53 protein-coding genes and 2 tRNA genes (1 of these 55 cut by a window edge) are annotated in these 56,302 nt (G+C 72.5%); 33 read left to right on the top strand and 22 right to left on the bottom strand.

From position 1 onward, the window contains the following. Together BLT76_RS15145 and BLT76_RS15140 are read left to right on the top strand one after the other, a co-directional pair. On the top strand, positions 1-976 hold the 3' portion of the coding sequence (locus BLT76_RS15145) for a penicillin acylase family protein (protein ID WP_090857754.1). 1,085 nt of this gene lie to the left of the window's left edge; 976 of the gene's 2,061 nt are visible here — the last part of the coding sequence; the start codon falls outside the window, past its left edge; the stop codon is at positions 974-976. A 2-nt stretch (positions 977-978) separates the two neighbouring features. Beyond that, the gene (locus tag BLT76_RS15140; RefSeq protein ID WP_170867079.1) at positions 979-1,506 is read left to right on the top strand and encodes a GNAT family N-acetyltransferase; all 528 of its coding nucleotides are present in this window, start codon (positions 979-981) and stop codon (positions 1,504-1,506) included. Positions 1,507-1,535: 29 nt separating this feature from the next. On the opposite strand, the gene BLT76_RS15135 is transcribed toward BLT76_RS15140, so the two are convergent. Beyond that, complete coding sequence (locus BLT76_RS15135; protein ID WP_090857751.1) at positions 1,536-2,411, bottom strand: bifunctional helix-turn-helix transcriptional regulator/GNAT family N-acetyltransferase; 876 nt, start codon at positions 2,409-2,411, stop codon at positions 1,536-1,538. Between the two features lie 145 nt (positions 2,412-2,556). Between BLT76_RS15135 and BLT76_RS15130 the strand changes: the two genes are divergently transcribed. Both BLT76_RS15130 and BLT76_RS15125 read left to right on the top strand, forming a co-directional pair. Beyond that, positions 2,557-5,946 carry a LolA-like protein gene (locus tag BLT76_RS15130; protein WP_090857748.1) on the top strand — a complete coding sequence of 1,130 codons (3,390 nt, stop codon included), beginning with the start codon at positions 2,557-2,559 and terminating at the stop codon, positions 5,944-5,946. A gap of 76 nt (positions 5,947-6,022) precedes the next feature. Continuing rightward, complete coding sequence (locus BLT76_RS15125) at positions 6,023-7,363, top strand: NAD(P)/FAD-dependent oxidoreductase (protein ID WP_090857746.1); 1,341 nt, start codon at positions 6,023-6,025, stop codon at positions 7,361-7,363. A 6-nt stretch (positions 7,364-7,369) separates the two neighbouring features. Here BLT76_RS15125 and BLT76_RS15120 read toward each other — a convergent pair whose 3' ends face one another. Then, a complete protein-coding gene (locus BLT76_RS15120) occupies positions 7,370-7,639 on the bottom strand; it encodes a hypothetical protein (RefSeq protein WP_090857743.1) in 270 nt (89 codons plus the stop codon). Positions 7,640-7,720: 81 nt separating this feature from the next. Between BLT76_RS15120 and BLT76_RS15115 the strand changes: the two genes are divergently transcribed. After that, entirely contained in the window at positions 7,721-8,377 is a 657-nt protein-coding gene (locus tag BLT76_RS15115) for a TetR/AcrR family transcriptional regulator (protein ID WP_090857739.1), read from the top strand. 54 nt (positions 8,378-8,431) lie between these two features. Beyond that, on the top strand, positions 8,432-8,815 hold the full coding sequence (locus BLT76_RS15110; protein WP_139175548.1) for a hypothetical protein: 384 nt from the start codon (positions 8,432-8,434) through the stop codon (positions 8,813-8,815). Between the two features lie 54 nt (positions 8,816-8,869). On the opposite strand, the gene BLT76_RS15105 is transcribed toward BLT76_RS15110, so the two are convergent. Together BLT76_RS15105 and orn are read right to left on the bottom strand one after the other, a co-directional pair. Further along, a tRNA-His gene (locus BLT76_RS15105) sits at positions 8,870-8,945 on the bottom strand. Positions 8,946-8,991: 46 nt separating this feature from the next. Next, positions 8,992-9,627, bottom strand: coding sequence for an oligoribonuclease (gene orn, locus BLT76_RS15100; RefSeq protein ID WP_090857733.1), 636 nt, complete (start codon positions 9,625-9,627; stop codon positions 8,992-8,994). A gap of 95 nt (positions 9,628-9,722) precedes the next feature. Between orn and BLT76_RS15095 the strand changes: the two genes are divergently transcribed. From BLT76_RS15095 to BLT76_RS15080, 4 genes are all read left to right on the top strand, one after another. Then, entirely contained in the window at positions 9,723-10,184 is a 462-nt protein-coding gene (locus BLT76_RS15095; protein ID WP_090857730.1) for a MauE/DoxX family redox-associated membrane protein, read from the top strand. A gap of 16 nt (positions 10,185-10,200) precedes the next feature. Next, positions 10,201-10,920: a DsbA family protein gene (locus tag BLT76_RS15090; RefSeq protein ID WP_090857727.1), complete on the top strand. Its 720-nt coding sequence runs from the start codon at positions 10,201-10,203 to the stop codon at positions 10,918-10,920. A 13-nt stretch (positions 10,921-10,933) separates the two neighbouring features. Then, positions 10,934-11,959 (top strand): adenosine deaminase, encoded by a 1,026-nt coding sequence (locus tag BLT76_RS15085; protein ID WP_179714436.1) that lies wholly within the window; start codon positions 10,934-10,936, stop codon positions 11,957-11,959. Between the two features lie 99 nt (positions 11,960-12,058). Next, complete coding sequence (locus BLT76_RS15080; protein ID WP_090857721.1) at positions 12,059-12,727, top strand: response regulator transcription factor; 669 nt, start codon at positions 12,059-12,061, stop codon at positions 12,725-12,727. Here BLT76_RS15080 and BLT76_RS15075 read toward each other — a convergent pair. Continuing rightward, on the bottom strand, positions 12,693-13,148 hold the full coding sequence (locus BLT76_RS15075; RefSeq protein WP_090857717.1) for a DUF6314 family protein: 456 nt from the start codon (positions 13,146-13,148) through the stop codon (positions 12,693-12,695). The genes BLT76_RS15080 and BLT76_RS15075 overlap by 35 nt on opposite strands. Continuing rightward, positions 13,145-13,756: a TetR/AcrR family transcriptional regulator gene (locus BLT76_RS15070; protein WP_090857714.1), complete on the bottom strand. Its 612-nt coding sequence runs from the start codon at positions 13,754-13,756 to the stop codon at positions 13,145-13,147. Before BLT76_RS15070 ends, BLT76_RS15075 begins: the two co-directional genes overlap by 4 nt. Positions 13,757-13,828: 72 nt before the next feature. Here BLT76_RS15070 and BLT76_RS15065 point away from each other — a divergent pair, with 72 nt between their 5' ends. The 4 genes from BLT76_RS15065 to BLT76_RS15050 are packed head-to-tail and all read left to right on the top strand — an operon-like array spanning position 13,829 to position 17,614. Further along, positions 13,829-15,184 carry a cytochrome P450 gene (locus BLT76_RS15065; protein WP_170867078.1) on the top strand — a complete coding sequence of 452 codons (1,356 nt, stop codon included), beginning with the start codon at positions 13,829-13,831 and terminating at the stop codon, positions 15,182-15,184. Next, on the top strand, positions 15,181-16,008 hold the full coding sequence (locus BLT76_RS15060) for an SDR family oxidoreductase (RefSeq protein ID WP_090857707.1): 828 nt from the start codon (positions 15,181-15,183) through the stop codon (positions 16,006-16,008). The genes BLT76_RS15065 and BLT76_RS15060 overlap by 4 nt, the downstream gene beginning before the upstream one ends. 35 nt (positions 16,009-16,043) lie before the next feature. Further along, positions 16,044-16,682: a response regulator transcription factor gene (locus BLT76_RS15055; protein WP_090857704.1), complete on the top strand. Its 639-nt coding sequence runs from the start codon at positions 16,044-16,046 to the stop codon at positions 16,680-16,682. 41 nt (positions 16,683-16,723) lie between these two features. Further along, positions 16,724-17,614, top strand: coding sequence for a hypothetical protein (locus BLT76_RS15050; protein ID WP_090857701.1), 891 nt, complete (start codon positions 16,724-16,726; stop codon positions 17,612-17,614). Here the strand turns inward: BLT76_RS15050 and BLT76_RS15045 are convergent. From BLT76_RS15045 to BLT76_RS15015, 7 genes are all read right to left on the bottom strand, one after another. Continuing rightward, positions 17,598-18,584: a sulfotransferase family protein gene (locus BLT76_RS15045; protein ID WP_244509422.1), complete on the bottom strand. Its 987-nt coding sequence runs from the start codon at positions 18,582-18,584 to the stop codon at positions 17,598-17,600. The genes BLT76_RS15050 and BLT76_RS15045 overlap by 17 nt on opposite strands. Before the next feature lie 380 nt (positions 18,585-18,964). Beyond that, the gene (locus tag BLT76_RS15040) at positions 18,965-19,309 is read right to left on the bottom strand and encodes a YnfA family protein (RefSeq protein WP_218856249.1); all 345 of its coding nucleotides are present in this window, start codon (positions 19,307-19,309) and stop codon (positions 18,965-18,967) included. A gap of 13 nt (positions 19,310-19,322) precedes the next feature. Continuing rightward, entirely contained in the window at positions 19,323-20,462 is a 1,140-nt protein-coding gene (locus tag BLT76_RS15035) for an LLM class flavin-dependent oxidoreductase (protein ID WP_090857692.1), read from the bottom strand. Further along, positions 20,459-21,817: an NtaA/DmoA family FMN-dependent monooxygenase gene (locus tag BLT76_RS15030; RefSeq protein ID WP_090857689.1), complete on the bottom strand. Its 1,359-nt coding sequence runs from the start codon at positions 21,815-21,817 to the stop codon at positions 20,459-20,461. Before BLT76_RS15030 ends, BLT76_RS15035 begins: the two co-directional genes overlap by 4 nt. Then, positions 21,814-22,977, bottom strand: a complete 1,164-nt coding sequence (locus tag BLT76_RS15025; RefSeq protein ID WP_090857686.1) for an LLM class flavin-dependent oxidoreductase — start codon at positions 22,975-22,977, stop codon at positions 21,814-21,816. Before BLT76_RS15025 ends, BLT76_RS15030 begins: the two co-directional genes overlap by 4 nt. 389 nt (positions 22,978-23,366) lie before the next feature. Next, positions 23,367-23,825, bottom strand: coding sequence for a GAF domain-containing protein (locus BLT76_RS15020; RefSeq protein WP_090857683.1), 459 nt, complete (start codon positions 23,823-23,825; stop codon positions 23,367-23,369). A gap of 521 nt (positions 23,826-24,346) precedes the next feature. Further along, a tRNA-Arg gene (locus tag BLT76_RS15015) sits at positions 24,347-24,423 on the bottom strand. A gap of 142 nt (positions 24,424-24,565) precedes the next feature. On the opposite strand from BLT76_RS15015, the gene BLT76_RS15010 reads away from it, so the two are divergent. Then, positions 24,566-27,229: an autotransporter outer membrane beta-barrel domain-containing protein gene (locus BLT76_RS15010; RefSeq protein WP_090857680.1), complete on the top strand. Its 2,664-nt coding sequence runs from the start codon at positions 24,566-24,568 to the stop codon at positions 27,227-27,229. A gap of 11 nt (positions 27,230-27,240) precedes the next feature. Here the strand turns inward: BLT76_RS15010 and BLT76_RS15005 are convergent, their stop codons facing one another. Beyond that, positions 27,241-28,494 (bottom strand): sensor histidine kinase, encoded by a 1,254-nt coding sequence (locus BLT76_RS15005; RefSeq protein ID WP_090857677.1) that lies wholly within the window; start codon positions 28,492-28,494, stop codon positions 27,241-27,243. Positions 28,495-28,577: 83 nt separating this feature from the next. After that, positions 28,578-30,005, bottom strand: a complete 1,428-nt coding sequence (locus BLT76_RS15000) for an aminopeptidase P family protein (RefSeq protein WP_244509421.1) — start codon at positions 30,003-30,005, stop codon at positions 28,578-28,580. 59 nt (positions 30,006-30,064) lie between these two features. On the opposite strand from BLT76_RS15000, the gene BLT76_RS14995 reads away from it, so the two are divergent. The 5 genes from BLT76_RS14995 (at position 30,065) to ettA (ending at position 36,978) form a co-directional block, all read left to right on the top strand. Continuing rightward, positions 30,065-31,186, top strand: coding sequence for a PrsW family intramembrane metalloprotease (locus BLT76_RS14995; protein ID WP_244509420.1), 1,122 nt, complete (start codon positions 30,065-30,067; stop codon positions 31,184-31,186). Then, complete coding sequence (locus BLT76_RS14990) at positions 31,183-32,898, top strand: GTPase family protein (protein WP_244509419.1); 1,716 nt, start codon at positions 31,183-31,185, stop codon at positions 32,896-32,898. Before BLT76_RS14995 ends, BLT76_RS14990 begins: the two co-directional genes overlap by 4 nt. Positions 32,899-32,983: 85 nt before the next feature. Further along, a complete protein-coding gene (locus tag BLT76_RS14985; RefSeq protein WP_090857672.1) occupies positions 32,984-34,624 on the top strand; it encodes a YfjP family GTPase in 1,641 nt (546 codons plus the stop codon). Between the two features lie 168 nt (positions 34,625-34,792). Continuing rightward, positions 34,793-35,221 (top strand): single-stranded DNA-binding protein, encoded by a 429-nt coding sequence (locus BLT76_RS14980; protein ID WP_090857670.1) that lies wholly within the window; start codon positions 34,793-34,795, stop codon positions 35,219-35,221. Positions 35,222-35,295: 74 nt separating this feature from the next. Then, positions 35,296-36,978 carry an energy-dependent translational throttle protein EttA gene (gene ettA, locus BLT76_RS14975; RefSeq protein WP_090857667.1) on the top strand — a complete coding sequence of 561 codons (1,683 nt, stop codon included), beginning with the start codon at positions 35,296-35,298 and terminating at the stop codon, positions 36,976-36,978. 650 nt (positions 36,979-37,628) lie between these two features. Here ettA and BLT76_RS14970 read toward each other — a convergent pair. Next, positions 37,629-38,141 carry a MarR family winged helix-turn-helix transcriptional regulator gene (locus tag BLT76_RS14970; RefSeq protein ID WP_308632304.1) on the bottom strand — a complete coding sequence of 171 codons (513 nt, stop codon included), beginning with the start codon at positions 38,139-38,141 and terminating at the stop codon, positions 37,629-37,631. Positions 38,142-38,190: 49 nt separating this feature from the next. Here BLT76_RS14970 and BLT76_RS14965 point away from each other — a divergent pair, with 49 nt between their 5' ends. Next, positions 38,191-39,288, top strand: coding sequence for a DNA glycosylase AlkZ-like family protein (locus tag BLT76_RS14965; protein ID WP_090857660.1), 1,098 nt, complete (start codon positions 38,191-38,193; stop codon positions 39,286-39,288). A gap of 77 nt (positions 39,289-39,365) precedes the next feature. Here the strand turns inward: BLT76_RS14965 and BLT76_RS14960 are convergent, their stop codons facing one another. Together BLT76_RS14960 and BLT76_RS14955 are read right to left on the bottom strand one after the other, a co-directional pair. Further along, on the bottom strand, positions 39,366-40,592 hold the full coding sequence (locus tag BLT76_RS14960; RefSeq protein ID WP_090857657.1) for an acetyl-CoA C-acetyltransferase: 1,227 nt from the start codon (positions 40,590-40,592) through the stop codon (positions 39,366-39,368). A 117-nt stretch (positions 40,593-40,709) separates the two neighbouring features. Beyond that, on the bottom strand, positions 40,710-41,306 hold the full coding sequence (locus BLT76_RS14955) for a TetR/AcrR family transcriptional regulator (protein ID WP_090857653.1): 597 nt from the start codon (positions 41,304-41,306) through the stop codon (positions 40,710-40,712). A 136-nt stretch (positions 41,307-41,442) separates the two neighbouring features. Here BLT76_RS14955 and BLT76_RS14950 point away from each other — a divergent pair, with 136 nt between their 5' ends. Both BLT76_RS14950 and BLT76_RS14945 read left to right on the top strand, forming a co-directional pair. Continuing rightward, a complete protein-coding gene (locus tag BLT76_RS14950) occupies positions 41,443-41,634 on the top strand; it encodes a hypothetical protein (RefSeq protein ID WP_090857649.1) in 192 nt (63 codons plus the stop codon). 34 nt (positions 41,635-41,668) lie between these two features. Further along, positions 41,669-42,544 carry an acyl-CoA thioesterase gene (locus tag BLT76_RS14945; protein ID WP_090857644.1) on the top strand — a complete coding sequence of 292 codons (876 nt, stop codon included), beginning with the start codon at positions 41,669-41,671 and terminating at the stop codon, positions 42,542-42,544. Here BLT76_RS14945 and BLT76_RS14940 read toward each other — a convergent pair. Then, entirely contained in the window at positions 42,528-42,902 is a 375-nt protein-coding gene (locus BLT76_RS14940) for a globin (protein ID WP_090857641.1), read from the bottom strand. The genes BLT76_RS14945 and BLT76_RS14940 overlap by 17 nt on opposite strands. A gap of 66 nt (positions 42,903-42,968) precedes the next feature. Between BLT76_RS14940 and BLT76_RS14935 the strand changes: the two genes are divergently transcribed. Further along, on the top strand, positions 42,969-43,394 hold the full coding sequence (locus tag BLT76_RS14935) for an OsmC family peroxiredoxin (RefSeq protein ID WP_090857638.1): 426 nt from the start codon (positions 42,969-42,971) through the stop codon (positions 43,392-43,394). 84 nt (positions 43,395-43,478) lie between these two features. Here the strand turns inward: BLT76_RS14935 and BLT76_RS14930 are convergent, their stop codons facing one another. After that, positions 43,479-44,498, bottom strand: a complete 1,020-nt coding sequence (locus tag BLT76_RS14930) for a mechanosensitive ion channel family protein (protein WP_090857635.1) — start codon at positions 44,496-44,498, stop codon at positions 43,479-43,481. Between the two features lie 78 nt (positions 44,499-44,576). Here BLT76_RS14930 and BLT76_RS14925 point away from each other — a divergent pair, with 78 nt between their 5' ends. Further along, positions 44,577-44,945 (top strand): hypothetical protein, encoded by a 369-nt coding sequence (locus tag BLT76_RS14925; RefSeq protein ID WP_090857632.1) that lies wholly within the window; start codon positions 44,577-44,579, stop codon positions 44,943-44,945. Then, a complete protein-coding gene (locus BLT76_RS14920; protein WP_090857629.1) occupies positions 44,932-45,321 on the top strand; it encodes a DUF5130 family protein in 390 nt (129 codons plus the stop codon). Before BLT76_RS14925 ends, BLT76_RS14920 begins: the two co-directional genes overlap by 14 nt. Positions 45,322-45,540: 219 nt before the next feature. On the opposite strand, the gene pepN is transcribed toward BLT76_RS14920, so the two are convergent. Next, the gene (gene pepN / locus BLT76_RS14915; RefSeq protein ID WP_090857626.1) at positions 45,541-48,096 is read right to left on the bottom strand and encodes an aminopeptidase N; all 2,556 of its coding nucleotides are present in this window, start codon (positions 48,094-48,096) and stop codon (positions 45,541-45,543) included. 286 nt (positions 48,097-48,382) lie between these two features. Between pepN and BLT76_RS14910 the strand changes: the two genes are divergently transcribed. From BLT76_RS14910 to BLT76_RS14900, 3 genes are read left to right on the top strand one after another with little or no spacing between them, the layout of a single operon-like run. Next, positions 48,383-50,005: a CHAP domain-containing protein gene (locus tag BLT76_RS14910; RefSeq protein ID WP_139175546.1), complete on the top strand. Its 1,623-nt coding sequence runs from the start codon at positions 48,383-48,385 to the stop codon at positions 50,003-50,005. Between the two features lie 52 nt (positions 50,006-50,057). After that, a complete protein-coding gene (locus BLT76_RS14905) occupies positions 50,058-50,663 on the top strand; it encodes a mycothiol-dependent nitroreductase Rv2466c family protein (RefSeq protein ID WP_090857620.1) in 606 nt (201 codons plus the stop codon). A gap of 28 nt (positions 50,664-50,691) precedes the next feature. Next, positions 50,692-51,747 carry an N-acetylmuramoyl-L-alanine amidase gene (locus BLT76_RS14900; RefSeq protein ID WP_090857617.1) on the top strand — a complete coding sequence of 352 codons (1,056 nt, stop codon included), beginning with the start codon at positions 50,692-50,694 and terminating at the stop codon, positions 51,745-51,747. A gap of 4 nt (positions 51,748-51,751) precedes the next feature. Here the strand turns inward: BLT76_RS14900 and BLT76_RS14895 are convergent, their stop codons facing one another. After that, positions 51,752-52,426, bottom strand: a complete 675-nt coding sequence (locus tag BLT76_RS14895; protein WP_090857614.1) for a GOLPH3/VPS74 family protein — start codon at positions 52,424-52,426, stop codon at positions 51,752-51,754. A gap of 24 nt (positions 52,427-52,450) precedes the next feature. Between BLT76_RS14895 and metG the strand changes: the two genes are divergently transcribed. Genes metG through BLT76_RS14875 form a run of 4 tightly spaced genes read left to right on the top strand, consistent with a single transcriptional unit; the run spans position 52,451 to position 56,178 of the window. Beyond that, positions 52,451-54,235, top strand: coding sequence for a methionine--tRNA ligase (metG, locus tag BLT76_RS14890; protein WP_090857611.1), 1,785 nt, complete (start codon positions 52,451-52,453; stop codon positions 54,233-54,235). Continuing rightward, complete coding sequence (locus BLT76_RS14885; protein WP_090857608.1) at positions 54,232-54,720, top strand: GNAT family N-acetyltransferase; 489 nt, start codon at positions 54,232-54,234, stop codon at positions 54,718-54,720. Before metG ends, BLT76_RS14885 begins: the two co-directional genes overlap by 4 nt. Beyond that, positions 54,717-55,385: a glutamine amidotransferase-related protein gene (locus BLT76_RS14880; protein WP_244509418.1), complete on the top strand. Its 669-nt coding sequence runs from the start codon at positions 54,717-54,719 to the stop codon at positions 55,383-55,385. Before BLT76_RS14885 ends, BLT76_RS14880 begins: the two co-directional genes overlap by 4 nt. Continuing rightward, a complete protein-coding gene (locus tag BLT76_RS14875; RefSeq protein ID WP_090857606.1) occupies positions 55,372-56,178 on the top strand; it encodes a class I SAM-dependent methyltransferase in 807 nt (268 codons plus the stop codon). Before BLT76_RS14880 ends, BLT76_RS14875 begins: the two co-directional genes overlap by 14 nt. Positions 56,179-56,302 lie beyond the last annotated feature (124 nt).

The following is a 56,302-nucleotide window of genomic DNA, read 5'->3' as shown; positions in this document are numbered from 1 at the left end:
CCGGGTGGCCGGCCGGGTGCCGGTGCGCGACGACGCGAACCGGCGCGGCATCGTCGACGCCGCCTCGCCGGACGCCGTCTGGCGCGGGTGGCTGACCGGACTGCCGCGGCACGTCGTACCTGCCGACGGGCACGTCGTCACCGCCAACGAGCGACGCGGCGCCGAGAGCGACCCGATCGGCACCGGGTTCGCGCCGCCCCACCGGGCGCAGCGGCTGCACGCCCTGCTCGACGGGCGCACCGACCTGGCGCCGGACGACTTCGCGGCGTTCCACAACGACACGCTGTCGCTGCCGGCGCTCGCCCTGCGCGAGCTGGTCCGCTCGGTCGACGCCGGCGGCCCGGGTGCGGTCGTGCGGAGCGAGATCCTCGACTGGGACGGGCGGATGGACGCCACCTCGGTCGGGGCGGCGGCGTTCGCGGCCTGGCGCAGCGCGCTGGTGGTGCGGCTGGCCGCCGAGCCGGTCTTCGCGCCGCTGCTCGAGGAGCGGCACGACCGGGTCTTCGCCCCCTGGCTCGACGCGGCGGGCCGCATCGGGCTCGCCCTCGAGACGCTCGCCGACGCGGGCTCGCCGTACGGGATCGACCTGCGGGCGCACGCCGCCGCGGCGCTCGAGGACGCCGCCGGCCACCCCGCGACCTGGGGCGCGACGCACGTCGTCACGCCCGCGCACGCCTTCGACGTCGCCAGCGTGGACCTGGACCCGCCGCCGGTGCCGCCGATGCCCGTCTCCGGCGACACCGACTGCGTACGCTGCACCGGCTCCGTGCCCGGCCTGACCGACGCCTGCTACCGGGGCTCGGTCGCCCGCTACGTCTGGGACCTCGCCGACCGCTCGGCGTCCGGCTGGGTCGTCCCGCTCGGCGCGCACGCCGACCCCCGCGACCCCCACCACCACGACCAGCTCCCGCTCTGGGTCGCCGGCGAGCTCGCGCCCGTCGTCACCGACTGGGACCAGCTCTCGGAGGACCTGTGAACTTGACCGTCGACCGCTTCGACCCCGCCCGCGACAGCGAGCTCCTGCACGCCTGGGTGGTCGCTGACCGCGCCCGCTTCTGGATGATGCAGGAGCGCACGCTGGAGGAGGTCCGCGAGATCTACACCTGGCTCGACGAGCAGCCCACCCACCACGTCTGGCTCGTGCGCCGTGACGGCGAGCCGGTCGCGCTCTACCAGGACTACGAGCCCACCGCCGAGGAGATCGGCAGCCTCTACGACGTGCAGCCCGGCGACCTCGGCGTCCACTTCATGCTCGCCGAGGCGACCGTCGCTCAGCCCGGGTTCACCGCCGCCGTGACCGCGTTCCTCCTCGACCGGGTCTTCACCGACCCCGCCGTACGACGGTTGGTGGTGGAGCCCGACGCCCGGAACGACAAGGCCGTCGCCCTGGTCACCCGCCTCGGCTTCGAGCTCGGCCCGGTCGTCGAGCTGTCGACCAAGCCGGCCCAGCTGGCCTTCCTCACCCGGGACGCCTACCTCTCCGTCCTGCCGAGTCAGCAGAAGTAGGGGGCCGAGTCAGCACTACTGGTGCTGACTCAGCCGAGCACCTTCTCGAAGAACGCCTCGGCGTACGGGTTGTCGTTGTAGCGCTCGATCTCGCGGTAGCCCGCGCGGGCGTACATCGCGACCGCCTCGCCCAGTGACCGGTTGGTGTCGAGGCGGACGACGTCGTACCCGAGCCGCACGACCTCGGCCTCGAGGTGCCGCAGCACCCGCGACCCGAGCCCTGCGCCGCGCCACGCGTCGTCGACCCACATCCGCTTGATCTCGCCGACGCCCTCGCCGATCCGCTGGACGCCCCCGGCAGCCACCGGGACGCCGTCGCTGAGGGCCACCGCGAAGGTCCCGCCGCGGGCGGCGGTCATCGAGGAGACGTCGTCGACCGGGCCGGGGTCGAACCCACCGGGGAATCTCCGGTCGAGCTCGTCGAAGTAGCGACCCATCGCGTGCCGGGCCGGGGGAGAGGCGGGGTCGACCGGGTCGAGCGAGACGGTCGCGGCCCGGACCAGCAGGTCGGCGGTGGCGAGCGCGTCCGTCAGCCGGTCCCGCTGCCGCTCCGTGAGCGGCGCGATCAGCCGCTCCGCGAGCTCCTCCGAACGGTCGTCCAGCGTCCGGAGGGTACGACGACCCGCCGTCGTCGGCGTGACCGTACGACGGCGCCGGTCGGCCGGGTCGGCCTCCACTGCCACCAGTCCCCGGTCCTCGAGCTGTCGCAGCACTCGGCTCAGGTAGCCCGAGTCCAGCCCCAGCCGCTCGCGCAGCTCCTGGGCGCCGCACCCGTCGCCGGTCTCGAAGAGCACCCGCATCGCCCCGAGGGGGAGCCCGAGTCCGAGGAACGAGTCGTCGAGCGCGCCGATGCGCTGGGTATAGCTGCGGTTGAAGCGGCGCAGGACCGCGGTGGCGTCGGACATGTGTCTGACTTTAGTCAGGTATTGGCGAACTTCATCATTCGTCCGACGGCAGCGTGGCTGGGCTGATAGAAAACGGCGACCGCGCGGGCCCCACGCGCGGCAGCCGTCTCGGGAGATACCCATGTCGCATCGACGCCCTCGCCGCGTGCTCGGCCTCGTTCTGATCGTGGCGATCGTCATCGGTGCCTTGGCGGGTGTGCCCGCAGCGTCCGCTTCGGAGAACCCCGCCTGCGGCAACCTGTCGCTCCAGGACGTGTCGTTCGACGCGCCCGAGATGACCGGCAGGACGGCGGTGGGCGGGTCGTGCTGGACGCTGCCGTTCGTCGCCGGCGACGTCGTCCGCCTGGCCGACCACGGCGTCGACTCGCCGCGCTGGACGATCCTCGACGCCGCCGAGGTCACCCGCTGCGACCTGTCCCGGACCGACAGCGCCGATGTCGCGGAGTGCACGCTCGGGGGCGTCGCGCCCTACCGGCTCGCGGTGCGATCGTCCAACGGCCCGAACTGGGACACGAGCTACCGCGGCCACGTGCTGCGGCTCTCCGACCCGCTCGGGTGCCGAGACCTCCGGGTGACGGCACTGGTGCAAGAGCCGGCTGAGACCGACCGGGTGGAGTTGGGAGCGCGGTCCACCGCTTGCTGGCGAGGAACCGTCGGCCGCCCGGGACCGGTGGCCGTCCGCGCCGACGATCGTCGGCGGGTCGAGCTGAGGTCCGCCGACGGATCGGTGATCTGCACCGGGCGGGAGGAGGCCTGCGACGTCACCGAGGCCGAGGTGGCGCTGATGGTGACCAACCGCTCGTACCTCTCATCGGTGACGACGATCGCCTCACTCACCCCCCTTGCGGACGCGGGCGAGGAGTGCCCCTCCGTCCCGCTCGGCTGGTCGAGCGCGACCTTCCGTCCGGTCGAGTCGCTGTACGCGGTCGACTGCCGCGAGGTAGGTGCCCGGGCCGGAGACGTGCTGTTCCTTCCCGAGGAGTCCTATCCCTGGAAGCTGCGGATCGCGGGCCCCGATGGGCAGGATGCCTGCGGACCCGGCACCGCACCCGAGGTGTGCCGTCTGGAGGGCGAGGGGCCCTACCGGCTGCTGTCGTGGCACGGGACCGACACCGACTGGTCGCCGCTCCGCGCTCCTCGGCTCGCCGTGCGTAGCGTGACCCACCACGAGGCTTGTCCGGTGATCGCCCCGACGACGGCCGACGACCCGGGATCGACCTCTGACGAGATGGGGTGTCGGGTCTTGGTCGCCGACACCCCGGGCGTCCATGTCGTCGACGGCGGGGACGATCGAGAGCGCCTGGTCGTCGACGCGCTCGGCCGGGAGGTGTGTCGGACGGGCGGTGCGGGCTGCGTCCTCACCGGGGATCAGACGTACCTGTTGGTCACGCGCGACTTCGATCCGGAGCTCCCGGTCGTCCTGCGACGCCTGGACGAGGTGGGGTGCCCACCTCTCGCGAACGATCCCGGCGCCGTGTGGACGATCCCGGCCGGGATGCGGTCGGCGGCGTGCGCGACCCTCGACCGGCCAGGGGGTGCGGCGGTGCTCGGTGTGCAGCCGCTGCGTGCGGCCACCAGCGAGTACGGACGGGTGCTCGACTCGACCGGGGCGGTGGTCTGCCAGACGTTCACGACCCGGGCCTGCGTTCTGACCGGCCCCGGCCCGTTCTACGCCGTTCGTGACGGCGACGACGCTGCCAGCCGCATGTCCGTTCTCCGACTGGACGATCCCACCGGCTGTCGCCCTCTGCCGGGCGGACCTTTCGGCAGCGACGCGGGCGCTGACGTCGTGATGCCCGAGGGACGGTTCGCCGCCTGTCTCGCGGTCCCGCGCGACGAGTTGGTGAACGAGACGATCTTCGCGTTCGAGCGTCGAGACGGTGTGGGCACCGCGTCCTTGGAGGTCCGCGACGCCTTCCCCGGTGCCTGCAAGACGGAGGGCAAGGCCGGTGTCACCGGAACCGCCTACTGTCGGATCAGCGAGCCCGCCAGCCCTAGTACGACCGTGGTCGTCAAGGGGGACGGGCAGGCCGGGAGCTGGCGCGTCGTGCGGAGGCCACGCGGGGGTGACGCCTCGTGCTTGTCGGCCGACCTGACCCCCGCCGGAGGTCCCGCCGCGGTCGGCCGGCTGGCGTCGTACGTCGCACTGGACTGCTGGAGGGTCGCAGCGACAGCCGAGGACCGCGTGGTCTTCGACCTCCACGGCCTCGACGAGGACGTAGCCACTCTGATCACCGGCAACGCCGGGCAGGCATGCGGGGACAACGGGTTCGAGCTCTGTGCGATGACCGGACAGACGGCTTACCACGTGGTGGTGCGTGATCGCGGGTTCCAGTCCACGACGGCCGACTACGAGCTCGCCGCCTTCTCAGCGGAGCGGAACGGGGTGCCGAGTCCGAGCTGTGTCACTGTCCCGGACGAGGGGACCGACATCTCCGCCGTCCTGAGTGCCGGCCGAACCGCGCTGTGCCTACGTCTCCCCAAGCGGGACTTCCGGCTGCAGCTCAGTCCGGGCGTCCAGGTGCACGGGGTGGAGCGGCTCTTCGGCAACCACTGGGGCGGCACCTCGTGCACCTGGGTTGAGTCGAGCAACTGGGACTGCGCGCATGACGGATGGATGCCGGAGGGGGCGCCGTCCCGATCGATCCTGGTGACGAGATCCGACGGTCCGTCGCGGGTGGAGGTGGAGGCCTCGCTCGCCTGCCAGCACGGCACCTGTCCCCAGGAGAGCCTCGTCGCCGACGTCCTGCCGTCCATCAGCGGGGTGGCACGCCCGGGCGCGGTCCTCGACGCGAACCCGGGGATCTGGTCGCCGGCGGCGACGTCGTACGAGATCCGCTGGATGATCGGGAGCGAGCTGATCGGTGTCGGGCGCACCCTGACGGTGCTGCCGGAGCATGTCGGCGGACAGATTCGGCTGCAGGTGACTGCCTCGGCGGGGAAGCTGTCGGCCACGGCGTTTAGCGAGTCGGTGACCGTGCAGGAGAGTGCCGAGCCGCCGAGGTTCGTGGTGCCGCCCAGGCTCTCCGGGACCGGCCGCGTAGGGACCGTCCTGAGAGCCTCGCCCGGGACCTGGCAGCCGACGCCGGACGCGATCGCCTACACGTGGCTCGCCGACGGCCGACCCGTTCGTGGCCAGCACGGCGTGACACTGTCGATCGGCCCCGCTCTGCTGGGGCGCCGGATCGCGGTCGAGGTGACCGCGACCGATCCGCGGGGTTCCCGGACCGTCCGCTCCGCGAACGCCCTGCTGGTGCGTCCCGGCGCCGCCCCGTCCGTCGTACGACGACCGCGCCTGAGCGGGACCCCGAAGGTCGGACGGGTCGTGCGCGTCGTGCCCGGCACCTGGTCGACCAGGCCCGGCCGGATCGACTACCTGTGGAAGGTGGGTGGTCGGACCCTGGCCGGCACCGGCCCCCGGCTGCGGCTCACGAGGGCCCTGGTCGGCGCTCGGGTGAGCGTCTCGATCGTCGCTCGCACTCCGGGGTACGACGATGGGCGAACCTCGCTGACCTTCCGAGTGCGTCGGCGCTAGCCGTCCTGAAGGCAGGAATCAGTCGTCCCGAGCTGCTGAAGAGACTGATTCCGTCGTACCCCACTAGGCTGAGTGCGTGCCCACCACCCTCCCGCTCTGGCTCGACACCTCGCTGCGGCCCGCCGCGCGCCCGCCCCTCGCGGGCGAGCACGAGGTCGATCTGCTGGTGGTGGGCGGCGGGTTCACCGGGCTCTGGACGGCGCTGCGCGCGGTCGAGCGGAACCCCGGGACCCGGGTGCTGCTGGTCGAGGCCGACCGGATCGCCGAGCACGCCACCGGCCGCAACGGCGGGTTCTGCGAGGCCAGCCTGACCCACGGCGAGAGCAACGGTCGCACCCGCTGGCCCGACGAGTACGACGCCCTGCACGAGCTGGGCCTGCGCAACCTCGACGCGATCGAGGAGACGGTGGCCCGCTACGGGATCGACTGCGGCTTCGTCCGCGGCGGCTCGCTCGCGGTCGCGACCCGGCCCCACGAGGTCGAGCACCTCGAACCCGGCACGCCCGGGTTCCTCGACGAGGCGGCCGTCCGCGCGCTGGTCGACTCGCCGACCTACCTCGCGGGCCGGCACACGCCCGACGAGTGCGCGCTGGTCGACCCGGCCCGGCTGGCCTGGGGCCTGGCCGGGGCCGCCGAGCGGCAGGGCGCGGTGCTGGCGGAGGGCACCCGCCTGCTGGCCCTCGAGCGCAGCGGCCGCGGGGTCGTCGCGACCACGGAGGGCGCGACGGTCCGGGCCCGCCACGTCGTGCTGGCGACCAACGTGTTCCCGGGCCCGCTGCGCCGGCTCCGCTACGCCACCGTGCCGGTCTACGACTACGTGCTGGCCACCGAGCCGCTTACCGAGGAGCAGCTCGCCGAGATCCGCTGGGACCCCGCGGTCGGCATCTCCGACTCGGGCAACCAGTTCCACTACTACCGCGTCACGCCCGACCGCCGGATCCTGTGGGGCGGCTACGACGCGATCTACCACTACGGCCGCTCCATCGATCCCGCCCACGAGGACCGTGCGGCGACGTACGACGTCCTGGAGCGCAACTTCGCAGCCACCTTCCCCCAGCTCGCCGGCATCCGGTTCACCCACCGCTGGGCCGGCGTCATCGACACCTGCACGCGCTTCTGCGCCTTCTTCGGTACGGCGCACCGCGGCCGCACGGCCTACGCCGCCGGGTTCACCGGCCTCGGCGTGGGCGCGTCGCGCTTCGCTGCCGACGTGCTGCTCGACCTGCTCGACGGTCGCCCGACCGAGCGCACCCGGCTGCGGATGGTCCGCCGCCGGCCGCTGCCCTTCCCACCCGAGCCGCTGGCCTGGGTCGGCATCAACCTGACGCGCTGGGCGCTGGCCCGCGAGGATCGCACCGGACGCCGTCACCCGTGGCTGCGTCTGCTCGACCGCCTCGGCCTCGGCTTCGACTCCTGAGGAGGCTCAGCCGCGCGCGCGACCCTCGACCCGCACCCGCAGCACCTCGTCCACGCAGCCCCGGCAGGCCTGGGCGCCCGTCGTCTCGAACGGCAGGTGCCAAAAGACCTTCCAGGTCGCCGCGGGCAGCCCGCAGGCGGTCCACGGCTCCGTGTTCACCCGGGCGTGCCGGGTGCCCCACGGCATCCGCCCGCCCGGGCCGGCCGGCTGCAGGTGCGGAGTGCTGGTGACCCAGGTCGTGCTGTCACGTCGTGCCTCGGGAGAGACGAGCGTCATCGATAATCCCTTCGCATGGAATCTGGAATCACTGTATGACACTCAGTCCCATCGGTCACCCCCATCCGCCACACTGACCCTGTGAGCGAGACCCCCGACATCCGAGCCGCGGCCTTCCGGCTCTTCGCCGAGCGCGGGTACGACGCCACCTCGGTCGACGAGATCGCGAGCGCGGCCGGGATCAGCCGCAGCACCTTCTTCCGCCAGTACGGCTCCAAGGAGGCCGTGGTCTTCCCCGACCACGACGAGATGCTGGAGCAGGTGGAGCGCCGGCTGCGCAGCTCTCACGAGGACTCCGCGCTGCTCGCCGTCACCGATGCCGTCCGGGCCGTCCTGGTCCACTACGTCGACGAGGGCGACCGGGCCCGCGAGCGCTACCGGCTCACCTCGTCGGTCCCCAGCCTGCGCGAGCGGGAGCTGGTGAGCGGCGCCCGCTACCAGCGCCTCTTCCGCCGCTACCTCAGCGCCTGGGGCGACGGCTCCGAGGCCGCCGAGCTGCGCGCCGAGGTCACCGCGGCGGCCGTGGTCGCCGCCCACAACCGGGTGCTGCGCCGCTGGCTGCGCGGCGAGTGCGACGACCCGGCCCGCGAGGTCGGGGAGGCGCTGGCCGTCGTCCACGAGACGTTCGACGCCCCCGCCGTCACCCGTACGGCGGTCGTCGTGGTCGCCGAGGGCACCTCGATGGCCGGCGTCGAGGCCGCCGTGCGTGACGCGCTCGGCGACGTCGTCGTCGACTGAGGGTTCGCGTGCGAGATGGCCGCGGGTGGGTACCTCCTCACTCAAATGTCACAGATGAGCCGGGGGGCCATGAAGATCGCGGAACGAGCGTCGACCCTGTACGACGCAGCAGGAGTCGAGGCCTACGGGCTCGCCGTCGCGGTCACCGGTGACCCGGCCCGGGCGGAGCAGGCGTTGGTGCAGGGTCTCCGCCGCGTGGTGGGGGAGCGCGGCCCATCCTCGCCGGCGGACGACGGACTCCGGCTGATGGCGGCCGTCTGCGACGTCCTGGTCGACGGGGATCCCGCACGACGCAGCATCGTCGCCTCGCTCCTGATGACGAGGCTCGCGTTCTGCCGCACCGACGCCGCCGCCATCCTGGGTGTCGGTTCTCGGGAGGTCGTCGAGCTGGTCGTCGCGGGTCTGCGCGACGTACAGGAGCTGCGCCGGTCGGCCTGACCCGTCAGACGCATCGAGCCCCCGACCCGGTCCGGGTCGGGGGCTCGATCACGCTGGGGTGAGTAACGGGACTCGAACCCGCGACATCTGCCACCACAAGGCAGCGCTCTACCAGCTGAGCTATACCCACCATGGTCATCCGGACGGGGCCGGGACCGGAGAGGAGTCTAGAGGAATCAGTCCGTGGAGGTGGAATCGGGACCGGTGAGCCCGGTGATCGAGCCGCCGTGCTTGGCCGCGATCGCCCGGGCGGTGTCGCTGTCGGGGCCCGGGGAGGCCTGGAAGACCGCCTCCCGGTAGTAGCGCAGCTCCTCGATGCTCTCCTGGATGTCGGCGAGGGCGCGGTGGTTGCCGCGCTTGGCCGGCGCCTGGAAGTAGGCCCGCGGGAACCAGCGGCGCGACAGCTCCTTGATCGAGGAGACGTCGACGATCCGGTAGTGCAGGAACTGCTCGAGGGTGCTCATGTCGCGGGCCAGGAAGGAGCGATCGGTGGCCACGGTGTTGCCGGCCAGCGGGGGCCGGCTGCCGTCGGGGCAGTGCTCCTTGATGTAGGCCAGCGTCCGCTCCTCGGCCTCGGCCATGGTGACGCCGTGCTCGAGCTCGGCCAGCAGGCCGGACTTCTCGTGCATCGTGCGCACGAAGTCGCCCATCTGGTCGAGCGCCTCGGCGGGGGGCTTGATGATGATGTCCACGCCGTCGCCGAGGACGTTCAGGTCGAAGTCGGTGACCAGGGCCGCGACCTCGATCAGGGCGTCCGCCCCGAGGTCGAGGCCCGTCATCTCGCAGTCGATCCAGACCAGTCTCTCGTTCACGAGGCGCAACCCTAGTCGTGACCGCCCCCAGGTCCCGACGTTCGAGGACCTTGGGCTCTTAGAAAGGACTCAGGGAGGGGCCCTAGGCTCCACCTGTGAGGGAGTGGCTCGGCCTGGTGGCGCGACTGGTGACAGGTGGCGTCTGGATCTGGGCCGGCGCGCTGAAGCTCGGCGACTCCTACCAGAGCGTGCAGGCCGTGCGCGCCTACGAGCTGCTGCCGGAGAGCCTGGTCGAGCCGGTCGGCTACCTGCTGCCGGTGCTCGAGGTCGTCGTCGGCTTCGCGCTCGTGGTGGGGGTGCTGACCCGCGGCGCGGCGGTGCTGTCGGCGCTGCTGTTCGTGGTGTTCATCATCGGCATCGCGAGTGCCTGGGCCCGTGGCCTGCAGATCGACTGCGGCTGCTTCGGCGGGGGCGGCTACGACCCCGGCGCCGAGGCGGCGTACCCCTGGGAGATCGCCCGCGACGCCGCCCTGCTGCTCGCCTCGCTGTTCCTCGTCCGGTGGCCGCGAACCCGCCTGTCCCTGGACTCCGTGCTGTTCCGCCCGACCGCCGCCTGACCCGAAGCGAGACCCGATGTCGAAGAAGTCTGCCCAGTCCAACCGCGAGCGGGCGGCGGCCGCCCTCCGCGAGCAGCAGCGCCAGGAGGCCCGGCGTCGCAACCTGATGGTGGGCGGCGTCGTCGGCGTGCTCGTGGTCGCGGTGGTGGCCGGCTTCCTGTGGATGCGGGCGAACGACAGCAGCGGTGACATCGCGGCCCCGGCGGCCGGCTCGGAGTTCGGCCTGACCATCGGCCCGGAGGGCGCGCCGCGCGAGGTCATCGTCTACGAGGACTTCCACTGCGTGCACTGCGCCGATCTGGAGTCGCGCACCCGCGACGACCTGACCGCGGCCGCGGAGGCCGGCGACGTCCGCGTCGAGTACCGGCCGATCGCGTTCCTCACGCAGTACTCCGTCCGCGCGGCGAACGCCTTCAAGGTGGTGCTGGACGAGTCCGGCCCGGACATCGCCAAGACCTACCACGACCTGCTCTTCGAGAACTACGACGAGGCGTCCGGCAGCGAGGACGGCCTCGACGACGACACCCTGGTCAGCCTGGCCGGCGAGGCCGGGGCCGACGAGGACGCCGTCCGCGACGGCATCGAGCAGGTCACCTCGCAGGGGTGGGTCGACGACGCCACGAAGGCGGCCGAGGACGCCGGGGTGCAGGGCACCCCGTCCGTGCTCCTCGACGGCGAGCCGGTCAGCGGCAGCTCGGAGGACATCGCGAATTCGCTCGCGAAGGCGGTCGGCTGACACGCTGCGGCGGGTGAGCCTCAGCGACTTCATCCGCGGCCTCCCGAAGGCCGAGCTGCACGTCCACCACGTCGGGTCAGCCTCGCCGCGGATCGTCAGCGAGCTGGCCGAGCGCCACCCCGGCACGGTGCCGAGTGATCTCGACGCGCTGCGCTCGTTCTACGAGTTCCGCGACTTCGCGCACTTCATCGAGGTCTACCTCGCGGTCGTCGCGCTGATCCGCACCCCCGACGACATCCGCTACCTCACCTACGAGGTGGCCCGCGAGATGGCCACCGAGCAGCAGCTCCGGTACGCCGAGCTCACCTGCACGCCGTACACCTCCGTGCGCCCGCACGAGGAGGGCGTCGGCATGCCGATCGAGGCCTACTCCGAGGCGATCGAGGACGCGCGGGTCGCTGCCGAGCGCGACTTCGGGCTGGTGCTGCGCTGGATCTACGACATCCCGGGGGAGTCGGGGCTGCCGGCCGCCGACAAGACCCTCGAGTACGCCGTGCAGCACCCGACCGAGGGCCTGGTCGGCTTCGGGCTCGGCGGCCCCGAGATCGGGGTGCCGCGGCCGCAGTTCCAGTCGCACTTCGAGGCCGCCCGCGCCGCCGGGCTGCACTCCGTCCCGCACGCGGGGGAGACCACCGGCCCGGGGACGGTCTGGGACGCGCTCCGCGTGCTCGGCGCCGAACGGATCGGGCACGGCACCTCCGCCGCCCAGGACCCCGAGCTGCTCGCGCACCTCGCGGCGACCGGCGTACCTCTCGAGGTCTGCCCGTCGTCCAACATCGCGACCCGCGCCGTGGCGACCCTCGACGAGCACCCGCTCCGGGCCTTCCGTGACGCCGGCGTGACGGTCACGGTCAACTCCGACGACCCGCCGATGTTCGGAACGTCGCTCAACCGCGAGTACGAGATCGCCGCCGACCTGCTGGGCCTCGACGAGGTCGGCCTCGCGGACCTGGCTCGCACGGCGGTGCGCGTGTCGTTCGCCCCGGAGGACGTGAAGACGCGGGTGCTCGGCGAGATCGACGCGTACCACCGGCGGTGATGAAGGCCCCGCACTCTCATACAGTGCGGGGCCGGCACCTTTCTAGTCCGGTCGGGTCGTCCGGTCCGGGAGGCGCGCCCACGAACGTAGGATGCGCACATGTCCGGACCGGGAGCGATCAGGGTCGCCGTGGTGAACGACTACGAGATCGTGGTCGCGGGGGTCGCCTCCCTCATCGCGCCGTACGGCGACCGGGTCGCCGTCGTGGAGCTCGACACGGGCGTGCCGGTGCTCAGCGAGGTCGACGTGATCCTCTACGACACCTTCGGGCAGGTGCAGGGCGACGGGGTGGACCTGGAGGACCTGGTCCACGGCAGCGACGCGCGGGTCGCGATCTTCAGCTGGAACACCGACGCGAACCTCGTGCGGCGTGCGCTGGAGCGAGGGGCGTCGGCGTACCTCTCCAAGGGGCTCAGCGCCCTCGCGATCGTCGAGGCGCTGGAGCGGGTGCACCGCGGGGAGACCGTGATTCCGGACGGGCCCGGGCCGGTCGAGGTCGTGGCCGGCGGGTGGCCGGGCCGCGAGCACGGGCTGACCGCGCGCGAGGCCGAGGTGGTCGCGCTGATCACCCAGGGGCTGAGCAACCAGGAGATCGCGGACCGGTCCTACCTGAGCATCAACTCGGTCAAGACCTACATCCGCACCGCCTACCGCAAGATGGGGGTCGGCAGCCGCTCGCAGGCCGTGGGCTGGGGCGTCCAGCACGGCTTCGCCACCCGGCGGACGCGGGTGGTCAGGCCTGAGGCGTCGGGCCCCGACCAGCGCTGAGCGCAGTGTGCCGGGTCCGCAGGACGTAGTCCTTCGCCGGGCCCGAGCTGTGCCAGGTGACCGTCCACCCGCTCCGGTCGGGGGCGATGTCGATCCGGCCGCGGTAGTGGTCGGGCGCGCACGGGTGGTCGACCTGCTCGCCGACCGACCAGGGGTGGAACGGCCGGCCGTCGGCGAAGTGCACGACCCACTCGCCGGCGGCCCCTCGTCGTACGTCGAGGGTGCGGGTGACCGGCACCTCGTGGTCGGCGCCCGCCTGGTCGGTCCAGCGCATCGTGCCCTCCTCGCGCCACCGGACGTGGTCGTCGGCGACCAGCTCGAGGGTGGCCGTGCCGTCGACCTGACGGGTCTCACCGGTCAGTCGGTCGTCGACCTCGCGGGCCAGCGCCCAGGTGCCGAGGAGGTCGGTGGGCGCGGTCACCGCAGCGCGCCGAGCATCATCGCGGTCGCGGTCTCGACGATCTGCTCGGGCGTGACGACCAGGGCGCCGTCGAGCCAGGCCGTCACCAGCTCGGCGGTGCCTCCGATGAACAGCAGGCCCGCGACCTCGCCGGAGGCGCCGCCCCAGACCTCGGGGCCGTGCCGGTCCTCGATCTCCTCGGTGAGCCGGTGGGCGAAGTGGCGCAGCAGCGCGGTCCGCCGGGGTCGCAGGGTGGCGATCCCGGCCGACTCGATGATCGCGACCCGGCCCTTGCGAGGGTCGTCCGCGACCAGTGCGACGAAGGCCGCGATCGAGGCCCGGGCCCGCGCCTCCGGCTCGTCCCCGGCGGCCTCGGCGGCGGCCAGACCGACGGACTCGATCTCGGAGGCGATCGCGTCGAGCACGGCGAGGAGGGCCTCGTCCAGGTTGCGGAAGCTCTCGTAGAAGTACCGCTCGCTCAGGCCGGCCTCGGCGCAGACCCGGGTCATGGTGACCCGCCCTCCCGGGGCGCCCCAGACCGCCAGGGTCGCCGCCAGGAGCCGCTCGCGCCGTTCCGCGGCCCGGTCCTCGGCGCTCACGCCCCGATAGGTCCCCGACTGCACCGCCACGGCTCCAGGGTCTCACAGCGCGGCCTGGCGAGAAGGTTGACAGGACGTCCTTCCTGAATGATCCTCGTGGAGATGACGACCTCTCGAGCACTGCCCGCCGTCCGGCGCGAGGACCGCGGTCTGCCCGTCCTGGGACGCCACCTCGACTACGCCCGGGACCCGATGGCGCTGTTCCGCGGGCTCGCGGAGGAGTACGGCGCCGTCGCGCCGATGCGGATGCTCGGCCGGACCGCCGTGGTGCTGCTGGGGCCCGACGCCTGCCAGGTCGCGCTCACCAACCGCGACAAGGCGTTCGCCAACGGCCCGGCCTGGTCCGAGCTCGTGGGGCCGTTCTTCCGGCGCGGGCTGATGCTCCTCGACTTCGAGGAGCACCACACGCACCGGCGGATCATGCAGCAGGCCTTCACCCGGGACCGGCTGGAGACCTACGTCGCGGCCATGCGCCCCGCGATCGCCGCCGGGACCGCGCACTGGGAGCCCCGCCCGGCGTTCGCGGCGTACCCCGCGGTGAAGCAGTTGACCCTCGACATCGCCGCCGACGTCTTCATGGGCGGGGCCACGGAGACCTCCCGTGCGGAGATGGAGCGGGTGAACCGGGCCTTCGTCGCGTGCGTGCAGTCGGCCGGTGCCCTCGTCCGGGCCGACCTGCCCTTCACGCGGTGGCGCCGGGCCCACCGGGGCCGTCGGGTGCTGGAGGACTTCCTGCGTCACTATCTGCCGGCCAAGCGGGCCACGCGCACCGACGACCTGTTCTCCCAGCTGTGCCACCTCGAGGACGACGAGGGGGCCCGGTTCACCGACCAGGACGTCGTCGACCACATGGTCTTCCTGATGATGGCGGCGCACGACACGTCGACGATCACCCTCTCGACGATGCTCCAGCTGCTCGGGCAGCACCCGGAGTGGCAGGAGCGCTGCCGCGCCGAGTCCGAGGCGCTCGGGCCGCGACCCGACCTGGCGGGACTCGACGGGCTGACCGCGCTCGACCTGGTGATGCGCGAGAGCCTGCGCCTGCGAGCCCCCGTCCCCGTCGTGGTCCGTCGTACCGTCCGCGACACGGTGGTGCTGGACGTGCGGATCCCGGCGGGCACCACCGTCGTCGTGACCCCGCAGTACTCGCACCTGATGCCGGAGCTCTGGAGCGACCCCACGGCGTTCGACCCGGAGCGGTTCGCCGAGGACCGGCGCGAGGACCGCTCCCACCGGTTCGCCTGGGAGCCCTTCGGGGGCGGGGTCCACAAGTGCCTCGGGCTGCACTTCGCCGGGGCCGAGGTCAAGGCGGCCATGCACCACCTGCTCCGCCACCACCAGTGGCGGGTCGCCCCCGGCTACCAGCCGCCGATCGACAACCACTCCCTGCCGTTCCCGTCCGACGGCCAGCCCATCGACCTGCAGCGGCGCCCCGCCACCGAGAGGATCCCCGGATGACCCGCGAGATCGCGTCCCTGACCGTCGTCGTCACCGGAGGAGCGCGCGGCATCGGCCGGGCGACCGTCGAGCGACTGGCCCGGCGCGGCGCGCGGGTCGCCGTCGGCGACCGGGACGCCGACCTGGCCCGCGAGGTCGCGGCGCCGTACGGCGGGCGGGTCCGCGCCGCCGCGCTCGACGTGACCGACCCGGCCTCCTGGCGTGAGTTCCTCGGCGAGGTGGCGGTCCTCGGACCGATCGACGCGCTGGTCAACAACGCCGGGATCATGCCCCTCGGGTCGGTGCTGAAGGAGTCCGACGAGGTCGCGCGCGCCATCGTCGACGTCAACCTGCACGGGCTGATCAACGGCACCAAGGCGGTCGCGCCGGGGATGGTCGAGCGCGGCCACGGCCACCTGGTCAACGTGGCCTCCGCGGTGGGTCGGATCGCCGTCGCGGACGGCGCGACGTACTCCGCCTCCAAGTTCGCGGCCGTGGGCTTCAGCGAGGCGACCCGCGCCGAGCTGGCGCCGTACGGCATCGACGTCACGATGGTGCTGCCGACGGTCGTGCGCACCGAGCTGGCCGCAGGGGTGCCCGCGGCCCGCGGGGTGCGGCCGGTGAGCGCCGACGACGTGGCCCGGGTGATCGAGTCCGCGCTGCGCCGCCCGCGGGCCGAGCTCTGGGTGCCCCGCTGGGCGCAGGGGCTGACCAAGGCCACGCAGGTCCTGCCCCGTCGCGTCCAGGACGCGATGGCCCGGCTCACGCGGGCCGACAGCGTGCTGGCCGAGGCCGACCCTGCCGCGCGCGCCGCCTACGAGGAGCGGGCCCGCCGCCTCGGCTGACGGGTGCGTCCGGGACGCCGACTATCCTGCGGCGTATGAGCAAGCCGGTCCGCATCGCCATCGCCAACGACTACGTCGTGGTGGTCGCCGGGGTCGCGGCCGCCCTGGCGCCGTACGCCGACCGGGTCGAGGTCGTCGAGCTGGACAGCCGGATGCCGCTGGCCACCCCCGTCGACGTGCTGCTCTACGACACCTTCGGCCAGATCCAGGCCGACAGCATCGACGTCGACGCGCTGTCCCACGGGCTGGCGGGCCGGGTGGTGGCGTTCAGCTGGAACGTCGAGCCGGAGCTGGTCAAGCGGGCGTTGGAGACCGGGGTGAACGGCTACATCCCCAAGTCGGTCACCGCCGAGGAGCTCGTCGACCTGATCGAGCGCGTGCACGCCGGCGAGCAGGTCGTGCCCGCCGTCGACGAGTCGGAGGAGAACTTCGGGGCCTGGCCGGGCCGCGAGCTCGGGCTGACCGACCGCGAGGCCGAGATCCTGGCCCTGATCACCCAGGGCTACAGCAACGACGAGATCGCCCGGCACGTCTACCTCGGCATCAACACCGTGAAGACCCACATCCGCAAGGCCTACCGCAAGATCGGTGTGAGTCGGCGGGCCGAGGCGGTGCTGTGGGGCATCGACCACGGCTTCCGGCCCGACACCGAGCGGCGGATGCGCAACCGCTGAGAGACGCTAAGTCGACCGGACCGATCGACTAGTCTGGGGCCATGACCGTCCAGGCCGTGCCGATCCCGTCGTACGACGACGTCCGCGTCGTCGTACCCGCTCCGGACGCCGGTCCCGGCAACTGGGCGGGCGCCGCGAGCGCGGTCCTGGTCGACGGGGTGTTCTGGCTGACCTGGCGGGTCCGGCGGCCGCTGACCGACGGCCGCGGCGTCGCCGTGCAGGTGGCGCGGTCGCTCGACGGCGAGACCTTCGAGGTGGTCGCCGAGGTGAGCCGCGAGGAGTTCGGGGCCGAGTCCTTCGAGCGGCCGGTCCTGGTGCCGGTGCCGGGCGTGGGCTGGCGGCTCTACCTCTCGTGCGCGACCCCGGGGTCGAAGCACTGGTGGGTCGACAGCGTCACCGCCGCCACCGTCGAGGGCCTGCCGACCGGTGAGCGGGCCGCGGTGCTGGCCGGCGACGACCGGGTCGCGGTCAAGGACCCCGTCATCGAGCCGGCCGCGGGCGGCGGCTGGGACATGTGGCTGTGCTGCCACCCGCTGGAGGACGTCGGCCACGAGGACCGGATGACCACCCGCCACCTCACCAGCCCCGACGGGCTCGCCTGGACCGACCACGGCGAGGTGCTCGCCGGTCGCCCCGGCGCCTGGGACGCGCGTGGTGCGCGGGTCACCGCGGTCGTGGCCCACGACCCGCTGACCGTGCTCTACGACGGCCGCGCCGACGCGGCGTCCAACTGGTTCGAGACCACCGGTCTGGCGCGCTGGGACGGTGCCCGGCTGGTCCCCGACGACGGCGTGGGCACGATCGTCTCGCCGCACTCCGACGGGGCGTTCCGCTACGCCGCCGCGGTGCCGCTGCCCGACGGGCGCACCCGCTTCTACGTCGAGGCCGCGCGGCCCGACGGCGCGCACGACCTGGTCACGCTGGTTCGCTGAGGGAGTCGCTGAGCCTCTTCCGCTCCAGGAACGACCCCCGGCTCTCGCTCGACAACCACTCGTCGAAGCTCTCGCCGGTCAGCTCGGCGAGCAGCGCGATGTCGTCGGCGAAGTGCGGGATCAGCCGCTCGCGGGCCTCGGCCGCGAGCTTGGGCCGGTGCGCCTCGCCGCCCCCGCTGAGCTGCGCGATCAGGGGGACGCTGGCCCGCCGCCAGATCTCCGGCGGGACGAACTGGCCCAGCTTGGCGCCGACCCGCACCACCGGCCCGAAGACCTGCGGGCGCCACCCGGGCTCGACGTACGCCCGGGAGTTGTCGCGGGGGATCTCCTCGACCAGGCCGGGCGTGATCCCGAGGAAGGTGCACGCCTTGTCGACGGCCGCCTGCGGGTCGTCGACGAGCTCGCGGTAGCGCATCACCAGCACGCGCTCGCGATCGACGTAGCGGTAGAGGTGCTGCAGCTGCTCGCCGTACCGGCCGAGACCGGCGTAGCGCCAGAACGGCGCCCAGCCGGCGGCCATCCGCTCCTGCTGGCGGGCGAAGGCCTCCTCGAAGTCGCCCACCGGCTCGAGCCCGTCGCACCACAGGTGCATCCAGTTGCTGTAGGCGCGGTCGATGGGGTCGCGGACCACCGCGATGAGCCGGACGTCCGGCAGTCGTTCCGCGATCCGCTGGTGGGCGCTGCGGCTCCACAGGTAGAACGGCGTGCTCTCGCCGCGCTGCTGCTGCGATCCCGCGAGCTCGAAGAGCCGCTCGTACTGGTCCCAGCGCCAGATCCACTCCTGCTGCGAGTGCCGGTCACCCGGACCCCGCCAGTCCGGCGGCGGCGCGTCGTCGCAGAGGAAGTACTTCGGCTCCTTCGGCGTCGTCGTGAACACCTCCGGGTGCTGTCGCAGCGCGGAGTGCAGCGCCGTCGTCCCGGCCTTCGGGGCGCCGATCACGAGGAAGTCGGGGCGAGGGCTCCGGGTCACCTGCGTAAGTGTACTGAGCAACTGGAGTTGATGGTCCTTGTCTGGACCGGGTCGACCTCGGCCGGCGCCCCTGGGCGGCTTGCCGGGTTTCGAGACGGGACTTCGTCCCTCCTCAACCACCGGTGGTGTCGGCTCCGGTGGTTGAGGAGGTTGCGCAGCGGTGTCGGCTTCGGTGGTTGAGGAGGTTGCGCAGCAACCGTCTCGAAACCCGGTGAGCCGACGTGCGGTGTCGAGGGGCCGAAATCGGCGGCGCCCGCAGACCAAGGAGTGGTCCGCGGGCGCCTAGCCCAGGTCTTCTCCCCCCACGGGAGTCCACGAGCCGAGACGAGTATCCCCGAGAAGGGCGGCTCGCGTCACACCCCCATGGGTATGTCGTCCGGTCAGGCGCCACGCGGGGCGTACATGATGACCGCGACGCCGGCCAGGCAGACCAGCGCGCCGGCGACGTCGTACCGGTCCGGGCGGAAGCCGTCGACGACCATGCCCCAGGCCAGCGAGCCGGCGACGAAGACCCCGCCGTACGCCGCGAGGATCCGCCCGAAGTTCGCGTCCGGCTGCAGGGTGGCGACGAAGCCGTAGACGCCGAGCAGCACGACGCCGGCGCCGATCCAGGCCCAGCCCTTGTGCTCGCGGACGCCCTGCCAGATCAGCCAGGCACCGCCGATCTCGGTCAGGGCCGCGGCGACGAACAGGGCGACCGAGCGCAGGGTGTCCACGCGCGTCATCGTCCCAGGGCGGTCAGCCGGTCGCCGACCACGCCCGGGCGAGGAGCTCGTAGGAGCGGACCCGGTCCTCGTGGCGGTGCGTCACGGTGGTGATCACGAGCTCGTCGGCACCGGTCGCCTCCTGCAGCTGCTCCAGCCGCGCGACGACGTACGACGGGTCGCCCACGACCTGGGTCTCCAGCCGGTCGCCGACCAGCTCGTCGGCGTCGTCGGGCCAGGGGAGGGCGCGGGCCTCGTCGGGAGTGGGGAAGGCGATCGCGCCCTCGCCGGAGCGGATGCTGCGGACCCAGTGCCGGTAGCCGGTGGCGAGCTCGGCCGCCTCGGCCGCGGTCTCGGCGACCACGGCGTCGGCGGAGACCGCGAGGTGCGGGCGCGGGCGCTGCTCGGAGGGACGGAAGGCGGCGCGGTAGCCGTCGGCCGCCTCCAGGACGGCGCCCGGGCTGACGTGGTAGTTGGCCGCGAAGGGCAGGGACCGCTGGCCGGCGACGTGCGCGCTCTCGCCGCCGCTGCTGCCGAGGATCCAGACCTCCAGGTCGGCGCCCTCGCCGGGGACGACGTGGGCCTCGGTGCCGGCCGCGTCGCGGTAGGTGCCGGCGAGCAGCGCGAGGATGTCGCCGACCTGCTCGGTGTAGTCCTGCGACTCGGCGCCCGGCTGCTGCAGCAGCGCCCGCTGCAGCGCGAAGCGCGGGCTGTCGAGCAGACCGGTCGGCGAGAACTTCGCGGGGACCCGCAGCCCGTTGGGGGCGTGACCGTCGACGACCGGGGTGACCGCCTCGGGTGGGGGCTCGGGGAACACGGTGCTCGACGGGCGGCTCGAGCGGCCCAGGCCGAGGTCGAAGCGGCCGGGGTGCAGCGCGTCCAGGAGGCCGAACTCCTCGACGGTGGACAGCGCGGTCCGGTGGCCGAGCAGCACCGCGCCCGACCCGAGGCGGATCGTCGAGGTGGCCTCGGCGGCCATGGCCAGCAGGACAGCCGGGGAGGTGCCGGCGACGCCGGGGTTGAGGTGGTGCTCGGCGAACCAGTAGCGCGCGTAGCCGAGCCGCTCGGCCTGCCGGGCCAGGTCGAGCGAGCGCCGGATCGCCTCGCCCGGCGTCGACCCGGAGCTGATCGGCACCAGGTCGAGGACGCCCAGCGGGACGCGCGGGGCGGTCACGACGCGGCCGTTCGCAGGGCGGGGAGGCCGAGGTTCTCGCGGAGCGTCGTACCGGTGTACTCGGTGCGGAACGACCCGCGCTCCTGCAGCAGCGGTACGACGCGGTCGGCGAACTCGTCGAGCCCGGTCGGGGTCAGGTGCGGGACCAGGATGAACCCGTCGCTCGCGTCGGTCTGCACCAGCTCGTCGATCTCGTCGGCGACCTGCTGGGGCGTGCCGACGAACGCCTGCCGCGCGCTGACCTCGACCATCAGCCGGCGGATCGACAGCCCGCCGGCCTCGGCCCGGGCCCGCCACTCGCGGGCGGTCGCGAGCGGGTCGCGGTGCATCCGGACGCTGGCTCGGCCCTGGGCGACCGTGTGCTCGCGGGGATCGGGGTCCACCTCGGGCAGCGGCCCGTCCGGGTCGTACGACGACAAGTCGCGGTTCCAGACCTGCTCGAGGAGCTTGATCGCGGTCGGCCCGCTGACCTGCCGGTGCCGCACCTCGTGGGCGATCTCCTCGGCCTCCGGGGCGGTGTCGCCCAGCACGAACGTCGCCGCCGGCAGGATCAGTAGGTCCTCCGGCCCTCGGCCGTACGACGCCAGCCGCCCCTTGACGTCCCGGTAGAACGCCTGTCCCGCCTCGCGGGTCGCGTGCCGGCTGAAGATGGCGTCCGCGCTGCTGGCCGCGAACGCGCGCCCCTCCTCGGAGTCGCCGGCCTGGAAGATCACCGGCCGGCCCTGCGGGCTGCGGGGGACGCTGAAGCGGCCCTCGATGTCGAAGTGACGGTCGCGGTGGGCGAACGTGCCCACGTCGGCGCGGCCGAGGAACTCGCCGGACGCTCGGTCGGCCACGACCTCGTCGCCGGCCCAGGACTCGAACAGCTCGTGGGCGGTCTCCAGGAAGGTGCGCGCCCGCTCGTAGCGGTCCACCTGCGCGAGGTAGCCGCCGCGGCGGAAGTTCTCGCCGGTGAAGGCGTCCCAGGAGGTCACGACGTTCCAGGCGGCCCGGCCCTCGGACAGGTGGTCGAGGCTGGCGAACTGCCGGGCCACCTCGACCGGCTCGTTGAACGTCGAGCTGATCGTGCCGGCCAGCCCGAGGTGCTCGGTCACGGCGGCGAGGGCGGCCAGCACCGTGAAGGTGTCGGGGCGACCCACCACGTCGAGGTCGTAGATCCGCCCGTGCTGCTCGCGCAGCCGCAGCCCCTCGGCCAGGAAGAAGAAGTCGAACTTCGCGCGCTCCGCGGTCTGGGCCAGGTGCACGAACGAGCCGAAGTCGATGTGGCTTCCCGCGCGCGGGTCGCTCCACACCGTGGTGTTGTTGACGCCCGGGAAGTGGGCGGCCAGGTGGATCTGCTTGCGCGGGCGGCTCATCGGCGGGCTCCCGTCGGGGCGTAGCGGTTGTCGGGTCGGGCCAGGCCGAGCCGCTCGCGCAGGCCGCCCCCGTCGTACGACGTCCGGAACGCGCTGCGCCGCTGCAGCTCGGGGACCAGGTCGCGGGTGATCCGGCGCAGGTCGCCGGGCAGCGTGGCGGGCCGCAGCCGGAAACCGGCCAGACCGGCCTCGGCGCGGGCCTGCAGCAGGTCGGCGAGCGACGTGGCGGTGCCGACGAAGACCTCCGCGTCGCTGCTCAGCGGTCCGCCCGCCCGCTCGTCGAGGCGGGCCAGCCGGTCGGCGGCCTCGGCCTCGGTGTCGCCGAGGACCACCAGGAGCTCGCCGAGCACGAGCAGCGGCTCCGCCCGGCCGACCGCGGCCTCGACCTCGCGGACCCGCTCGACCTCGGAGCGGGCGTCCTCGCCGGAGTGCGGGGTCACGAGCACCACGTCGGCCGCACGCGCGGCGATCCGGACCGGCCGTACCTCGTGGGCGAGCACCACCACGAGCGGCTGGCCCTGCGGTGGCCGGGGCGTGATGGACGGGCCCCGCACCGAGAACCACCGGCCCTCGAAGTCGGCGTAATGCAGTCGCTCGCGGTCGATGAACCGTCCGGTCGCGACGTCGCGGATCTCGGCGCCGTCCTCCCAGCTGTCCCAGAGTCGGCGCTGCACCTCCACGTGGTCGGCGACCTCGTCCAGCAGGTCGTCGGTGCCGGGCAGCTCCCGCCGCCCGACCAGCCGATTCTCGTGCGCTCGTCCCGAAGCCTGCACCCGTACGCCGGCCCGCCCGCCGCTGACGTGGTCGAGCGTGGCGATCGCCTTCGAGACGTGGAACGGCTCGGTGTGCGTCGCCACGACGGTCGGGACCAGACCGACGTACCGGGTCAGCGGCGCCACCCGGGCCGCGATCAGCACCGCGTCGAGCCGGCCGCGGACCCGGTCGGTGCGGTCGTCGTACCCGCTGTAGGACTCGGTCTGGATCGCCAGCGAGTCCTCGATCGTCACCAGGTCGAGCAGCCCGGCCTCGGCCTCGCGGACCAGGTCGGCCCAGTACGGCGCCCGCAGCAGCTCGGTCGGTCGCGCGTCGTCCTCGCGCCAGGCCGCGGGGTGCCAGCCGGCCCCGTCCAGGGCGACGGCGAGGTGGAGTTGTTGAGTCACATCATTAAGTTAACCAAGTCAGTAAGAATAAGCGTCTGGTGTCTCAGGGAGGCGAGGTCGGGTGTCGGCGCGCGCCGACATCCGTCGGGCGGCGATCGACGTCGTCACGCGTCACTGCGACCACCGAGCCGTCGGCGGTCCCCGGAGGAGGGTCTGCGGTCCCGAGCTGGACACACGGGGAGGTGTGCCTACCCGGGACCGCAGGAGACGCGACCTTCGGGCGCCCGAAGGTCGCCCGGGCGGGCAACCCCTCCACGGCTGCGCGCCCACCCGCAGGCGCCCCATGAAGCACGCGTCGCCCCGAGAATAGTTCGGTGGACACGTGTCCACTAGGGCCACGAGGGGTGAAAGACCGGGTTACGACACGTCCTGCCGGAGCCCCAGCGACGTCACAGGCTTGCTTCGCGCATCCGGACGTCGAGCTCGGCCGAGCAGCAGGCTGCCAGGTCGCGCATCATGAGGATCTCTGCCGAGGTCCACTCCCGCGGCTCGTGGTCGATCGCGCACAGTGACCCGACGACGACGCCGCGCTCGTCCATGAGTGGCCAGCCGAGGTAGGCGACGACTCCCATGTCGCGGATCGCGCCGTTGGATCGGAGCTCGGGGTCCTCGCGGGCGTCGTCGACGACCAGACTGCGACCACCCTGAACGACGTGCTGGCAGAACGAGTGCGTGAGCGGGCTGGTCCCGGTGGTGCAGTAGGGCTCCGGCAGTTGCTTCGCCCCGCCCAGGAACACCTGGTGTGCGGACTCGAGGACGGTGACCAGGGCAACCGGCACCCCGACGGCGTTGCGGACGATCCGGGCGTACCGGTCGAACGGGTTCTCGATGTTTGGCACGTCGACCATCGGTTCGTCTCCTCGCGTCAATGCCAGGAGGATCCTCGGCACCGATCAACGGTCGTTAGACCTTCAACTTGTTTGACCCAGGATATCGACGGCCCGCGTTGGCACGTTTCATCCGTTCGGGCGAATCACGCTCACGGTGTCCGAGATCACCGCGTGACCAGGCATGCTCCTCCTCGGTCGAGGAGCACCCTTGCGGCCATGACTCACGGAGATGAGTCGTGCTCGGGCTCGACCTTGAACAACTGTAGGAGCTGCGGACATGCCTGCCGCCACGACCCGCCCTGGTGGCGGAGAGCACTCTTCAGTGCTGGCCTAGGTCCCCACCTGCCGACACGCTGCGGCCAGTCGATCGCCCCGATGCGCAGATGCTCCTGCCGAGACCTGTGCCACGACGAACGTCCGAGCTAGTGCTCCGGCCGGGAGATCCGTCTGAGGACCCCAGCCGGAACTGCTGGACCCATCTCCTCATCCGGCCGGCCAAGCCCGCCGCGGCGGCGGGTCGCTGGCCTGCACCAACTGTCTGGCGCCCCCGGCAGGACTCGAACCTGCGACCGGCGGATTAGAAGGCCGCTGCTCTATCCAGCTGAGCTACGGAGGCGTGGTGCCGTAGAGCCTAGGGGACTGCGTCCCCGACGCGTCCGACCCCCGGCGTGCGTGGTCCGGGCGCGCCGCCGACCAGGTCGTCTAGACCGAGCGGGCCGGCGCCTCGAGTCGGGGGAGCGCCGGCCGATCAGTGATCCATGGCATCCCCCACTGCCGCCGCTGCCCCGACCCCTCGACGCCGTACCGCCGCCGCCCTCGCGGGCGCGCTGGTCCTCGGCGCGCTGTCGTTCGTCGGCACCCTGGCCCTCGTCCCCGACCCGCCCGCCCCCCTCTGCCCCGACGGGACCGAGGTGTTCCGCCAGCCCGGAGGCCTGACCTCCTGCGCGCACGCCGACGTCGCGCCACGCGGCGTGGACATCACGAAACCAGTCGCGACCAGCGTCCTGCGGGCCCGGCCCGGCGCCGGCCCCGGCGCCCACGAGGTCGCCCAGGAGCTCGGCGTCCCGTCGACCCCGGCGGCCCAGGTCGCCAGCCCCGACGTCACCTGCGACGGCGACGGTACCAGCGGCTACCGCACCCAGGCGATGTACGTCGTCGAGGCGAACGCGACCAACCGGTTCGCGTCGCTGAAGTCGACCATGCAGGTCTGGGCGGCCGGCATCGACGACGTCGTCAACCGCTCGGCGGCGCTGACCGGCGGCGTGCGCCACGTCCGCTACGTCACCGAGGCCGGGGGCGGCGGCTGCGTCGCCAAGGTCCTCAACGTGACCGTCCCGGCCGGTTCGATGGTCAACTTCAACGCGACCATCAACGCCGTGAAGGCGCTCGGGTACGACAACCCGGCCCGCAAGTACATGATGTGGACCGACACCTCCGGCAAGGGGATCTGCGGCATCGCGGTGACCTACCCGTACGACACCGACGGGCAGGGCAACCCCAACAACGGCTCCTACCCGCAGTACACCCGGACCGACTCGCCCTGCTGGGGCCTCGGCAACAACGACTACGACCACTCGGTCGAGGCGCACGAGCTGGTGCACACCTTCGGGTCGGTCATGAAGACCGCGCCGCACGGCACCCGCAACGGCCACTGCTGGGACGAGTCGGACACCATGTGCTACGCCGACGGCGGCGGCTTCGCGATGAAGCAGGTCTGCCCGACCAACCGCGAGTACCTGCTCGACTGCAACGCCGACGACTACTTCTCGACCTACCCCGACCCGGGCTCCTGGCTCGACACCCACTGGAACGTCGCGGACTCGCGCTTCCTCATCGGTGGCGGCAACGGCACCGGCGGCGGGAGCAGCGGCACGCCGTCGGTCCTCGGCGCGACCATCGGCGTGAACAACCCGGCGGTCCCGGGTCTGTCCACCCAGGTGACGGTGACCCCGTCGCTGCCGACCGGTCGCACCCTGGCCTCGGTGGCCTGGAAGGCCGCGCGGGCCGACTGCACCTTCTCGACGCCGACGGCCGTGCAGTCCGACGTGACCTGCAGCGCCGCGGTCGTCACCAACACGCTGGTCACCGCCACGCTGGTCGACTCGACCGGCGCGAAGAAGGTCGTCAGCAGCCCGCTGACCTTCGCCACGAACACGGCCCGCCCCGTCACCGCCGTGCTGAAGGTCGACGGTCAGAGCAGCGCCAGCGGCGGGACCGCCTCGGCCTGCACCGGGGCCACCACCCCGGTGACCGTCACCCTCACCGACACCGCCACCGGCCAGCCGATCAAGGGCCTGGCACCGATCCTGGCGAAGACGACCGGCTCCAAGACGACCACGACGACCCTCGCGGCCAGCAAGGACGACGGCGTCGCCACGTCCAGCCACGCGATGCTCGCCGCCACCTCGTTCTCGGCCGCGACCAAGGCCACCAAGGTGTACGCCGCCGCCTCCGCGGTGACCAAGAGCGCCGCGGTCGCGGTCTGCACCCCGGAGCTCACGGCGACCGCGTCCACCCTCGCGCCCTGGTACGGCGACGCGGTGACCGTGTCCGGCACGCTCACCCGTGACGTGGCCGGCGTCGACGTCCCGCTCTCGGGGGTCTCGCTGCCGATCACCGCGACCACGACCAGCGTCGTCAAGGGCAAGACCGTCACCAAGGTGACCTCGCTCGGGTCGGCCAAGACCACGGCCAACGGCACGTTCAGCCTGGCCACGAAGCCGCTCGTCAACGGCACCCTCAAGGTGGCCCTCGCGACCACCAAGTCCTGGACGGGCAGCGCCGTCACGCTGGGCGACCTGGACGTGAAGGTCCCGACCACGGCCCTCGCCGGAGCGGTCGACAAGACCGACGTCGGCCACGGCCAGACCGTCGCCGTCACCGGCACGCTGACCAAGGCGACCGGCTCGGCGGTCGGGGTCTCCGGCGCCACGGTCTCGGTGCGGGTCACCACGGCCGGCAAGACCACCCAGGTCGGCACCGGGCGTACGACGGCCAACGGTTCCTACAGCATCCCGGTGGTCCTGAAGCAGAGCGGCGAGCTGTCGGTCGCCTTCGCGGGCGTCGCGGGCCTCCCGGCGGCGACCGACGTGGTCGACGACGTCACGGCGGGGACCTGGACGACGGCGCTGTCGACGCCGACGGCCAGCCCGGCGACCGTCGGCGTGGCGAAGCCGTCGGTCATCACCGGCACCCTGACCCGCACCTACCAGGGGGTCACCGAGCCGGCCCGCGGGACCCTGACGGTCGCCGTCGCGCCGACCACGGGCGCGGCGGGCACGGTCAAGGTGACCACCACCGCGAACGGCACCTTCACGCTGAAGGTGTCGCCCAAGGTGACCACGACGTACACGGTGCGGCTGGTCGGCCTCGTCGGCCACGCCGACTCGGCGGCCACGCCGGTGAAGGTGACGGTGTCCTAGGACACGAGGGCTCAGCCCGCGCCGGGGAGCGAGAAGTAGAAGGCGGCGCCCACCGACTTCTCGCCCTCGGCGCGGATCCGGCCACCGTGCAGCTCGACGATGCGGGCCACCGAGGCCAGGCCCAGGCCGGTGCCGGGGAACTCGCCCTCGGTGTGCAGCCGGCTCATCGGCCGGAACAGCCGGTCGGCCCGGTCGGGCGGGAACCCGTCGCCGTTGTCGCGGACCACGAAGGTCGTCAGCGGGTCCGGCTCGCCGATCTTGTCGACGGGGGCGCGCTCCAGCGAGATCCGCGCGGACGGCGTGCGGCCGGTGTACTTCACGGCGTTCCCGATGAGGTTCTCCAGCACCATGTGGGCCAGCACCGGGTCCGCGACGGCGTGCAGCCCGTCTTCGACCCGGATCTCGACGTCGCGGTCGGCGACCGTCGGCTCGAGGGAGCGGGCCACGTCGCGGCCGATCTCGGACAGGTCGACCGGCGCCGGCTCGATCGGCCGGTTGGTGATCCGGTAGATCGCCAGCATCCGGTCGATCTGCTCGGCCATCCGCTGACCGGCGCCCGCGATCGTCTGGGCGAAGCCGAGGGCCTCGCGGTCCGCGGGGGACAGCGAGTCCTCCAGGAGCTCGGCGTACCCGAGGATCGCACCGAGGGGGCTGCGCAGGTCGTGGGCGATGGTCTGCACCGCCGCCTCCAGCTCGTCGGCCCGGGCGGCGGCCGAGTCGCGCTCCGCGCTCCGTCGTACGACGGCGCTGCGCAGCTCGAGGTTCTCGAGCGCCACCGCCGCGCTGTTGGCCAGCACCTCCAGCAGCCGGACCTGCGCCGGCGACGCGGTGTGCTCGACCGACCAGTAGGCGCCCAGGACGCCGATGGGGGAGGCACTGCGGATCGGCGCCATGGCCAGGCTCTTCACGAAGGTGGGCCGGTAGGCGTCGTGCGGGACCCGCGGGTCGACGTAGATGTCGGAGATCTGGACGCTCTGCCGGTGGAGCATCGCCCAACCGCTCACGCACGAGTCGAGCGGGAAGCGGCTGCCCTTCCACAGCGGGCTGACGGCGTTCTCGTCGGCGTAGAAGCACGTGCTGTCCTCACGGAGCACCACGGACGCGCCGTCCGCGTCCATCACGGTGCGGATCGCGGCGGTCACGACCTCGGTGACCCGCTCGAGCGAGTCGGCCGTGGAGAGCAGCTCGACGGTGCGGGTCAGCAGCTCGCCGTGCTGGCCGTGCCGCTCGTCGTCACGGCGCTCGTCGTACACGGTCGCTGACATGCGTCCCCCGGATCGCGTTAGGCCCCCACCCTGCGGGTGATCGTAGAGGTGGAGGCGCTCTCCGCTCCCTGCCCCCGGGGGTATCAGCCGAGGTGGCGGCCCATCCACTCCTCGACGTCCGCGGAGCTCCGGGGGAGCGACGCCGAGAGGTTGCGGTTGCCCTCGGCGGTGACGAGGACGTCGTCCTCGATGCGGATGCCGGTGCCGCGCAGCTCGGCCGGGACGAGCAGGTCGTCCTCCTGGAAGTACAGGCCGGGCTCGACGGTCAGCACCATGCCGGCCGCCAGCGTGCCCTTGGTGTAGGCCTCGGTCGACGCGTGCCCGCAGTCGTGGACGTCCATGCCGAGCATGTGGCTGGTGCCGTGCAGCGTCCACCGGGCGTACGTGCGGTCGTCGGGGTCGAGCGCCTGCTCGGCCGGCACCGGCAGCAGGCCCATCCCCTCCAGCCCGTGCGCGAGCACGGTCATCGACGCCTGGTGGATGTCGGTGAACGGTACGCCGGGGCGCACCGCGTCGATGCCGGCCTGCTGGGCGGCGTGGACCAGGTCGTAGAGGTCGCGCTGGACGGGGGTGAAGGTGCCGTCGACCGGCAGGGTCCGGGTGACGTCGGCGGTGTAGAGCTGGTGGCCCTCGACGCCCATGTCGAGCAGGACCAGCTCGCCGGGGGTGATCGGGCCGGAGTTCTCGATCCAGTGCAGCGTCGTCGCGTGTGAGCCGCCGCCGACGATGGAGTCGTAGCCGATGTCGTTGCCCATCGCGCGGGCCCGCCGGAAGAACGTGCCCTCGATCCAGCGCTCGCCGTACTGCTGGACCTGGGGCCACTCGCGGACGCTGTCCTCGAAGCCGAGGGCGGTGATGTCGCAGGCCTCCTGGAGCTGCTCCACCTCCCAGTCGTCCTTGACGAGCCGCATCTCCGAGGCCACGCGGGCGAGGTCGTCGTCGAGGGCGCCGTCGGCGGAGACGAGGCGGTCGACGTGGGCCGACACGCCGCGGTGCACCCGGGTCTTGGCGGGGGAGTTGCGGCCGAGGTCGTCGGCCAGCCGGTCGACGTGACGCACCTCGATGCCGAGGGAGTCGGAGAGCTCGCGGGCCGAGGGCCGCCGGCCGGCCCACAGCTCGCCGTACTGCCGGTCGCGGAAGAACTCGTCGGTCTCGCGGGACGAGCGCGGGCGGGCGTAGAGCACCGCCTCGCCGTCGGTCAGCACCAGCACCGCGTCGGTGGTCTGGTTGCCGGAGAAGTAGGTGTGGGCGGTGTCGGAGCGGAAGCGGTAGTCGGTGTCGTTGGACCGGACCTTGAAGGTGCCGGCGGGCAGCACCAGCCGCTCGCCGGGGAAGACCTCGGCCAGCCGCTGCCGACGCTCCGCGGCCCGGTCGGCGACGGGCTGACGCGGGAGGTCGAGCTCGCGGTCGCCCCAGCCGGTGCGCATGAACGCGGAGTAGGCCTCGGGGACCGCCGGGTCGTGCGACTCGGTCTTCGGCTCGGCTGATTCCGGGGTGGTCTGATCGCTCACCTTCGCCACTGTACGCCGGGGATCCCGCAGGTCAGGACGCCCGACGATAGGCTGCGCCCGTGCCAGGAGCCCGTCGAGACAGCGTCGCCTTCACGGTCCTCGTGACCGTGCTGGTGATCGGTGGCGCCGCCGTGATGCTCCTGGTGATCGCGCTGTCCGGCGCTCCGCGCACCCTGCTGCTCGCGACCGCGCTGGCCGCGCTGCCCGTCGTCCCGCTGGTGTGCTGCTACCTCTGGCTCGACCGCTACGAGCCCGAGCCGCGGGCGCTGCTGCTGATGGGGCTGCTGTGGGGCGGCTTCGTCGCCACCGCCGCGGCCATCCTGATCCAGGGCGTCGGCGGCCTGGTGGCCGGGTTCAGCGAGGACGCGAGCCTGGCCGTGGTCGCGCCCGTGACCGAGGAGCTCAGCAAGGGTGCCTTCCTGGTCCTCCTGCTGTGGTGGCGCCGGGCCGAGCTCGACGGGATCCTCGACGGCATCGTCTACGCCGGCATGGTCGGCATCGGCTTCGCGTTCACCGAGAACATCCTCTACCTCGCCGCCGCCTACAACGGCACCGACGGCACCGGCCCGGGCGGCACCGAGGCGCTGACCGCGACCTTCGTCGTGCGCTGCCTGTTCAGCCCGTTCGCCCACCCGCTGTTCACCACGTTCATCGGCATCGGCGTCGGCGTGGCGGTCACGTCGCGCAGCGGCGCCGTACGCCTGCTGGCCCCGCTGGGCGGGTACGCCGTCGCCGTGCTCACCCACGGACTCTGGAACGGCGCCACGATCTTCGGCTTCGGCAGCTTCGCCCTCGTGTACGTCGTGCTGATGATCCCCGCGCTCGGAGGCCTCGCCTGGCTGGCCGTCTGGGCCCGCCGCTCCGAGCGCCGGATGCTGGCGGTGGCCCTGGACGACGCCGCCCGCCGCGGGCTGATCCCCGGCACCGACATCGGCTGGGTGGTCGACCTGCAGGCGCGTCGGCTCGCGCGGGCGCACGCCCGGCAGGCCGCCGGACCGGCCGCGGAGCGGGCGATGCGGGACTACCAGCAGGCGGCCATCGAGCTCGGCTTCCTGCACCATCGCTTCCTGCGCGGCACCCCGCCGCCCGACTTCGCGGCCCGCGGACAGGACTACGTCGCGAGGATCGGGGCCGTTCGCCCGTTCATCGCCTTTCCCGGACAGGTGGTACCCACCCGATGACAGCTTCCCAGGAGACCGCGGGCAGCGGCGCGCAGATGCTGACCGCACTGGTCCGGCTGCGCGGCGCGCTGCAGGCCGCCGAGCTGCCGCTCGACGCTCCCGGGGCCGACGAGCAGCGTGGGTCGCGGGCGGAGCTGGTCGACCAGCTGGAGGACTACGTCATCCCGCGGGTGATGACCGTCGAGGCGCCGCTGCTGGTCGTGGTCGGTGGCTCCACGGGCGCCGGCAAGTCCACCCTGGTCAACTCGCTGGTCGGACGCCGGGTGACCGAGCCCGGTCTGCTCCGGCCGACCACCCGCTCGCCCGTCCTGGTGCACCACCCCGACGACGCCGCCTGGTTCGGCCAGGACCGGCTGCTGCCCGACCTGCGCCGCGTCGACCACCCCACCAACGACCACGACGCGCTCCAGCTGGTCGCCGCCGAGACCGTGCCGGCCGGCCTGGCGATCCTCGACGCCCCTGACGTGGACTCCGTCGAGGAGCCCAACCGGGTGCTGGCCGCCCAGCTGCTCGCCGCCGCCGACATGTGGCTCTTCGTCACCTCCGCCGCGCGCTACGCCGACCAGGTCCCGTGGGAGCACCTCAAAGCAGCCGCGCAGCGCTCGGCCGCCGTGGCGATCGTGCTCGACCGCACGGCCGCCGACGCCGTCCAGACGGTCTCGACCCACCTGGCCCGGATGCTGGCCAGCCGCGGCCTGAAGGACTCGCCGCTGTTCATCGTCCACGAGGGGCCGATCGACCAGGACGGGCTGCTCCCGCGTCGCCACGTCGCCGAGGTCCGCGCCTGGCTGGCCTCGCTGGCCGTCGACACGAGCGCCCGCGACGGCGTCGTCCGCCAGACGCTGGAGGGCTCGATCCGCGCGATCACCCGCCGCGCCCACCCGGTCGCCGACGCGGTCGCCGCCCAGGTGACCGAGCTCGACGTGCTGCGCGCCGACGTCGCCACGGCGTACGACGAGGCCGGGGCCGCGCTCGTCGCCGGCTCGGGCGACGGCACCCTGCTCCAGGGCGAGGTCCTGGCCCGCTGGGAGGACTTCGTCGGCACCGGCGAGCTGCTGCGCAGCCTCGAGGACAAGGTCGGCTGGCTGCGCGAGCGCGTCGTCAACGCGGTCAAGGGCAAGCCCCAGCAGGCCGAGCGGGTGATGGTCGCCGTCGAGTCCGGCCTCGAGAATCTCATCCTCGAGCGCGCCGAGACGACCGCCGCCGCGCTCGCCGCCACCTGGCGCGAGAAGCCCGCCGGCGCGGGCGTCCTGGCCGGCTCCGCCGGGCTCGAGCGGGCCGGGCGCGAGCTCCGTCGTACCGCTGAGCGGGCGGTGCGCGACTGGCAGCAGGACGTCACGGAGCTGGTCCGCCTGGAGGGCTCGGGCCAGCGCACCGCCCGGTTCCTCGCCTACGGCGTGCAGGGGCTGTCCGTCGCCCTGATGGTCTCGGCGCTCGACCAGGCCTCGACCCAGCCGTCGTCCGCGGCCGGGCGCAGCCTGCTCGACGCGGTGTTCGGACCCGCGCCGACCGCCGACTTGGTCGCCCGGGCCCGCGACACGCTGGAGTACCGCCTCGGCGACCTCGTCGAGACCGAGCGGCGCCGCTGGACGGCCGTCCTGGACGCCCTCCCGGTCAGCCCCGACGCGGCGGCGCAGCTGCGCCAGGCCGCCCGGCGCGTCGACGACGTGCGCTTCGCCAGCGTCCCGCGGAGCGACGAGAGCACCGACTGAGGCCCGGCTGGCTCCGGCCGCCCGCCGGGAGCGGGGCCGGAGCCTCTAAGGTGAGGCCACCACTGTCGTACCTGGGTTGGAGAACATGACGTCCTTGCTGGAGGGGGCCAAGCAGCTGGTCACCCGGGGCACCGACATCGGCGCCCGGATCGAGGGCCTGGAGGCCGCGGCCGAGGCTGCGAGCGGCCGGCTCGACGAGGCCCTGGTGACCGAGGCCCGCGAGGTGGCCGACCGGGCCGCCGGGCGGCTGCGGCTGTCGGCCGAGCACACCGTCGTCGGCATCGCCGGCGCCACCGGGTCCGGGAAGTCCTCGACGTTCAACGCGCTGACCGGCCTCGAGCTGTCGGCCGTCGGCGTCCGCCGTCCGACCACGTCCTGGGCCACGGCCTGCGTGTGGGGCACCGACGGGGCCCGCGAGCTCCTGGAGTGGCTCGGCATCCCCGACCGCCACCAGACGACGCGCGACTCGATGCTCGACACCCGACGCGAGGACAACGCGCTCGACGGCGTCGTCCTGCTCGACCTGCCCGACCACGACTCGACCGAGGTGTCCCACCACCTCGAGGTCGACCGACTGGTCGCCCTCGCCGACCTGCTCGTGTGGGTCCTCGACCCGCAGAAGTACGCCGACGCGGCCATCCACGACCGCTACCTCGAGCCGCTGAAGACCCACGACGAGGTCATGGTGGTGGTGCTCAACCACATCGACTCCGTGCCCGAGGAGCGTCGCCAGGCGATGCTCGACGACGTACGACGCCTGCTCGACAACGACGGTCTCGCCAAGGTCCCGGTCATCGCCATCAGCGCCCGCCAGGGCATCGGCCTCGACGAGCTGCGTGCCGAGATCGGTCGCCGGGTCGCCGAGAAGAAGATGACCCGCACCCGCCTCGAGGCCGACATCCGCGCCGCCGCGGGTCGCCTCGACGCGGCCAGCGGCGAGGGCCGCACCCGCAGCCTCCCCGCCGGTCGTGCCCAGTCGTTCGAGACCGCCCTCGGCGAGGCCGCGGGCGTGCCCACGGTCGTCGACGCGGTCGAGCGCTCCACGCGCATCCGCGCGACCCGCGCCACCGGCTGGCCGGCCGTCTCCTGGATCGCCGGCCTGCGCGGCGATCCGCTGAAGAAGCTCGAGCTCGACGTCGGGGACTCCGCGGGTCGCCTCTCGGGCCGTGCCACTGCCGCGCCGACCTCGGTCTCCGTGCAGCGCGCCCGGGTCGACACCGAGGTGCGGGCGCTGGCCGACGACGCCTCCGAGGGCCTCGGCGCTCCCTGGGCGGCCTCCGTCCAGCGGGTCTCCGTCTCGCGCATCCCCGAGCTGGGCGACCGGCTCGACGCCGCGCTGGCGGCCACCGACCTGGGCGGCCAGCGGCTGCCCGGCTGGGTCAGCCTGGTCCGGGTGCTCCAGTGGCTGCTGCTCCTCGGAGCGGTCGGCTGCGGGATCTGGGCGGGCCTCGCCGCCGCCGGCGTCACGGGTGACGCGCCGGAGGTGGGCGGCCTCGCCGTACCCCTCGTGGTGGCGGTGGCCTGCGTCGTGGTCGGGATCGCGCTGGCCCTGGTCTGCCGCGGCACCGTCGCCGGGGCGGCCAAGGAGCGTGCCGAGTCGGTGCGCAAGCGTCTGGAGGGCTCGATCTCCGAGGTCGCCTCCGAGCTGGTCGTCCGGCCGGTCGAGGCCGAGCTGGCCGCCTACAGCGCGCTGAAGTCGGGCGTGGCCAAGGCGCAGCGGGCCTGACGCCGGGCCTGACACCGGGCCCGACGTCGGGCCACCTGTCGTCCACAGCAGGCGGTCCCGCAGGGCTCGTCCCCAGGGTCGGTCCGGGGCGGCGGCGGCTGTCGGCGCACGGTCGGAGTCTCGAGGCTCACCCCGGCCGCGAGGGCGGCCGCGACTAAGGAGAGTCCCATGACCGACACCTTCGTGACCCTGCACGGCTGGCTCGGCGGCGACGTGCAGGTGCGCCAGGCCGGCGACGCCCAGGTCGCCAGCTTCCGCCTCGGCTGCACCCCGCGGCGCTACCAGCGCCGCAGCGACAGCTGGGTCAACGGCCCGACCCAGTGGTACTCCGTGGACGCCTGGCGGTCCCTCGGCGACAACTGCCGCGACTCGCTGCGCCGCGGCGACCCGGTCGTCGTGCACGGCCGTCTCGAGGCCCAGGTCTGGGTCAACAGCGCCGGCGTCGAGGTGACCTCGTTCGTGGTCGAGGCCACCAGCGTCGGCCACGACCTGACGCGCGGCGTCAGCCGGTTCACCAAGACGACGCGCGCCGAGACGGGCCCGGCGCCGTCGCCGGACCGGTCCGCCATGGAGGACGCGGCGGCCCCGGCCGCGTGAGCCGTCCCGGGGCGGGCCGACCCCGGACGGCCCCGCCCCGGTCCGTGGCCCACGGAACCACTAGCCTGGGAACCATGGCGGAATATGTGTTCACCCTGCGCAACGTGCGCAAGGCCCACGGCGACAAGGTCGTCCTCGACAACGTGACCCTCTCGTTCCTGCACGGGGCGAAGATCGGCGTCGTCGGCCCCAACGGCACCGGCAAGTCCTCGCTGTTCAAGATCATGGCCGGGCTCGACAAGGCCAACAACGGCGACGCCATCCTCGATCCCGGGGCCACGGTCGGGATGCTCCAGCAGGAGCCGCCCCTGACCGAGGGCAAGACGGTCCTCGAGAACGTCGAGGAGGCCGTCGCCGAGACCAAGGCCAAGATGGCCCGCCTCGACGAGCTCTACATGCTCATGGGTGACCCCGACGCCGACCAGGACAAGATCGCGACCGAGGCCGGCGACCTGCAGACCGAGCTCGACGCCGCCAACGTCTGGGACCTCGACAGCCGCCTGGACCAGGCGATGGACGCGCTGCGGTGCCCGCCGCCGGACGCGATCGTCGACAACCTCTCCGGTGGTGAGCGGCGCCGGGTCGCGCTCTGCAAGCTGCTGCTCCAGCAGCCCGACCTGCTGCTCCTCGACGAGCCCACCAACCACCTCGACGCCGAGTCGGTGCAGTGGCTGGAGGGTCACCTCAAGGACTACCCGGGCGCCGTCCTGGCCATCACCCACGACCGCTACTTCCTCGACAACGTGGCCGAGTGGATCCTGGAGCTCGACCGCGGCCAGACCCACCCCTACGAGGGCAACTACTCGACCTATCTCGAGACCAAGCGCGACCGGCTCAAGGTCGAGGGGCTCAAGGACGCCAAGCGCGCCAAGATGCTCGAGAAGGAGCTGGAGTGGGTCCGCTCCAACGCCAAGGCCCGCCAGACCAAGAGCAAGTCCCGTCTCGCGCGCTACGAGGAGATGGCGGCCGAGGCCGACCGGATGCGCAAGATCGACACCTCCGAGATCAACATCCCGGCCGGTCCGCGCCTCGGTGACGTCGTCCTCCAGGCCGAGCACCTCACCAAGGGCTTCGAGGGCCGCACGCTCATCGACGACCTGTCCTTCTCGCTGCCCCGCGCCGGCATCGTCGGCGTGATCGGCCCCAACGGCGTCGGCAAGACCACGCTGTTCCGGATGATCACCGGTGGTGAGCAGCCCGACGGCGGCAAACTCGACGTGGGCCAGACGGTGAAGCTCTCGTACGTCGACCAGACCCGCGGCGGCATCGACCCCAACAAGAACGTCTGGGAGGTCGTGTCCGACGGGCTCGACTTCATCAAGGTCGCCAACTTCGAGATGAACTCGCGCGCCTATGTCGCCTCGTTCGGCTTCAAGGGCCCCGACCAGCAGAAGAAGGCGGGCGTGCTCTCCGGTGGTGAGCGCAACCGCCTCAACCTGGCGCTCACCCTGAAGATGGGCGGCAACCTGCTGCTGCTCGACGAGCCCACCAACGACCTCGACGTCGAGACCCTGTCGTCCCTCGAGGACGCGCTGCTCGACTTCCCGGGCTGCGCCGTGGTCACCTCCCACGACCGGTGGTTCCTCGACCGCATCGCCACCCACATCCTCGCGTGGGAGGGCACCGACGAGAACCCGGCCCAGTGGTTCTGGTTCGAGGGCAACTTCGCGTCGTACGAGGAGAACAAGATCGAGCGCCTCGGCCTCGAGGCCGCTCGCCCGCACCGCGTCACCCACCGCCGCCTGACCCGCGACTGACCACACCGCCGACCCGTCACTCAATGCCCCGGACACGCCGTACGTCGGGCAGGGAGTGACGGGTCGGCGTTCGTGCGGGCGGGCCGAGCTGAGTCCGCCCGCGTGACCTGGATGGGTCCCGACATGCCCGTCACGCTCGCTCGACCGAAATGCGTTCAATCCGCTGGTGGCTGGCTGCTCGTTGGTCGAGTAGCGAGCGCCAGCGAGCGTATCGAGACCTGGTGGGCCCGCCGTACGGCCTCGTTCGTCTCGCGGTCTCGGGGTGGCCCCGGGATTGTGCCTGCGAGATCTGGTTGGGTCTCGACACGCGCGTCACGGCTTCGCAGGCTCAGCCGTGGCGCTCGTGTCTCGACACGCGCGTCACGGCCTCGCAGGCTCAGCCGTGGCGCTCGCTCGACCGAGGTGCACGTCAGTCCGCTGGTGGCTGGCTGCTCGTTGGTCGAGTAGCGAGCGCCAGCGAGCGTATCGAGACCTGGTGGGCCCGCCGTACGGCCTCGTTCGTCTCGCGGTCTCGGGGTGGCGCCGGGATTGTGCCTGCGAGATCTGGTTGGGTCTTGACACGCGCGTCACGGCTTCGCAGGCTCAGCCGTGGCGCTCGCTCGACCACCACTGTGAGGTCCGCTGGCGCGTCCCTCACCGACCGAAATGCGTCAGTCCGCTGGCGCGGCCTGACGCATTTCCATCTCGGGGTGGGCGGCGACGAGGTTGTCGGAGACGGCGTCCATGACCCGGCCGACGGCGGCGAAGTCGTCGCCGTCGACCAGGTCGACGAGGTGCGCGCGTACGCCGGCGACGTGGACGTGGGCGGCCCGCTCGAGCAGGTCGCGGCCCTGGGTGGTCAGCCCGCAGATGATGCCGCGACCGTCCTCGGGCGAGTTGCTGCGCCGGACCAGCCCGGCGCGCTCCATCCGGGTGACGGTGTGCGTGACCCGGCTCCGGCTGTGGGCAAGGGCGTCGGCGAGCTGGGCCATCCGCATCCGGCCCTCGCGCTCGGAGAGGCGGACGAGGATCTCGTACTCGACGAGCGAGAGGTCGAAGGTGCGCCTGAGGTCGTCGTCGAGGCGGTCCAGGAGCAGCGTGGTGCCCATCAGATAGGCCCGCCAGGAGCGCTGCTCCTGGTCGTCGAGCCAGTGGGTTCCCGAACCGGCCGCTGCGTCTGCCACGCGCGGCAGTCTATGTCGGCCTGTCGCCGGCACCTGGTAGACCGGGCCCATGGCAGAGAGGCGGATCGATCGCACGAGCGTGCTGCGCCACCGTGCCCGGCAGCAGGACCTCACTCGTTCGGGCGAGGCCGGCGACTCGCGGGTGCTCGACCTCGGGGTCCAGGACACCGGTCCCGACGGGTTCCGCTGGGCCCTGGAGCTCCGGGGCGTCCGCCCGCCGCCCGACGACGTGTTCCTCGCCTGGACCCTGCGCGGGGCGCCGCACGCCTACCGGCGCTCGGAGGCGGCCGCGGTCGCGGCGGCGACCGCGCCCCTCGACGAGGCGGATGCGGCGAAGCGGGTCTTCGACGCCTCGCGGCCCCTGAGGAAGGCCGGCATCCCGGTCCTCGACGCGCTCGACCGGGTGGCGGAGACGATGAGCGAGGTCGCCGGTCGCCGGCGGGTGGTGAAGGGGGAGATGTCGAGCGCCCTGACCGACCGGCTGCCGGATCCCTACCTGCGTTGGTGCGAGCCATGCCGGGCCACCCACACCTACGAGCAGCCGTTCCGTCTCGCCGCGCTCCAGGCCGGTCTGGAGCTGGAGGCCGACACCTCGCCGCCGGTGCTGCGGCGGATCCCCGGCTGGCGCGGACCCGCGAAGCGAGTGCCGCCCCACCTCGACCCGATCCGCGGCGTCCTGCGCCTGCTCGGCCCGGCGAGCCCTCAACTGGTGGCCGGCTACCTCGACGCGCCGGTGCGGGTGGTCAAGCAGCACTGGCCGGACGACGTCGTCCCCGTCGAGGTGGACGGCGAGACGCTCGACGTCCTGGCCGAGGACCTCGACGCGATGGCCGATCCAGGGGAACCTTCGGGCGTGCGCCTGCTCGGCCCCTTCGACCTGTTCCTGCAGGGCCGGGACCGCGAGCTCGTGGTCCCCGACGCCGACGCCCGCCGGGACCTCTGGCGCACGCTCGGACGGCCCGGGGGAGTGCTCGCGGGCTCCGAGGTCGTCGGCAGCTGGCGGCCCCGGTCGAAGGGTCGCCGGCTGCAGCTCGCCGTCACCGTCTGGGACGGCGGGCCGCTGCCCGCAGGGCTGGACGAGCAGGCAGAACGCCTGGCCACCTTCCGGGGCCAGGCGTTCGCGGGGTACGTCACCGACGGCGGATGAGATCAGGCCGCCGGCCACGGTCTCGACACGCGCGCCGCTCGCTCGACCATCGGCAGCAAGGCCGCTGAGCGTCCCTGCTAGATCCGCTCCAGGATCATCGCCATGCCCTGGCCGCCACCGACGCACATGGTGATCAGGCCGGTGGACTTGTCGTGCCAGTCGAGGCTGTTGAGCATGGTGTTCTGCAGCCGGGCTCCGGTCATGCCGAAGGGGTGCCCGACGGCGATCGCGCCGCCGTTGACGTTGAGGCGGTCGATGTCGATGCCGAGGTCCTGGTACGACGGCACGACCTGCGCCGCGAAGGCCTCGTTGATCTCGACCAGGTCGATGTCGCCGATGCTCATCCCGGCGTGCTTCAGCGCGTTGCGGGTCGCCTCGACGGGGCCGAGGCCCATGATCTCGGGGGAGAGGCCGGAGACGCCGGTCGAGACGATCCGGGCCAGCGGGGTGAGCCCCAGCTCGGCGGCCTTCGTGTCCGACATGATGACGACGGCGGCCGCGCCGTCGTTGAGCGGGCAACAGTTGGCGGCGGTGACCACGCCGTCGGGGCGGAAGACCGGCTTGAGCTGGCTGGCCGCCTCGATCGTGACCCCGGCGCGGGGGCCGTCGTCCTTCGACACGACCGTGCCGTCGGGGGTGGTGACCGGGGTGATCTCGCGCTCCCAGAAGCCGTCGTTGATGGCCTTCTCGGCGAGGTTCTGCGAGCGGACGCCGAACTCGTCGAGCTCCTGGCGCGACAGGCCACGGATCTTGGCGACGTTCTCGGCGGTCTGACCCATGGCGATGTAGGCGTCCGGCAGGATGCCGTCCTCGCGCGGGTCGTGCCACTCCGGCGTCGTCGTACCGTCGCCGGCCGCGGTGGCCTTGGTGCGCTGCTCCGCGTCGGCGAACAGCGGGTTCTTGGTGTCGGGCCAGTGGTCGGAGGTGCCCTTGGCGAACCGCGACACCATCTCGACGCCGGCCGAGATGAAGACGTCGCCCTCGCCCGCCTTGATCGCGTGGAAGGCCATCCGGCTGGTCTGGACCGACGACGAGCAGTAGCGGGTGATGGTGGCGCCGGGGACGCTGTCGAGGCCCAGCAGCACGTTGACGATCCGGGCCATGTTGTTGCCGGACTCGCCGCCCGGCAGGCCGCAGCCGAGGTAGTGGTCGTCGATCGTGGCCGCGTCGAGGGCGGGGATCTTGTCGAGCGCCGCCTGGATGATCGTCGCCGACAGGTCGTCGGGACGCAGGTCCTTCAGCGACCCCTTGTTCGCGCGGCCGATGGGCGAGCGAGCTGCGGAAACGATGACGGCCTCGGGCATGGGTCACTCCTGGGTAGACGGCGCTGTCGGGGTGGTGCGCTCGCCACCCTAGACGCCGTCGTGGAGTCGCGGCAGTGAGGCGTACGTCACGAAATCAGAACGTGTTCCACCTCGGCGTCAGTCCTCCAGGGCGAGCGACCCCAGGGTCTGGGCCACGGCGCCGCCGAGGAAGGCGGGTCGCTCGGTCGGCGCCTTGAGCAGCGCGGCGAGCAGGATGCCGTCCATCGAGGCGACCAGCCACTCGGCCGCCTCGGGTCCGTGGCTCTTGCCCCGCGCGCAGAGGATGCCGTCGACCACCTCGATGAGGGCCGTGCGCGCCGCGCCGAGGACCTCGGCGAGATCGCGGTCGCGGGCGGCCTCGATCGCCAGCTCCTGGCGGGCGAGCAGCATCTCCGGGTGGTCGAGCCAGCTCAGGAAGAGCCGTCCGGTCGCCTCGACATGGGGCTCGATGTCGTCGTCGTCGGGCAGGTGGTCGAGCTCGGCGGCCAGTGCTGCGACGTCGGCGCCCAGTCCGGCCGCGACGTACTCGGTGAGAGCGGTCAGCAGCGCCTTCCGCGTGCGGAGGTACGCCGAGCAGGACCCCTCGGGCAGCCCGGCCTGCCGGTCGACCGCGCGGTGCGTGAGTCCGCGCAGGCCCTGCTCCGCGAGCACCTGCAGGGCGGCGTCGAGCAGGACCCGCCGACGCGGGCTGAGCTCGGGGGCGGGCGAGGTCACAGCTGGTTCTCCGAGGTGAGTTGGGGGCGTGAGGACGTGTGGGCCGCGACACTACCGCTCCGACTTGCGCGGGAGCGCGGACCGGCGTACTTTCTACAGATGTAGAGATTCTACAGAGGTAGAAAGGACAACCACCATGTACGACATCGCCACCCCCGCCGTGATCACCTTCCTCGTCGGCTTCGCCGTCCTCCTCGTCGCGGGCGTCGTCGCCCTCGCCGCCGGGACCGCCCAGCTGGTCACCACCCTGCGCAGCGAGCGTCAGGTCCGGATCGCGCGCCACGAGACCATCGGCGCCCACTACTTCGGCCTCGCCGGCAGCCACTGATCCCGGCCGGCGCCCGCTCTGGCAGCATCGGGGCGTGCGCCACACGTACGAGTGCCCGCTGCGGTGGGCCGACCTCGACCTCCTCGGGCACGTCAACAACGTCGTGTACGTCGACTACCTCCAAGAGGCGCGGGTCGACATGCTCCGCACCCACCGTCCGGCCCGGCCGGCGGGTGAGCTGGTCGACGGCCTGGTCGTCGTCCGGCACGAGGTGCAGTACCTCCGGCCCCTGACGTTCCGGTTCCGGCCGGTCACCATCGAGTGCTGGGTGACCGAGGTCCGGGCCGCGAGCTTCACGATGGCCTACGAGATCTACGACGCCGACCCCGACGAGCCGTCGGGCCGTCGGGTCTACCTCCGCGCGACCACCGTGCTCACGCCGTACGTGTTCGCCGAGGAGCGCCCGCGCCGGCTGACGTCCGACGAGCGGGCCACTCTGGCCGAGCTCCTGGAGCCGACCGAGCCGGTCGACCGTCCCGAGCGCACCCCCGTCCGCACCAGCGACACCGGCCACTACCCGGTCGCCGTGCGCTTCTCGGACGTCGACGTCTACGGCCACGTCAACAACGTCAAGTACTTCGAGTACCTCCAGGAGGCCCGGATCGCGCTGATGGCGCGGCTTTGGGGCGACGACTGGAGCACCGCCGGGCGGGCCCACGTCGTGGTCGCCCGGATCGACGTCGACTACCGGGTCCCCATCCTCTTCCGGGCCGAGCCGTACGACGCCTGGACCTGGATCGCCCGCGTCGGCACCACCTCCGTCGTCATGGAGTCCGAGATCCGCGACGGCGACGTCGTGCTCGCCCGGGCCCGCGTGGTGCTGGTCTTCTTCGACAAGGCGACCCAGCGCGCGACCGCGCCGGAGGCCGCGCTCCGCGACCCCCTGGTGGAGTTCAGTCGAACGTGTTGACCATGAACTGGGCGGCGTGCGTCACGTAGTCCCAGAACTGCGCGTCCTGCTCGGGCGTCAGGTCCGCGGCGTCCAGCCCGGCCCGGAAGTGCGTCAGCCAGTGGTCCTTCGACTCCGGGTTGACCGCGAACGGCGCGTGCCGCATCCGCAGCCGCGGGTGACCGCGCTGCTCGGAGTACGTCGACGGCCCGCCCCAGTACTGCACCAGGAAGTCGCGAAAGCGCCCCTCGGCCGGGCCGAGGTCCTCCTCGGGGTACATCGGGCGCAGCACCTCGTCGGTCGCGACGCCCTCGTAGAAGGTCTTCACGATCAGCGCGATCGTGTCGTACCCGCCGATCTCGTCGTAGAAGGTGCTCACGAGCCCATTGTCGCGCCCGTGCAAGACTCGCCCCGACCCGCCCCACCACCGAGGAGTTGACCGCAGATGCCCACCACTCGCCAAGCGACCACGAACTGGGAAGGCACCCTCTTCGAGGGCTCCGGCAAGGTCACCCTGGAGTCGTCCGGGATCGGCACGTACGACGTGTCGTGGCCCTCGCGCGCCGAGGCGGCCAACGGCAAGACCAGCCCCGAGGAGCTGATCGCCGCCGCCCACTCGTCCTGCTTCTCGATGGCCTTCTCCAACGGCCTCGCGAAGAACGACACCCCGGCCACCACGCTCAAGACGACCGCCGAGGTCGAGCTGACCCCCGGCACGGGGATCACCGGCATCAAGCTGACGGTCGTCGGCGTCGTCGAGGGCATCGACGAGGAGAAGTTCAAGGAGCTGGCCCAGGCCGCCAAGGAGGGTTGCCCGGTGAGCCAGGCGCTCGCCGGCACCACGATCACGCTGGACGCCTCGCTCGCCTGAGCCCCACCCGCAGAAACTGAGGGCCGAGTCAGCACTACTAGTGCTGACTCGGCCCTCAGTTTCTGCGGACTCGGCGATCTCGGGTCAGGTGGGGGAGTCGGACTCCTCGGCGGCCTTCTTCTCGTCGCGGTGCCAGATGACCCGCTGGGCGAAGGGGATCTCGATGCCCTCGTGGTCGAAGCGGGCCTTGATCCGCTGACGCATCGCCCGGGCGATGCCCCACTGCTCGTTGGGCAGGGTCTTGATCAGCACCCGCAGGTTGACCGAGTCGGCGGCCAGCATCTCGACCCCGGTCACCTCCGGCTCCTCGATGACCAGACCGCGGAAGTCCTCGTCGTCCCAGAGGTCGTGCGCGATCTCGGAGAGCACCCGCTGGACGCGGACCAGGTCCTCGCCGTAGCCGACGGAGACGTCGATGACGGCGCGGGACCAGTTCTGGCTCATGTTGCCGACGCGCATGATCTCGCCGTTGGGGACGTACCAGACCGTGCCGTTGAGGTCGCGCAGCCGGGTCACCCGCAGGCTGACCGCCTCGATGGTGCCGGTGGCCTCGCCGACGTCGACCACGTCGCCCACGCCGTACTGGTCCTCGACGATCATGAAGATGCCGGACAGGAAGTCCTTGACCAGCGACTGGGCGCCGAAGCCGAGCGCGAGGCCGATGATGCCGGCGCTGGCGATGATCGGGGCGATGTTCACGCCGAGCTCGCTCAGCACCATGGTGCCGAACATCGCCACCAGGATGCCGGTGATGATGCTCTTGAGCAGGTCGCCCATGGTCTTGGCGCGCTGCACCCGGCGCGTCGAGGTGTTCACGTCACGGGCCAGCGAGCCCTCGGTGGTCGCCTGGCGTTGGCGGTTGAAGCGGCCGCCCATCCGGTTCGGGAGCACCCCTTCCTCGGCCCGCGCGACCAGCCGGTCGACGAGCTTGTGGAGGACCCAACGGATGACCAGTCCCAGCAGGACCAGCCCGGCGATGGCGAGCGGTGCGCCGATCAGCACGTCGGCCACCTGGGCGGCGGTGTCGTTGCCGGTCCAGTCGAGGGCCGTGTTGCAGACCTGCTCGCCGTCCGCGCAGGGGTCGGTGGTCGCGAGCACAAACATGGGCCCCAGTATTCACACGACGCAAGCGGAGGCCGAACCGTCGGCGCGCCCGTCGGAGGCGACCGATATCCTCGTCTCGTGAGCATCCAGCCCGGCATCTCCCGCACCGCCACCCTCGTCCGTCGTACGACGGTCCTCCTCGCCGGTTCGGTCGCCCTCGTGGCCGTGGCCGGCCCCGCGAGCGCCGACGTGGCCGAAGGCTGGTCGACGCCCGACGACGTCGACGCCTGGCACGCGCTGTTGGTGCTCGGCGGGATCCCGCTGGCCCTCGGCCTGCTGATCACGGCCCTGGTCTACGTGCCGGCCCTGGTCCGCGGCGAGCGGGTCGCCCCCAACGCCCCGGCGGTCGAGAACCAGTGGATCGGCGGCCCGCGCCGCACCACGGCCGAGCTGGCCGGACCCGACGGCGACGAGTCCCAGGCGGGTGGAGCCAGTGCCCGCTGGTGATCCCTTCACCAAGTCGGAGCGGTTCGCGCTCGACGACGCGATCCGCCAGGCCGAGCAGCTGTGCCGGCTGGAGTTCTCCGTGTTCGTCGGCAACTCCGAGGGTGACCCACGGGCGTTCGCGACGAGCCTCCACAACTCGCTGGTCGTCCCGGCCCGCAGCGTCCTGGTCATGGTCGACCCGACGCGCCGGGTCCTGGAGGTCGTGACCGGCGGCTACGCCCGCCGTACCCTCTCGGACGCCGAGGTCGAGCTGGCCGTCGTGGCCATGCAGTCCGAGTTCGCCACGGGCGGCCTGGTCTCGGGTCTGCTGCGCGGCATCCACCTGCTGGCCGAGCACGCCCGGGCGCCCGAGACGCTGCACGCCGGCCCGGAGTAACGGTCTCTCCACGTCTTCTCCACGCCGGATCCACATCGGCCGGAGCGGGTCCAGACTGTCCTCGACCTGAAGTGGGGGCTGCCGGTCCGTAGGAGAGCACGTGTCGCCCGAGATCCACCTCACCCCGCGTCGAGCCGGACGGCTCCGCCGCCTGCTGTGGAGAGCCCGCCGGGTCGGCGCACAGGTGCGCCGACTCGGCGAGCTCGTCCACCGGCGGGGTCAGGCCTGAGCGTCGAGCTCCTGGGCGGCCAGGGCGCGGGCGACGTCGGCCCGGCCCTCCTGGACGTAGCGCTTCGCCCCCGCGGGAGCGGGGGAGGAGGCCAGCCAGGCGTCGACCCGGTCGAGCAGCTCCTGGCTCGCGAGCGGCTTCGGGAAGATGAACTCCAGGGCCTTCGCCGCCCGGTGCGTGCCGAGCGTGTCCCACGCGGTCTCGGCCGCGTCGAGGTACTTCTCGACGTACGGCGCCAGCACCGCGTCCTGCCGCGGCCGCTGGAAGGACAGCACCACCGACAGGGCGGTCTCGTTCGGGGTCGAGGCGTCCTCGACGGCGATCCGCCAGGCCTCGGCCTTGGCCTCGGCGGTCGGGATCGCGGCCCGGGCACCGGCCGCGTGCTCCTGACCGGAGATGGTGCTGTCGGCGACCAGCTCGTCGTCGATCCGCGAGCCGGCCCGGTCGTTCGCGGCCAGGCCGGTGATCAGCAGCCAGCGCAGGTCCTGGTCGACGGCCAGGCCCTCGACCACCAGCGACCCGTCGAGCAGCGCCTCGAGGTCGGCGAGGGCCTGCTCGCTGTGGGCGGTGGCGGCGTAGCTGCGCACGAACGTGAGCTGCTGGTCGCTGCCGGGCTCCGCGGCCAGCGCGAGCTCGCGCAGCCCCGACTCCCAGCGGCCGGCCAGCGCGGCCCGCGTCGCGGGAGCGGAGTACGACGAGACGGTCTGCGCCGCGAACGTCGGGATCCGGCTGACGCCCCACGCGTCGGTCTCCTGGCCGATGTTGGCCAGCACCAGCTCGACGAAGTCGGTGGCCCGCATCTCGGCGTCGCGGGTCATGTCCCACGTGGCGCCCCAGACCAGCGCGCGCGCCAGCGAGTCGTCGAGCTTCGACAGGCCGTCGATGGCGGTGGCGAGCGATCGCTCGTCGAGGCGGATCTTGGCGTAGGTGAGGTCGCCCTCGTTGAGCAGCAGCAGGTCCGGCTGCCGTACGCCGACGAGCGCCGGCACGTCGGTCGACCCGCCCTCGACGTCGATCTCCAGCGCGTCGCGGCGGACCAGGCGGCCGTCGGTCCAGTCGTAGAGGCCCAGGCCGAGGCGGTGCCGGCGCAGGGTCGGCCAGTCCGGGTGGGCGCTCTGGAGCACACGGAAGCCGGCGTACGTGCCGTCCTCGGCGAGCTCGAACTCCGGCGTCAGGGTGTTCACGCCGGCGGTCTGCAGCCACTCGGTGGCCCAGCTGCCGAGCTCGCGACCGGACGACCTCTCCAGGGCGGCCAGCAGGTCGGTGTACTCGGCGTTGCCGAACGCGTGGTCCTGGAAGTACTGCCGCAGGCCGGCGATGAACGGCTCGATGCCGACCCAGGCGACCAGCTGCTTGAGCACCGACGCGCCCTTGGCGTAGGTGATCATGTCGAAGTTGACCTCGACGGCGTGCAGGTCGTGGTTGTCGGCCGCGATCGGGTGCGTCGACGGGAGCTGGTCCTGGCGGTAGCCGGTCTGCTTGCGCGCGTTGGCGAAGCCGGTCCAGGACTCGGTGAACTCGGTCGCCTCGACGGCCGCCCAGTAGCAGGCCCACTCGGCGAACGACTCGTTCAGCCAGAGGTCGTCCCACCACTTCATGGTCACCAGGTCGCCGAACCACATGTGGGCCATCTCGTGCAGGATCATCGAGGCCCGGAACTCGTAGAACGAGCGCGGCTGGCGCGAGCGGGGGAGGTACTCGTCGCGGACGGTCACGCAGCCGGCGTTCTCCATCGCGCCCATGTTGTACTCCGGCACGTAGAGCTGGTCGTACTTCCCGAAGGGGTAGGGGAAGTCGAACTGCTCCTCGAAGAAGGCGAAGCCCTGCTGGGTGATCTCCACCAGCGCGTCGCGGTCGAGGTGCTCGACGAGCGACTGGCGGCAGTAGTGGCCGAGCGGGATGTCGCCGTGCTTGCCGTGGTAGACGTCCTGTACCTCGTGGTACTCGCCGGCGACGATCGCCGTGATGTACGTCGACATCGGCTGGGTCGGCTCGAAGTCCCAGCGCGCGACGCCGTCGGAGACCGGCGTGGGCTCGGGCGTGGGGGAGTTGGAGACGACCTTCCAGTGGGCCGGGGCGGTCACGTGGAAGCTGAACGGCGCCTTCAGATCGGGCTGCTCGAAGGTCGTGTAGACCCGGCGGGCGTCCGGCACCTCGAACTGCGAGTAGAGGTAGACCCGCTGGTCGACGGGGTCGACGAAGTGGTGGAGGCCCTCTCCCGTGTGGGAGTAGGTGCAGTCCGCGCGGACGACGAGCTCGTTGTCGGCCTGCAGGCCCGTCAGCGTGATGCGGCTGTCGGCGTACGCCGTCGCGGGGTCGATGCTCTCGCCGTTGAGCGTGATCTCGTGGACCGTCGCATCGACCAGGTCCGCGAACGTCTCCGCTCCGGGCTCGGTCGCGGTGAACCGGATCGTGGTGGTCGAGCCGAAGGTCTTGATCTGCTCGGCGACGGCCGTCGTGAGGTCCAGGTCGATGGAGTACGACGTGACGTCCAGGAGGGCGGCGCGGGTGGCGGCCTCGTCCCGGGTGAGATTGGTTCCAGGCATGCGCTGCATCCTGCCACCGGCCAGGGCGGCCGACCCAACGGCCTCCGTCCGGCCGTGGTGTCCGACATGTGGACAGTGTGCGCACATCACTTCCGCGACGGCTTGGTCAGGGCCGGAGGCGGTCTCGACCGGCGTTTAGCGGCTGGGTATCCGCACCGGTCCGTGCGGGGCACTCAGGTCGGTCGCCGGAGAGCCGATGACGCGCTGCGCATGAGCCGGCGTGAACTACATTATTGTCATTCACTTCCGGCGTGTCGCGCTTGACTTTTTTCACTATGGTTCTCCCGTGCATCAGCAGTCACAGGAGCCACGGAGGACCCGCCTCGCCGCCGTGGTCGGTCTCCTCGCGCTTCTCGGGGGCTTCCTGTCGCTGCCCGCGCCGCCGGCCGTCGCGGACTCGACGTACCTCTGCACCGGCTACGCCGGCTGCGCCAACGCGGGCTACTCGCACGACGGCTACCGCGCGAACCGCAACACGATGTACTGGCGGATGTACGCCGGCCACAACTGCACCAACTACGCCGCCTACCGGATCGTGCGCAGCGGCCTGCCGAACACCCGGCCCTGGAGCGGGAACGGCAACGCGAGCAACTGGGGCGTGGCGATGAAGTCGATCACCGATGCCACCCCGACCGTCGGCGCGATCGCCTGGTGGAAGGCCAACGTGCCGGGCGCCGGCTCCAGCGGCCACGTCGCGTACGTCGAGCAGGTCGTGTCCAGCACCGAGATCGTGATCTCCGAGGACAGCTGGGGCGGCGACTTCCACTGGCGCCGGATCACCAAGTCCGGTCGCGGCTGGCCGAGCGGGTTCATCCACTTCAACGACCGCGTGCTGGCGCCGACCGCGCCGCCGACGGTCGTCGGGACCCCGAAGATCGGGGTCACCCTCACCGCGCGCCAGGGCACCTGGAAGCCGGCCGGCTCCTACGCCTACCAGTGGTCCGCGGGCGGGGCCCCGATCGCCGGCGCCACGAAGGCCACCTACACGCCCACCGCCGCCGTCCTGCGCAAGGCGCTGAGCGTCACCGTCACCGCGACGAAGAAGGGCTACCAGCCGGGCAAGGCGGTCGCGAGCACCGCAGCCGTTGCCCCCGGCACCATGGCCAACACCGTGCGGCCGGTCATCACCGGCACCCCGCAGCTCGACGAGGTCCTCTCGGTCTCGCTGGGCACCTGGCAACCGGCGCCGGTCACCAAGAGCGTGCAGTGGTACGCCGACGGTGTGGCGATCCCCGGTGCGACCGCGTGGACCCTGCCCCTGACCCAGGACCTGGTCGACAAGCGCGTCGTGGCCCGCGTCGCCGCACGGGCGACCGCCTACAACGCGGGGGCGGTCATGTCCCTGCCGACCGAGCCGGTGCTCGCGGGGACGATCCGCGAGGTCACGCCGTACACGCTGACGGGGACGCCGGCGTACGGCGGCGCGCTGCAGGTCGTGCCCGGCACCGTGGAGCCGGCGGACGCGACGGTCGTCCACACCTGGCTGCGCGACGGCGTACCCGTCCCCGGGGTCACCGGTCCGGTGTACCCGCTGCGGGCCGAGGACGTGGGCAGGAGGATCTCCGTCCGCCTCGACATGACCCGCCGCAGCTTCCGGAGCCTGAGCCGCACGATCCCGCTCGCGTCCATGGTCACGACGAAGCCGACGATGCGGGTGGTGGCCGAAGGCCGGGTCCGCAAGGCCGTCGTCAAGGTCCGGATGCGGGCCCCGGGGGTGACGCCCTTCTCCGGTCGGGTCACGCTCCGGATCGGCTCCCGCGCCCAGGTGGTGCGGTTCGTGAACGGCGCCGCCCGCGTGGTCGTCCCCGACCTCCGGCCGGGCGTGAAGTGGGTGCGGGTCGCCTACGAGGGCACCACGGTCGTGAAGGCGACCAAGGCCAAGGTCAAGGTGCGGGTCCGCAAGCGCTGATCGTCTCGGACCTGAGGGAATCGGGTCTCCGGTCCGGTTGTTGACTGGGGTCATGACGACCACCAACGCCGACTTCTGGTTCGACCCGCTCTGCCCGTTCGCCTGGATCACCTCGCGGTGGATCCTGGAGGTCGAGAAGGTCCGTGACATCTCCGTCACCTGGCACCTGATGAGCCTGGCCTACCTCAACCAGGACAAGGACATCTCCGACGAGTACCGCGAGCTGCTCAAGGACGCCTGGCAGCCGGTGCGGGTCGTGATGGCCGCCGAGCAGCAGCACGGCAAGGAGGCGCTCGCGCCGCTCTACACCGCGCTCGGCACCCGCCGGCACAACGAGGGCGGGACCTACGACCGTGCGACCATCGAGGCGGCCCTGACCGACGCGGGCCTGCCGACGTCGCTGGCCGATGCCATGGACGACCCGTCGTACGACGAGGCGATCAAGAAGTCGCACCACCTCGGGATGGACCAGGTCGGCGACGAGGTCGGCACCCCGACCATCGCCATCGAGGGCGTCGCCTTCTTCGGGCCCGTGCTGTCCTCGATCCCGAAGGGCGAGGAGGCCGGGAAGATCTGGGACGGCGCGGTCGCGCTGGCGTCGTACCCCTACTTCTTCGAGCTGAAGCGCTCGCGCAACGCGGACCTCGACTTCAGCTGAGGCGCCGCGTGCCGCAGGATGGGGCGGCATGCGGCTCTCGGGAATCGCCCTGTCCTTGCTCACGTTGCTCGCGCTGCTGAGCGCGCCACCTGCCGTCGCGCACGGCCCGGCCCCGGATGCGTCCGCGGTCGGGCCGGTGCGCGCCGAGCCCTTCTCCATGGTCGGCGTCACCTGGCGCGGCGGCGGTACGCCGGCCGCGGAGGTCCGCACCCGCGACGCCGACGGCTGGAGCCGCTGGCAGTCGCTCGAGCCGCTGACCGACGGTCCGTCCGAGTCCGCCGCGGAGGCGACCGGCGTCCGGGGCAGCGAGCTGCTCTGGGTGGGGCCGTCGAGCGCCGCCCAGCTGCGCACCACCGGCGCGGTCCCCGCCGGGCTCGACCTGGTGCTGATCGACCCTGGGACCCGGGCTCGCGACGCCGCACCCGCGCCGAGGCGTGCGGCCCGCACGACGGCGCGCGCGGCCGCCCGGCCGACCCGGGCACCCCGCCCGCGCATCTACTCGCGCCGCGACTGGGGCGCCGACGAGAGCCTGCGCAACGGCACCGTGCGCTACACCGACCGGCTGCGCCAGGTGCACGTCCACCACACGGCGACCGGCAACGGCTACTCGCGCTCCGACGTACCCGCGCTGATCCGGGGCATGTACGAGTACCACACGCAGCGGCTGGGCTGGTTCGACCTCGGCTACAACTTCCTGGTCGACCGCTTCGGCCGGGTCTGGGAGGGCCGCTCGGGCGGTCCGTCCCGACTGGTCCAGGGCGCCCACACCCTCGGCTTCAACGAGCACTCCGTCGGCATCGCGGTGATCGGCAGCCACGACGGCAACCGTGCCTCGGACCGCTCGATCCTGATGGTCGCGCGGGTCGCCGCCTGGAAGCTGGACAAGGCCCGCCGCAAGGCCACCGGCACCGTCGCCGTGCGCTCGACGGGGAGCGACAAGTACGCCGCCGGACGCCGGGTCCGGCTGCCGGTGATCGACGGCCACCGCGACACCAACGACACCGCGTGCCCCGGTGAGCGGATCTACCGCCGGCTCGGGGAGGTCCGGCGCCTGGCTCAGCGCCGGATGAACCGGTTCGACTGATCCGTCAGCTGCTGGTCGTCACCGCGACCGTGGACGCCGTGACCGCGGCCGTCACGGCGGTCGACGCCGCGAGGATCGCGTCCCGGACCGCCTTCGCCGCCCACGCGCCCTCGGCGATCGCCCTGGCCCGCTGGCGGACCTCCTTGGCGGGCAGTCCCTGGTGGTCGACGACCTTGTGGGCGCGATCGATGGCGGACAGCAGCGCCAGCAGCGCGCCGGTCCGCTCGTCGGGCTCGTCGCCGCGCACCAGCACGCCGGTGAGCCGGGCCCGCAGCTCGGCCTCGTGCCGGGAGTCGACCGCGGGCCAGCGGGTGCGGGGGAACAGCCCGAGCACCCTGCTCTCCTGCCGCTCGAGGATCCCGCGCTCCGCCAGCCGCTCGGCCAGGGTGTCGCGCACCCCCTTGCCGATCCGGGTCACGAGGTCCTGCGCGGAGCGCGGCTTCTCGGCGACCACGTCGTACGCCGCCCGCAACACGGCGTCCTCGGGCGGGTGGCCGGCCGGGTGCACCTTGGCCGAGCGCCACACGCTCGTCCTCTCCTCGACCTCGACGGCACCGGTCGTGGCGAGCTCGATCAGCAGGGCGCCGCCCAGCACCGGCTGGGGATAGCTCGTGCCGCCCAGCGTGCCCTTCTCGTCGTCGAGCAGCAGCAGGAACAGGTCCTCCGCGATGAGGGTCATGCGAACGACTCTAGGATCACCGACATGAGCAAAGTCCTGTCCGCCGTCGCCTGGCCGTACGCAAACGGCCCGCGCCACATCGGCCACGTGGCCGGTTTCGGTGTGCCCTCCGACGTCTTCAGCCGCTACATGCGGATGGCGGGCCACGACGTGCTCATGGTCTCCGGCTCCGACGAGCACGGCACCCCGATCCTGATCGCCGCCGACGAGGCCGGCCTGACGCCGCAGGAGCTGGCCGACCGCAACCACCGGATCATCGCCGAGGACCTGGCCTCGCTCGGCTGCACCTACGACCTCTACACCCGCACGACGACCCGCAACCACCACGCCGTGGTGCAGGAGCTGTTCCTGGGCGTCTACGAGAACGGCTACTTCGTCGAGCAGACGACGTACGGCGCCATCTCGCCGTCCACGGGCCGCACCCTCCCGGACCGCTACATCGAGGGCACCTGCCCGATCTGCGGGTACGACGGCGCGCGCGGCGACCAGTGCGACAACTGCGGCAACCAGCTCGACCCGGCCGACCTGAAGAACCCGCGCTCGAAGATCAACGGCGAGACCCCGGAGTTCATCGAGACCCAGCACTTCTTCCTCGACCTGCCGGCGCTGGCCGACGCCCTGAAGGAGTGGCTCGACGAGCGCGAGGCGACCGGCCTGTGGCGACCCAACGTCATCCGCTTCAGCCAGAACATCCTCAAGGAGATCCGTCCGCGCGCCATGACGCGCGACATCGACTGGGGCATCGCCGTACCCCTGGACGGGTGGCGCGAGCAGCCGACCAAGAAGCTCTACGTCTGGTTCGACGCGGTCGTCGGCTACCTGTCGGCGTCGATCGAGTGGGCCCGTCGTACGGGTGACGACGACGCCTGGCGCCAATGGTGGAACGACCCGGAGGCGCTGTCCTACTACTTCATGGGCAAGGACAACATCACCTTCCACAGCCAGATCTGGCCGGCCGAGCTGCTGGCCTACTCGGGCAAGGGCTCCCTCGGCGGCAAGCCCCGCGAGTACGGCGAGCTCAACCTGCCGACCGAGGTGGTGTCGTCGGAGTTCCTGACGATGGAGGGCAGGAAGTTCTCGTCCTCGAAGAAGGTCGTCATCTATGTGCGCGACCTGCTCTCGCGCTACCAGGCCGACGCCTTCCGCTACTTCGTCGCCTCCGCCGGTCCGGAGAGCCAGGACTCCGACTTCACCTGGTCGGAGTTCGTGCGCCGCACCAACGACGAGCTGGTCGCGGGCTGGGGCAACCTGGTCAACCGGACCGCCAACCTGATCGCCAAGAACTTCGGCGAGATCCCGCCCCTCGGTGATCTGACCCCGGAGGACGAGGCGGTCCTCGCGACCGCCGAGGCCGCGTTCGGCGTCGTCGGCGACCTGATCGGCCGGCACCGCCAGAAGCAGGCGATCGGAGAGGCGATGCGCGCGGTCGGCGAGGTCAACAAGTACGTCTCCGACACCGAGCCCTGGAAGATCAAGGACGACCCGACGCGGCTCGGCACGGTCCTGCACGTCGTCGCCCAGTGCGTCGCCGACCTCAACATCGTGCTGGCGCCGTTCCTGCCGTTCGCGGCCAACCAGGTCGACCTGGCCTTCGGTGGCCGCGGCGAGATCGCCCCGATGCCGCGCATCGACGAGGTCGACGACCTCGACGGCGGGGCGCCGTACCCGATCATCACGGGGGACTACGCCTCCGCCGTGACCTGGCAGCGGCACCCGATCGCCGTCGGCACCCCGGTCGCCAAGCCGACGCCGATCTTCACCAAGCTCGACCCGTCGATCGTCGACGAGGAGCTGGCCCGGCTCGCATGAGCGTGCTGCTCCGCCCCGCGACCGCCACCGACGCCGTCGCCGGGGCGGAGCTGCAGCGCGCCTGCTGGCGCGAGGCGTACGGGCCGATCGTGGACCCGGCACTGCTCGACGCGCAGCTCGCCGACGGGCCGACGTGGGAGCGGCGCTGGCAGCACCCGTCCCCGGCCGGGATCACCCGTCTGGTGGCGACGTACGGCGACGCGCTCGTCGGCTTCGCCACGTCTGGCGCCGGCCGCCGCGACGGTGACGCCGAGCACGAGCTCTACGGGCTGTACGTCCTCGCCGCGCAACACGGGACCGGCCTCGGGCAGGCGCTCCTCGACGCGTCGGTCCCGGCCGACACGGCCTGCTCGCTGTGGGTCCTGGAGGACAACGCCCGGGCGCGGGCGTTCTACGCGCGCAACGGGTTCGTGCCCGACGGGACCCGCAAGAGGTTCGAGCCGCTGGACGCCTGGGAGCTGCGGCTGCGGAGGCCACGACTGTGAAGATCGCGCTGCTCGGCGAGCACCGGGGCCACCGCAGCCATCGCGAGCTGGACGCCCTGCGGCCGATGCTGCCGGTCCGGACCGAGTGGGTGGCGACCGACTCCGGGTTCGATGCGTCGTCGTACGACGGGGTCTGGCTGGTGCCGGGCTCGCCGTACGCCGACGACGCGGCCGCGCTGCGCGCGATCACCGCGGTGCGCGAGCTCGGGGTCCCGTTCCTCGGGACCTGCGGTGGGATGCAGTATGCGGTCGTGTCCTTCGTGCGTGACGTCCTGGGCGGGCCCGCGACCCACGCCGAGTCGGACGGGCCCGACGACGACAACGTGGTCGCCGCCCTGGCCTGCTCGCTGCAGGGGGAGACGCGCGTCGTCACCGCCGTGCCCGGCACCCGCTTCGCCGCGTGGGCGCCGGAGCCCTTCGCCGGCATGCACTTCTGCGGGTACGCGCCCACGCCGGAGGTCGTCGATCGCCTGGTCGCGGCCGGCGTCGTGGTGGGGGCGACCGCCCCGGACGCGGGCGCCGAGGTGCTGGAGTTCCCCGACCACCCGTTCTTCGTGACCTCGATGTTCCAGCCGCACGTCGGTGCGCTCGCCGGGGCGCCGGTCCATCCGCTGGTGGCGGCGTTCGTCGGGTCGGTGCAGGATCGGCGGCGTGCGCGAGGGTGAGCCGAGCCGGACGGCGTGGGGTGCTGCGGTGCAGCGCGCGCTGCACCAGGACGAGCCGCCGCTGATCTTCCGCGACCCGCTCGCCTGGCGGATCCTCGGCGACGACGTCGACACCACGCTGTGGGAGGGCTCGCGACTGCGGGTCTTCATCGCGGTCCGGCACCGGTTCGCGGAGGACTCCCTCGCGGACGCCGTACGACGGGGTGTGCGGCAGGTCGTCGTCCTCGGCGCGGGCCTCGACACCTTCGCCTACCGGAACCCGCACGACCACGTCCGCGTCTGGGAGGTCGACCACCCCGACACCCAGGCCTGGAAGCGGTCGCGGGTCGCGGCCGCCGGGCTGGACGCGCCGCCGTCACTCGCCTACGTCCCGGTCGACTTCGAGCGGGCGTCGTTCCTCGACGGTCTGGTGGCCGCCGGCTTCTCCGCCTCGGCACCCGCGTTCTTCGTCTGGCTCGGCGTCGTGCCCTACCTGACCCGTGACGCCGTCGCCGCCACGCTGCGAGCCATCGCGTCCGTGCCCGACGGCGAAGTGGTCCTCGACTACACCAACCCCCTGGCCTCCGTCCCCGCCCGCGAACGCGCGGAGCAAGACCTGCTCCGCGCCCGGGTCGCCGACCTGGGGGAGCCGCTCCTCGAGGGATGGTCCACCCCCGACCTGCACGACCTCCTCCGCTCCCTCGGCTTCACCTCGATCGAGGACCTCGGTCGCCCGGAGATCCGCTCCCGCTACCTCGGCAAACCGCCCGGCCCTCCCGCCGGCGGCGGCCACGTCCTCTGCGCCCGAGTTTGACGCGTCCGTCGAGACCCCTGCAGCCAACAAGCGACCTTCGGTAGGTGGGTCCTGCCGCCGGTCCCTGTCGCCGGTGGTCGAGCAGTGAAGGACGAAGTCCTGAACGCCCGTCGAGACCCCCGCA

This window comes from Nocardioides lianchengensis (genome assembly GCF_900101465.1).
In the GTDB taxonomy this organism is placed as follows: domain Bacteria; phylum Actinomycetota; class Actinomycetes; order Propionibacteriales; family Nocardioidaceae; genus Nocardioides; species Nocardioides lianchengensis.
The sequence above is the reverse complement of the archived record's forward strand: the minus strand, read 5'-3'. Positions and strand labels throughout refer to the sequence as shown.

Excerpts from the sequence above, each read along its gene's own strand:
- BLT76_RS14900 (WP_090857617.1), top strand. The coding sequence starts at position 50,692 with ATGCGGCTCTCGGGAATCGCCCTGTCCTTGCTCACGTTGCTCGCGCTG.
- BLT76_RS14990 (WP_244509419.1), top strand. The coding sequence starts at position 31,183 with ATGACAGCTTCCCAGGAGACCGCGGGCAGCGGCGCGCAGATGCTGACC.
- BLT76_RS15135 (WP_090857751.1), bottom strand. The coding sequence starts at position 2,411 with ATGTCCGACGCCACCGCGGTCCTGCGCCGCTTCAACCGCAGCTATACC.
- BLT76_RS14895 (WP_090857614.1), bottom strand. The coding sequence starts at position 52,426 with ATGACCCTCATCGCGGAGGACCTGTTCCTGCTGCTGCTCGACGACGAG.
- BLT76_RS14935 (WP_090857638.1), top strand. The coding sequence starts at position 42,969 with ATGCCCACCACTCGCCAAGCGACCACGAACTGGGAAGGCACCCTCTTC.
- BLT76_RS15040 (WP_218856249.1), bottom strand. The coding sequence starts at position 19,309 with ATGACGCGCGTGGACACCCTGCGCTCGGTCGCCCTGTTCGTCGCCGCG.
- BLT76_RS14950 (WP_090857649.1), top strand. The coding sequence starts at position 41,443 with ATGTACGACATCGCCACCCCCGCCGTGATCACCTTCCTCGTCGGCTTC.
- BLT76_RS15110 (WP_139175548.1), top strand. The coding sequence starts at position 8,432 with ATGAGCCGGGGGGCCATGAAGATCGCGGAACGAGCGTCGACCCTGTAC.
- BLT76_RS15120 (WP_090857743.1), bottom strand. The coding sequence starts at position 7,639 with ATGACGCTCGTCTCTCCCGAGGCACGACGTGACAGCACGACCTGGGTC.
- BLT76_RS15010 (WP_090857680.1), top strand. The coding sequence starts at position 24,566 with ATGGCATCCCCCACTGCCGCCGCTGCCCCGACCCCTCGACGCCGTACC.
- BLT76_RS14980 (WP_090857670.1), top strand. The coding sequence starts at position 34,793 with ATGACCGACACCTTCGTGACCCTGCACGGCTGGCTCGGCGGCGACGTG.
- BLT76_RS15020 (WP_090857683.1), bottom strand. The coding sequence starts at position 23,825 with ATGGTCGACGTGCCAAACATCGAGAACCCGTTCGACCGGTACGCCCGG.
- BLT76_RS15005 (WP_090857677.1), bottom strand. The coding sequence starts at position 28,494 with ATGTCAGCGACCGTGTACGACGAGCGCCGTGACGACGAGCGGCACGGC.
- BLT76_RS15090 (WP_090857727.1), top strand. The coding sequence starts at position 10,201 with ATGTCGAAGAAGTCTGCCCAGTCCAACCGCGAGCGGGCGGCGGCCGCC.
- BLT76_RS14885 (WP_090857608.1), top strand. The coding sequence starts at position 54,232 with ATGAGCGTGCTGCTCCGCCCCGCGACCGCCACCGACGCCGTCGCCGGG.
- BLT76_RS15055 (WP_090857704.1), top strand. The coding sequence starts at position 16,044 with ATGAGCAAGCCGGTCCGCATCGCCATCGCCAACGACTACGTCGTGGTG.
- BLT76_RS14965 (WP_090857660.1), top strand. The coding sequence starts at position 38,191 with ATGGCAGAGAGGCGGATCGATCGCACGAGCGTGCTGCGCCACCGTGCC.
- BLT76_RS15080 (WP_090857721.1), top strand. The coding sequence starts at position 12,059 with ATGTCCGGACCGGGAGCGATCAGGGTCGCCGTGGTGAACGACTACGAG.
- ettA (WP_090857667.1), top strand. The coding sequence starts at position 35,296 with ATGGCGGAATATGTGTTCACCCTGCGCAACGTGCGCAAGGCCCACGGC.
- BLT76_RS14905 (WP_090857620.1), top strand. The coding sequence starts at position 50,058 with ATGACGACCACCAACGCCGACTTCTGGTTCGACCCGCTCTGCCCGTTC.
- BLT76_RS15030 (WP_090857689.1), bottom strand. The coding sequence starts at position 21,817 with ATGAGCCGCCCGCGCAAGCAGATCCACCTGGCCGCCCACTTCCCGGGC.
- BLT76_RS15060 (WP_090857707.1), top strand. The coding sequence starts at position 15,181 with ATGACCCGCGAGATCGCGTCCCTGACCGTCGTCGTCACCGGAGGAGCG.
- metG (WP_090857611.1), top strand. The coding sequence starts at position 52,451 with ATGAGCAAAGTCCTGTCCGCCGTCGCCTGGCCGTACGCAAACGGCCCG.
- BLT76_RS14985 (WP_090857672.1), top strand. The coding sequence starts at position 32,984 with ATGACGTCCTTGCTGGAGGGGGCCAAGCAGCTGGTCACCCGGGGCACC.
- pepN (WP_090857626.1), bottom strand. The coding sequence starts at position 48,096 with ATGCCTGGAACCAATCTCACCCGGGACGAGGCCGCCACCCGCGCCGCC.
- BLT76_RS15050 (WP_090857701.1), top strand. The coding sequence starts at position 16,724 with ATGACCGTCCAGGCCGTGCCGATCCCGTCGTACGACGACGTCCGCGTC.
- BLT76_RS14930 (WP_090857635.1), bottom strand. The coding sequence starts at position 44,498 with ATGTTTGTGCTCGCGACCACCGACCCCTGCGCGGACGGCGAGCAGGTC.
- BLT76_RS15065 (WP_170867078.1), top strand. The coding sequence starts at position 13,829 with ATGACGACCTCTCGAGCACTGCCCGCCGTCCGGCGCGAGGACCGCGGT.
- BLT76_RS14960 (WP_090857657.1), bottom strand. The coding sequence starts at position 40,592 with ATGCCCGAGGCCGTCATCGTTTCCGCAGCTCGCTCGCCCATCGGCCGC.